Annotated in this window: 52 protein-coding genes (1 of these 52 cut by a window edge); 29 read left to right on the top strand and 23 right to left on the bottom strand. The window is 61.2% G+C overall.

The genetic code is table 11. The features are described from left to right. The first annotated feature begins 164 nt into the window (after positions 1-164). Complete coding sequence (locus BLU37_RS28895) at positions 165-878, top strand: UTRA domain-containing protein (RefSeq protein ID WP_010449135.1); 714 nt, start codon at positions 165-167, stop codon at positions 876-878. 86 nt (positions 879-964) lie between these two features. On the opposite strand, the gene BLU37_RS28890 is transcribed toward BLU37_RS28895, so the two are convergent. From BLU37_RS28890 to minC, 7 genes are all read right to left on the bottom strand, one after another. After that, positions 965-3,136 (bottom strand): mechanosensitive ion channel family protein, encoded by a 2,172-nt coding sequence (locus BLU37_RS28890; protein ID WP_081354401.1) that lies wholly within the window; start codon positions 3,134-3,136, stop codon positions 965-967. Positions 3,137-3,199: 63 nt separating this feature from the next. Next, positions 3,200-3,376 (bottom strand): hypothetical protein, encoded by a 177-nt coding sequence (locus BLU37_RS29315; RefSeq protein ID WP_010449132.1) that lies wholly within the window; start codon positions 3,374-3,376, stop codon positions 3,200-3,202. Positions 3,377-3,658: 282 nt separating this feature from the next. Further along, on the bottom strand, positions 3,659-4,948 hold the full coding sequence (locus BLU37_RS28885) for a M18 family aminopeptidase (protein ID WP_010449128.1): 1,290 nt from the start codon (positions 4,946-4,948) through the stop codon (positions 3,659-3,661). Positions 4,949-5,099: 151 nt separating this feature from the next. Further along, a complete protein-coding gene (locus tag BLU37_RS28880; RefSeq protein WP_010449126.1) occupies positions 5,100-5,735 on the bottom strand; it encodes an RluA family pseudouridine synthase in 636 nt (211 codons plus the stop codon). A gap of 184 nt (positions 5,736-5,919) precedes the next feature. After that, positions 5,920-6,174, bottom strand: a complete 255-nt coding sequence (gene minE / locus BLU37_RS28875; protein ID WP_010449114.1) for a cell division topological specificity factor MinE — start codon at positions 6,172-6,174, stop codon at positions 5,920-5,922. A gap of 3 nt (positions 6,175-6,177) precedes the next feature. Beyond that, positions 6,178-6,990 carry a septum site-determining protein MinD gene (gene minD / locus BLU37_RS28870; protein ID WP_010449112.1) on the bottom strand — a complete coding sequence of 271 codons (813 nt, stop codon included), beginning with the start codon at positions 6,988-6,990 and terminating at the stop codon, positions 6,178-6,180. Positions 6,991-7,195: 205 nt separating this feature from the next. Then, positions 7,196-7,933, bottom strand: coding sequence for a septum site-determining protein MinC (gene minC / locus BLU37_RS28865; RefSeq protein ID WP_010449110.1), 738 nt, complete (start codon positions 7,931-7,933; stop codon positions 7,196-7,198). A gap of 120 nt (positions 7,934-8,053) precedes the next feature. Between minC and BLU37_RS28860 the strand changes: the two genes are divergently transcribed. Both BLU37_RS28860 and BLU37_RS28855 read left to right on the top strand, forming a co-directional pair. Beyond that, the gene (locus tag BLU37_RS28860) at positions 8,054-8,989 is read left to right on the top strand and encodes a lipid A biosynthesis lauroyl acyltransferase (RefSeq protein ID WP_090210875.1); all 936 of its coding nucleotides are present in this window, start codon (positions 8,054-8,056) and stop codon (positions 8,987-8,989) included. Positions 8,990-9,062: 73 nt separating this feature from the next. Further along, positions 9,063-10,247 carry a patatin-like phospholipase family protein gene (locus BLU37_RS28855; protein ID WP_090210874.1) on the top strand — a complete coding sequence of 395 codons (1,185 nt, stop codon included), beginning with the start codon at positions 9,063-9,065 and terminating at the stop codon, positions 10,245-10,247. A 78-nt stretch (positions 10,248-10,325) separates the two neighbouring features. Here the strand turns inward: BLU37_RS28855 and BLU37_RS28850 are convergent, their stop codons facing one another. Together BLU37_RS28850 and BLU37_RS28845 are read right to left on the bottom strand one after the other, a co-directional pair. Next, positions 10,326-11,099 (bottom strand): MlaA family lipoprotein, encoded by a 774-nt coding sequence (locus BLU37_RS28850; RefSeq protein ID WP_408003692.1) that lies wholly within the window; start codon positions 11,097-11,099, stop codon positions 10,326-10,328. Between the two features lie 7 nt (positions 11,100-11,106). Continuing rightward, entirely contained in the window at positions 11,107-12,405 is a 1,299-nt protein-coding gene (locus BLU37_RS28845; RefSeq protein ID WP_010449100.1) for a serine protein kinase PrkA, read from the bottom strand. A gap of 235 nt (positions 12,406-12,640) precedes the next feature. On the opposite strand from BLU37_RS28845, the gene BLU37_RS28840 reads away from it, so the two are divergent. Beyond that, positions 12,641-13,000, top strand: a complete 360-nt coding sequence (locus BLU37_RS28840) for a hypothetical protein (protein WP_090210872.1) — start codon at positions 12,641-12,643, stop codon at positions 12,998-13,000. Positions 13,001-13,195: 195 nt separating this feature from the next. On the opposite strand, the gene BLU37_RS28835 is transcribed toward BLU37_RS28840, so the two are convergent. Continuing rightward, entirely contained in the window at positions 13,196-14,746 is a 1,551-nt protein-coding gene (locus tag BLU37_RS28835; RefSeq protein WP_090210871.1) for a glycoside hydrolase family 17 protein, read from the bottom strand. Between the two features lie 330 nt (positions 14,747-15,076). Here BLU37_RS28835 and BLU37_RS28830 point away from each other — a divergent pair, with 330 nt between their 5' ends. The 3 genes from BLU37_RS28830 to BLU37_RS28820 all read left to right on the top strand — a co-directional run bounded on the left by BLU37_RS28830 (position 15,077) and on the right by BLU37_RS28820 (position 18,109). Continuing rightward, positions 15,077-15,928: a glycine betaine ABC transporter substrate-binding protein gene (locus BLU37_RS28830; protein ID WP_010449095.1), complete on the top strand. Its 852-nt coding sequence runs from the start codon at positions 15,077-15,079 to the stop codon at positions 15,926-15,928. A 214-nt stretch (positions 15,929-16,142) separates the two neighbouring features. Continuing rightward, complete coding sequence (locus tag BLU37_RS28825; protein WP_010449093.1) at positions 16,143-16,454, top strand: DUF485 domain-containing protein; 312 nt, start codon at positions 16,143-16,145, stop codon at positions 16,452-16,454. Further along, complete coding sequence (locus BLU37_RS28820) at positions 16,451-18,109, top strand: cation acetate symporter (RefSeq protein WP_090210870.1); 1,659 nt, start codon at positions 16,451-16,453, stop codon at positions 18,107-18,109. Before BLU37_RS28825 ends, BLU37_RS28820 begins: the two co-directional genes overlap by 4 nt. 257 nt (positions 18,110-18,366) lie before the next feature. On the opposite strand, the gene gltA is transcribed toward BLU37_RS28820, so the two are convergent. Next, the gene (gene gltA, locus BLU37_RS28815) at positions 18,367-19,656 is read right to left on the bottom strand and encodes a citrate synthase (RefSeq protein ID WP_010449089.1); all 1,290 of its coding nucleotides are present in this window, start codon (positions 19,654-19,656) and stop codon (positions 18,367-18,369) included. Positions 19,657-20,008: 352 nt separating this feature from the next. Between gltA and sdhC the strand changes: the two genes are divergently transcribed. From sdhC to brnQ, 10 genes are all read left to right on the top strand, one after another. Continuing rightward, positions 20,009-20,395, top strand: a complete 387-nt coding sequence (gene sdhC, locus BLU37_RS28810) for a succinate dehydrogenase, cytochrome b556 subunit (RefSeq protein WP_172833072.1) — start codon at positions 20,009-20,011, stop codon at positions 20,393-20,395. Continuing rightward, on the top strand, positions 20,389-20,757 hold the full coding sequence (gene sdhD / locus BLU37_RS28805; protein ID WP_017127966.1) for a succinate dehydrogenase, hydrophobic membrane anchor protein: 369 nt from the start codon (positions 20,389-20,391) through the stop codon (positions 20,755-20,757). The genes sdhC and sdhD overlap by 7 nt, the downstream gene beginning before the upstream one ends. 3 nt (positions 20,758-20,760) lie before the next feature. Further along, positions 20,761-22,533, top strand: a complete 1,773-nt coding sequence (sdhA, locus tag BLU37_RS28800; RefSeq protein ID WP_090210869.1) for a succinate dehydrogenase flavoprotein subunit — start codon at positions 20,761-20,763, stop codon at positions 22,531-22,533. Between the two features lie 10 nt (positions 22,534-22,543). Next, positions 22,544-23,248: a succinate dehydrogenase iron-sulfur subunit gene (locus BLU37_RS28795; protein WP_010449077.1), complete on the top strand. Its 705-nt coding sequence runs from the start codon at positions 22,544-22,546 to the stop codon at positions 23,246-23,248. 261 nt (positions 23,249-23,509) lie between these two features. Further along, positions 23,510-26,341 (top strand): 2-oxoglutarate dehydrogenase E1 component, encoded by a 2,832-nt coding sequence (locus tag BLU37_RS28790; protein ID WP_010449075.1) that lies wholly within the window; start codon positions 23,510-23,512, stop codon positions 26,339-26,341. Positions 26,342-26,382: 41 nt separating this feature from the next. Further along, positions 26,383-27,573, top strand: a complete 1,191-nt coding sequence (gene odhB / locus BLU37_RS28785; RefSeq protein ID WP_090210868.1) for a 2-oxoglutarate dehydrogenase complex dihydrolipoyllysine-residue succinyltransferase — start codon at positions 26,383-26,385, stop codon at positions 27,571-27,573. Positions 27,574-27,685: 112 nt separating this feature from the next. Continuing rightward, positions 27,686-29,122, top strand: a complete 1,437-nt coding sequence (lpdA, locus tag BLU37_RS28780) for a dihydrolipoyl dehydrogenase (protein ID WP_090210867.1) — start codon at positions 27,686-27,688, stop codon at positions 29,120-29,122. A 339-nt stretch (positions 29,123-29,461) separates the two neighbouring features. Next, positions 29,462-30,628, top strand: a complete 1,167-nt coding sequence (gene sucC, locus BLU37_RS28775) for an ADP-forming succinate--CoA ligase subunit beta (protein WP_010449065.1) — start codon at positions 29,462-29,464, stop codon at positions 30,626-30,628. Beyond that, the gene (sucD, locus tag BLU37_RS28770) at positions 30,628-31,512 is read left to right on the top strand and encodes a succinate--CoA ligase subunit alpha (protein WP_090210866.1); all 885 of its coding nucleotides are present in this window, start codon (positions 30,628-30,630) and stop codon (positions 31,510-31,512) included. The genes sucC and sucD overlap by 1 nt, the downstream gene beginning before the upstream one ends. Positions 31,513-31,826: 314 nt before the next feature. Then, positions 31,827-33,140 (top strand): branched-chain amino acid transport system II carrier protein, encoded by a 1,314-nt coding sequence (gene brnQ, locus BLU37_RS28765; RefSeq protein WP_090210865.1) that lies wholly within the window; start codon positions 31,827-31,829, stop codon positions 33,138-33,140. Positions 33,141-33,385: 245 nt separating this feature from the next. Here brnQ and BLU37_RS28760 read toward each other — a convergent pair whose 3' ends face one another. Beyond that, on the bottom strand, positions 33,386-33,631 hold the full coding sequence (locus BLU37_RS28760) for a hypothetical protein (RefSeq protein WP_010449061.1): 246 nt from the start codon (positions 33,629-33,631) through the stop codon (positions 33,386-33,388). Between the two features lie 163 nt (positions 33,632-33,794). Between BLU37_RS28760 and BLU37_RS28755 the strand changes: the two genes are divergently transcribed. From BLU37_RS28755 to BLU37_RS28740, 4 genes are all read left to right on the top strand, one after another. Further along, positions 33,795-34,271, top strand: a complete 477-nt coding sequence (locus tag BLU37_RS28755) for a PaaI family thioesterase (protein WP_090210864.1) — start codon at positions 33,795-33,797, stop codon at positions 34,269-34,271. Then, on the top strand, positions 34,268-34,723 hold the full coding sequence (locus tag BLU37_RS28750) for a PaaI family thioesterase (protein WP_090210863.1): 456 nt from the start codon (positions 34,268-34,270) through the stop codon (positions 34,721-34,723). Before BLU37_RS28755 ends, BLU37_RS28750 begins: the two co-directional genes overlap by 4 nt. An 88-nt stretch (positions 34,724-34,811) precedes the next feature. Continuing rightward, positions 34,812-36,719: a molecular chaperone HtpG gene (htpG, locus tag BLU37_RS28745; protein WP_090211026.1), complete on the top strand. Its 1,908-nt coding sequence runs from the start codon at positions 34,812-34,814 to the stop codon at positions 36,717-36,719. 65 nt (positions 36,720-36,784) lie between these two features. Next, on the top strand, positions 36,785-37,513 hold the full coding sequence (locus BLU37_RS28740) for a dienelactone hydrolase family protein (protein WP_090210862.1): 729 nt from the start codon (positions 36,785-36,787) through the stop codon (positions 37,511-37,513). Between the two features lie 155 nt (positions 37,514-37,668). Here BLU37_RS28740 and BLU37_RS28735 read toward each other — a convergent pair whose 3' ends face one another. The 7 genes from BLU37_RS28735 to BLU37_RS28705 all read right to left on the bottom strand — a co-directional run bounded on the left by BLU37_RS28735 (position 37,669) and on the right by BLU37_RS28705 (position 46,158). Beyond that, entirely contained in the window at positions 37,669-38,538 is an 870-nt protein-coding gene (locus tag BLU37_RS28735; RefSeq protein ID WP_090210861.1) for a pirin family protein, read from the bottom strand. A 59-nt stretch (positions 38,539-38,597) separates the two neighbouring features. After that, the gene (locus tag BLU37_RS28730) at positions 38,598-39,014 is read right to left on the bottom strand and encodes an OsmC family protein (protein WP_090210860.1); all 417 of its coding nucleotides are present in this window, start codon (positions 39,012-39,014) and stop codon (positions 38,598-38,600) included. Between the two features lie 196 nt (positions 39,015-39,210). After that, positions 39,211-40,431 carry a beta-ketoacyl-ACP synthase I gene (gene fabB / locus BLU37_RS28725; RefSeq protein ID WP_090210859.1) on the bottom strand — a complete coding sequence of 407 codons (1,221 nt, stop codon included), beginning with the start codon at positions 40,429-40,431 and terminating at the stop codon, positions 39,211-39,213. A gap of 11 nt (positions 40,432-40,442) precedes the next feature. Beyond that, positions 40,443-40,958: a 3-hydroxyacyl-[acyl-carrier-protein] dehydratase FabA gene (gene fabA / locus BLU37_RS28720; protein ID WP_010449042.1), complete on the bottom strand. Its 516-nt coding sequence runs from the start codon at positions 40,956-40,958 to the stop codon at positions 40,443-40,445. A 237-nt stretch (positions 40,959-41,195) separates the two neighbouring features. Beyond that, on the bottom strand, positions 41,196-43,091 hold the full coding sequence (locus tag BLU37_RS28715) for an ATP-binding protein (RefSeq protein WP_090210858.1): 1,896 nt from the start codon (positions 43,089-43,091) through the stop codon (positions 41,196-41,198). Continuing rightward, positions 43,088-44,011: an ABC transporter substrate-binding protein gene (locus BLU37_RS28710; protein ID WP_090210857.1), complete on the bottom strand. Its 924-nt coding sequence runs from the start codon at positions 44,009-44,011 to the stop codon at positions 43,088-43,090. The genes BLU37_RS28715 and BLU37_RS28710 overlap by 4 nt, the downstream gene beginning before the upstream one ends. Before the next feature lie 23 nt (positions 44,012-44,034). Next, a complete protein-coding gene (locus BLU37_RS28705; protein WP_090210856.1) occupies positions 44,035-46,158 on the bottom strand; it encodes a TonB-dependent receptor plug domain-containing protein in 2,124 nt (707 codons plus the stop codon). A 199-nt stretch (positions 46,159-46,357) separates the two neighbouring features. Here BLU37_RS28705 and BLU37_RS28700 point away from each other — a divergent pair, with 199 nt between their 5' ends. The 3 genes from BLU37_RS28700 to sixA are packed head-to-tail and all read left to right on the top strand — an operon-like array spanning position 46,358 to position 48,187. Next, positions 46,358-47,383, top strand: coding sequence for an NAD(P)H-dependent glycerol-3-phosphate dehydrogenase (locus tag BLU37_RS28700; protein WP_090210855.1), 1,026 nt, complete (start codon positions 46,358-46,360; stop codon positions 47,381-47,383). 22 nt (positions 47,384-47,405) lie between these two features. Then, on the top strand, positions 47,406-47,741 hold the full coding sequence (locus BLU37_RS28695) for a DUF4389 domain-containing protein (RefSeq protein ID WP_090210854.1): 336 nt from the start codon (positions 47,406-47,408) through the stop codon (positions 47,739-47,741). Next, positions 47,738-48,187 (top strand): phosphohistidine phosphatase SixA, encoded by a 450-nt coding sequence (gene sixA / locus BLU37_RS28690; RefSeq protein ID WP_090210853.1) that lies wholly within the window; start codon positions 47,738-47,740, stop codon positions 48,185-48,187. The genes BLU37_RS28695 and sixA overlap by 4 nt, the downstream gene beginning before the upstream one ends. 6 nt (positions 48,188-48,193) lie before the next feature. Here the strand turns inward: sixA and BLU37_RS28685 are convergent, their stop codons facing one another. Next, positions 48,194-48,862, bottom strand: a complete 669-nt coding sequence (locus tag BLU37_RS28685; RefSeq protein WP_090210851.1) for a pentapeptide repeat-containing protein — start codon at positions 48,860-48,862, stop codon at positions 48,194-48,196. Positions 48,863-49,383: 521 nt separating this feature from the next. Here BLU37_RS28685 and BLU37_RS28675 point away from each other — a divergent pair. The 5 genes from BLU37_RS28675 (at position 49,384) to BLU37_RS28655 (ending at position 53,672) form a co-directional block, all read left to right on the top strand. Continuing rightward, positions 49,384-49,827, top strand: a complete 444-nt coding sequence (locus tag BLU37_RS28675) for a hotdog fold thioesterase (RefSeq protein ID WP_010449026.1) — start codon at positions 49,384-49,386, stop codon at positions 49,825-49,827. A gap of 112 nt (positions 49,828-49,939) precedes the next feature. Next, entirely contained in the window at positions 49,940-50,749 is an 810-nt protein-coding gene (locus BLU37_RS28670) for an alpha/beta fold hydrolase (protein WP_010449025.1), read from the top strand. Further along, complete coding sequence (locus BLU37_RS28665; protein ID WP_090210850.1) at positions 50,746-51,600, top strand: alpha/beta hydrolase; 855 nt, start codon at positions 50,746-50,748, stop codon at positions 51,598-51,600. Before BLU37_RS28670 ends, BLU37_RS28665 begins: the two co-directional genes overlap by 4 nt. 129 nt (positions 51,601-51,729) lie before the next feature. Further along, entirely contained in the window at positions 51,730-52,548 is an 819-nt protein-coding gene (locus tag BLU37_RS28660) for a DUF4892 domain-containing protein (RefSeq protein WP_090210848.1), read from the top strand. Between the two features lie 71 nt (positions 52,549-52,619). Then, on the top strand, positions 52,620-53,672 hold the full coding sequence (locus tag BLU37_RS28655; RefSeq protein ID WP_090210846.1) for an AI-2E family transporter: 1,053 nt from the start codon (positions 52,620-52,622) through the stop codon (positions 53,670-53,672). Between the two features lie 51 nt (positions 53,673-53,723). On the opposite strand, the gene xopAW is transcribed toward BLU37_RS28655, so the two are convergent. From xopAW to BLU37_RS28640, 3 genes are all read right to left on the bottom strand, one after another. Further along, positions 53,724-54,557, bottom strand: a complete 834-nt coding sequence (gene xopAW / locus BLU37_RS28650; protein WP_090210844.1) for a XopAW family type III secretion system calcium-binding effector — start codon at positions 54,555-54,557, stop codon at positions 53,724-53,726. Positions 54,558-54,671: 114 nt separating this feature from the next. Further along, on the bottom strand, positions 54,672-55,721 hold the full coding sequence (locus BLU37_RS28645; RefSeq protein ID WP_090210843.1) for a HAMP domain-containing sensor histidine kinase: 1,050 nt from the start codon (positions 55,719-55,721) through the stop codon (positions 54,672-54,674). Next, positions 55,721-56,206, bottom strand: partial view of a response regulator gene (locus BLU37_RS28640; RefSeq protein ID WP_010449018.1) — the 3' portion only. The gene runs 279 nt beyond the window's last position; only the last 486 of its 765 coding nucleotides appear in the window; its start codon lies off the right edge, out of view; it ends in the stop codon at positions 55,721-55,723. Before BLU37_RS28640 ends, BLU37_RS28645 begins: the two co-directional genes overlap by 1 nt.

Genomic DNA, 56,206 nt, shown 5'->3' with positions numbered 1-56,206 from the left:
TAAGGTAATTACTGATTTTAGGCGGGCGTTCTATTGCACCGTTTCGTCGCTTTGTCACATACCAGTCATGTGTATTGCCTAGGCTGGGTGCTGCAACTGGAGACCGTGACGCTATACGGTTTTGCCCTGAAACAGTGCTGGACTAGTCCACATAGGTAACGTTGATGCGCGAAGAGGCACCAAAGGCGGTGACAGCCATCTGTCAGGCTCTGTGCGAGCAGATCGAACACGGATTGTTGCCCGGCGCAAGCAAGCTGCCGGCCGAGCGCAAGCTCAGCGAGCTGTTCAGTACCACCCGGATCACCGTGCGCGAGGCTTTGCTGCAACTGGAGGCCCAGGGGCTGATCTACCGCGAGGAACGCCGGGGCTGGTTCGTCTCGCCGCCCAGGCTGGCCTACAACCTGATGCAGCGTAGTCACTTTCACGCGATGGTCAGTGCCCAGGGCCGGGTTCCTTCCACCCAGGTCTTGTCGGCGCGGCTGCAGCCGGCGTCGGCAGCGGTGTGCGAGTGGTTGCAGTTGCCGGCGCTGTCCAGCGTGATCCAGGTCTGTCGGGTGCGGCGGATCGATGAGCGGCAGGTGCTGTATGTCGAGCACTACCTCAACCCGCAGTATTTCCCGGGGATTCTCGAGTTCGACCTGAACCAGTCGATCACCGAACTGTATGCCCGCCACTACGATTTGCACTACGGGCGGGTGCGCTTCGAAATAGTGCCGACCTCATTGCCGCTGGAGGCCGCTGCGGCGTTGCGTGTGTCGTCCGGCAGCCCGGGATTGCGGATTGCCCGGGTCAACTACGACCAGCACCAGCGGCTTATCGACTGCGACCTGGAATTCTGGCGGCATGATGCGATTCATGTCGGGGTGGATGTGCTGTAGGAGCATGGCTTGCCCGCGAAGCTTTTGGCTGCCTTGAGGGCGCATTCGCCGGCAAGCCGGGCTACTACAGGATGGGACGGTGGTGCTCAGGATCTGGCCGGTTGTTCGCTTTGCGCACCACCACCGGCCGTCACCACCTGCACGCTCAGGCGCGGGGTCGCCAGATCCAGGCCGGCTTCGTCCATGGTCCGTTTCAGCGCCAGGTTGAAGGCCCGCGAAACCTCCCACTGCTTGATCGGCGCGGTCTTGAAGCGGGCCCGCAGAATCGCGCTGCCGGACTCGAAGCTCTCCACCCCCTGGATCTCCAGCGGCGACCAGATGTTGCGCCGCTGCAGTGGATCGGTACGCATCTTCTGGCCGACATCGCGCATCAGTTTGATCGCATCGTCGATGGCCATGTTGTAGGGGATCGCCACCCGGAAAATTGCATAGCCGAACTCCCGTGAGTAGTTCTTGATGCTCTTGATCTCGCTGAACGGAATGGTGTGGACGATGCCGTCGATGTCCCGCAGCCGTACGGTGCGTATGGTCAGGCCCTCGACGGTACCAAGGTGACCGCCGACATCCACGTAGTCGTCGATGGCCAGGGAATCCTCGATGATGATGAACAGACCGGTGATCAGGTCCGCCACCAGCGACTGCGCACCAAAACCGATGGCCAGACCGATCACACCGGCACCGGCCAAAAGCGGCGTGACGTTCATGCCCATGTTTGCCAGGGCGACGATCAGCGCGATGATGAAGATCGCCACGAACAGCACGTTGCGGATCAGCGGCATCATCGTCTGTGCCCGGGCATTGGCCAGGCCCTTGCGCGAGCGGGTGAGGGCATGGTGTACGGCCGTGTCGGCAAGAATCCACACCAGCCAGGCGAAGATCAGCGTACCGCCGAGGCTGAACAGGCGGACGCTGACCTCATGCCCTTCGCCTTCGGTGAACCGGATCAGCGACATGCCCCAGACGCGCAGGCCGAGTTCGATGAACACCAGCCAGACGAACAGATGCACCAGGGTGTAGCCAAAACTTTTCAACCGCTCTGAATACAGCGTATGGCGCTTGTGCCCGCGTTGTGGTTTGAGCGCATGGCGCCGCACCAGGCCGTTGATCACCATGCACAGCACGACCAGCACGGTGCAGATCAGCGACTGGCGCAGGGCGGTACTGGTGTCTCCGGCGGAAAAGAACGTTGCGAACAGCGAGATCGCCACGAGGATCAGCGCGGGGATGAACCAGAAACTGCCGAGAATATCGATGGTATCGCTCAGGGCGCGACGGGTCAGGCGCCGGGACAGCGGCTGGTTGCGGATCAGGTGGGCGATGGGTCGGCGGAAGCGCAGGATGAACAACCCTGAGGACAGCGCGGCCATGACGTTGATGAGGGTCGCGGCGGTGTGCGCCAGGTGGCTGCCGAGGCTGGCGATCAGGCGCGGGTCACTCAGCGCCTCGCCGAACGCGGCGAAGCTGCCGATCAGCCACAATGGCCGGAAGGCCCGACGTCGCAGGATGTGCAACGCCTGATGCCGGTGTGGCCCATCGAGCAGCGAGAAGGCGATGACGCAGATCGCCGAAAAGCAGGTACCGACCACCAGCGCATAAGCCAGGGCCATCGCCAGATCCTTGCCCAGGGACGAGGGCAGGGCGTAGGTCAGGTAGACGGTGATCAGCAGGGCGATCATCCACGGGCCGAGCTTGCGCAGGGCGAAGCGCAGCAGGTCGACGGTGCGCGGATGCTGGGGCAACTCCTCGGTCAGGCCGAAGCGCAGACGGACCCGGTGGCCGAGCCAGATCATCGCCCAGGCGAGACAGCTCCAGAGTAGCAGGATCAGGGCAAAGGCGAAGATGATCGGCAGCCACTCGCTGGCCGGGAGCATCAGCGCCAGCATTTCCTGCTTGGCCTGGTCGAGTTCCAGCGACCAGCGATTGAGCGGGCTGTCATTGCCGGTGAACTGTTTTTCGAAGTCGCTCAAGGTGCTGCCGATCAGTCCCAGTACTCCGACTTCAGCGGCCGGCTGGGCTTTTTTCGTGCTGTCCCGGAGCTTTTTCAGGTCGCTCAGCAGCTTGCTGCGTTGCTGATCGTTCTCCAGATTCTTGATGACCTCATCCAGGGACTGGGCCAGCGGTTCGGTCGGTTGTGGCTGGGTTTTCTCGGCGCTGCCCAACAGGCTTGGCAGGCCGACAGCTTGGGCGGGAGCCAGTGGCAGCAGGGCTAACAGGCAAATCAGCAGGCAGGCGGGCAGAGCAAAAAGACGGGCGAACACTAGTCAGTCAACCATACGGAATGCAGATCGACCGAGTGTACGCCAGCCTTGGGCGTCGCGCATTTATTCGGCCAGTTTGGCGAGGATCTTGTAGAGCACGGTCCCGAGGATCAACAGCATGCCAGACCACATCAGCGCCGGCCCGGCCCGGTTTTCCCGGAAGTTGAAGCCCACGGCCAACAGCAGCATACCGGCCAGGATCGGGATGAGCATCGAGTGGAATTCGAACGGGGTGATCATGACGACGGCCTTGTCGAGGGATATACCTTCAGTCTAGGTCGCTTTGGTGGGGATGCCTTGATGTGCATCAGGCGTTATCAGGTCGGGTGATGGGCCTGATGAAGAGGGGAGAGGCGATACTGTGGGGGCAGGATTTACCGAGGTTTCGGATCGCCGAGAAGCTTTTGGCGATCTCAAGGGCCTCTTCGCGGATAAATCCTGCTCCCACAGTCCGGATTTTTCTCATCGTCCGGAGTGTTCCCAGGGCTCTGGGGTTGCCCCCAGACCAAGGGGAACGCGGGCTCAGGGCAGTTCGTGGCTGGCGTAGAACGCGCCCAGGACTTTCACCAGATGCGCCAGGTCGTGGCTGCCCGCCAGTTCGCGGATCGAGTGCATGGCGAAGGTCGGCAGGCCGATGTCCACGGTACGCACGCCCAGGTGACTGGCGGTGATCGGTCCGATGGTCGAGCCGCAACCCATGTCGCTGCGCACCACGAAGCTCTGCACCGGGACTTCTTCGGCCATGCACAGATGGCGGAAGAAACCGGCGGTTTCACTGTTGGTGGCGTAACGCTGGTTGTTGTTGACCTTGATCACCGGGCCTGCGTTGAGTTTCGGGCCATGGTTGGCGTCGTGTTTCTCGGCGTAGTTGGGGTGTACGCCATGGGCGTTGTCGGCCGAGACCAGCAGCGAGCGCTGAATCGTGCGTACATAGTCCTCGCCTTCCGGCAGCAGGCGGCGCAGGGTCTGCTCGAGCATCGGGCCATCGGCACCGCAGGCGGAGCAGGAACCGACTTCCTCGTGGTCGTTGCAGACCAGCAGGCAGGTTTCCTCGCTGTCGGCATTGAGCAATGCCTGCAGGCCGGCGTAGCAGGACAGCAGGTTGTCCAGGCGGGCACCGGCGATGAAATCACCGTTGAGACCGATCACGGCGGCGCTCTGGGTGTCGTAGAAACTCAACTCGTAATCGAGTACCACGTCGGCGCTGAGGCCATGTTCGCGGGCCAACTGGTCGGTGAGCACTGCGCGGAAATCCACCCGCTCATCGCCGGCGAATTGCGCCAGGATCGGTGGCAGCTCGTTCTGTGGATTGATCGCCCAGCCCTGGTTGGCTTCACGGTTGAGGTGAATCGCCAGGTTGGGGATGGTCGCGATGGGGGCCTTGAAGTCGATCAACTGGCTTTCGACCTTGCCGTCGCGCCGGAAGGTGACGCGGCCGGCCAGGGACAGGTCGCGGTCGAACCAGGGCGCGAGCAGGGCGCCGCCGTAGACTTCGACACCCAACTGCCAGAAGCCATGGCGCTGCAGTTCGGGCTGCGGCTTGACCCGCAGACACGGGCTGTCGGTATGGGCGCCGACCATGCGGATGCCGGCCAGCAGCGGTGAGGCGCGGCCGAGCTTGAAGGCGATGATGGAAGAGTCGTTACGGGTGACGTAGTAGCGACCGTTAGGCTCGGTATGCCAGGTTTCGCGCTCGTCGAGACGCTGGTAGCCGGCCGCTTCCAGGCGTTGGACCAGGCTGGCGGTGGCATGAAAGGGGGTGGGAGAGGCCTTGAGAAAGTCGATCAGGCCTTGGTTCAACTCTGCGCGCATAAGTGGCTCCAGACGGCAATGTCGGGAGTTTACCGTATCTTGCAGGGGCCGGGCTTGCCCGCGAAGCTTTTAGCTACCGTGAGAGCGCATTCGCCAACAAGCCGGGCTCCTACAGGGCAATACAGGCGGCAGGAGTGATTCGCGGCGCGGCTCAGAACGGCGCCGGGCACTCGAAGCGCAGGCGCTCGCCGCTCTGCGGGTGGGTGAAACTCAGCATGCTGGCGTGCAGGCACAGTCTTGGCCAGGCCGCCAGCGCCTGCGGGTGGGCATACAGGCCGTCGCCCAGCAGTGGATGACCGATGGACAGCATGTGCACCCGCAGTTGATGCGAGCGCCCGGTGATCGGCGTCAGCTCTACCCGGCACCAGTCGGCATGGCGCTCCAGCACTTTCCAGAAGGTCAGCGCATGTTTGCCGAACTCGTGATCGACCACATGGCGGGGTTTGGTCGGCGGGTCGTAGCGCAGCGGCAGGTCGATGCTGCCACTGTCCAGTTCCGGCTGGCCCCAGCAGAGTGCGGTATAGGCTTTTTCGGTTTCGCGGTCATGAAACTGTCGCGACAGTTCGCGATGGGTGTCCGGGTCGCGAGCCAGCAGGATGATGCCCGAGGTTTCCCAGTCCAGCCGATGGACGATCAGGGCTTCGGGGTAGCCGTTTTCCTGCAGGCGGGTGATCAGGCAATCCTTGTTGTCGTCGGCCCGGCCCGGGACGGAGAGCAGCAGAGTCGGCTTGTCTACCACCAGTACGGCGGCGTCCTGATGGATGATGCGGATATTCGACAGCGGCATTAAAACAGCCTCGTAACAAACGCCAACGGCGGCCCGAAGCCTGCATCTCACTGTAGGAGCCGAGCTTGCTCGCGAAAGCGGTCAATCAGCCGACATTGAGTCGGCTGTAGAATCCATTCGCGAGCAAGCTCGGCTCCTACAAAAAGGTGCAGGTTCCGGGCCGCCGTGGCTCCGTCCGGATCGATCAGCGATCCGGCAGGGTGATATTGAGTTCCAGAATCGAGCAACTGCCCTGGTTTTCCAAGGCGACGTGCACGTCATCGGACCCGATATTGACGTACTTGCGGATCACTTCCACCAGCTCCTGCTGCAGGGCGGGCAAGTAGTCCGGGGTGCTGCGTTGGCCGCGTTCGTGCGCCACAATGATCTGCAGACGCTCTTTCGCAACCGACGCGGTGCTTACTTTTTTGCTGGCACGAAAGAAGTCAAAAAGGTTCATTGCTTAGTTGCCTCCAAACAGGCGCTCGAAGAATCCCTTCTTCTGTGCATCGAGGAAACGATGCTCGACGGTCTTGCCCAGCAGGCGGTCAACCGCATCGCTATAGGCTTGGCCAGCATCGCTCTGGTCGTCGAGGATGACCGGTACACCCTGGTTGGATGCCTTGAGCACCGCTTGGGACTCGGGGATAACGCCCAGCAGAGTCACGGCCAGGATCTCCTTGACGTCTTCGACACCCAGCATTTCGCCCTTGCTCACGCGCTCCGGGTTGTAGCGGGTCAGCAACAGGTGTTCCTTGATCGGCTCTTCACCTTGCTCTGCACGGCGCGACTTGCTGGCCAGCAGGCCGAGCATGCGGTCGGAGTCACGGACCGAAGACACTTCCGGGTTGGTGACGACAATCGCTTCGTCGGCGAAGTACATCGCCAGGTGGGCACCGGTCTCGATCCCCGCCGGGGAGTCGCAGACCACGAATTCGAAGCTTTCCTTGAGCTCCATCAGTACCTTTTCCACGCCTTCCTTGGTCAGCGCATCCTTGTCACGGGTCTGGCTGGCAGCCAGCACGTACAGGTTTTCCAGGCGCTTGTCCTTGATCAGGGCCTGTTGCAGGTTGGCTTCGCCGTTCACGACGTTGACGAAGTCATACACCACGCGGCGTTCGCAGCCCATGATGAGGTCGAGGTTACGCAGGCCGACGTCGAAGTCGACGATCACTGTCTTGTGGCCGCGCAGCGCGAGGCCGGTACCGATGGCGGCGCTGGTGGTGGTCTTACCCACACCACCCTTGCCGGATGTAACCACGAGAATCTTGGCCAAGGTGTATCACCCCTAAGGAAAAAGGACTCTTTTTAGCCCCTGAAGAACGTCGCTGAAAAACAACTGTAGACGTCTGGCTTTGGCTCGGAAGCGACGAAATGTTTAAAGTACCGTCGGTAATTTTTACATTTCGTGTTTTCCTAACCCCTTCAAGCCATTTTCGCTACGAAGAAGGCGACATTTCGGAAATGGCGGCAAGTATCCGTTAAAGCCGTATGATGTTCAACACGTCGCCGGACAAGCTGATCTGAACGCCCGAGCCCCACAGCGGATCGCGCCGCAAATCCTCGGAAACCTTGTACTGGCCGGCAATCGAGACCAGTTCGGCGCTTAGTTGCTGGCAGAAAATCCGCGCCTTGGTGTCACCCTTGACACCGGCCAGGGCGCGACCACGCATCGGTCCGTAAACATGGATGTTGCCATCGGCCAGAAGTTCCGCGCCGGGGCTGACGGAAGAAACCACCACCAGGTCGCCGCCCTGGGCGTAGACCTGCTGGCCACCGCGCACTGGCGTGGTGATGATCCGGGTCGGCTTGATCGTGGGTTCCGGTGGTTTTTCCGGTATTTTCTTCACTTCGCCTTCGGTCGGATCGACCGGCCGTTCACGGGCGCCGGAGGGCGGCAGTACTGGCAGGTCGATGGCGATCGCGGCGGCAATGTCCTCGATCCGGTTGGCGCGGATCGCCAGCGTCCTCAGGCCATGCTGGCGACAGATGCGCATCAGACCGGGCAGGTCGACGGCGCCCTGATCGGCGGGAAGTTTGTCCAGGGCCAGCACCAGCGGGGTGTTGCTGAAGAAATTGGGCGCCTGGAGGACCTTGGCCGCGAGTTGGCGGTCGAGGGCATCGAGGTTGTTCTGCGCCAGTTCCAGCACCGTAATGGCGAGCATGCTGCCCTTCAACTGGAACACGGGATCCTGGTCTAGCGGTTCGGTTTGGCTCATGGTCGGCATAACGTGGCTTGTCGCTGAAAGTGCCGAGACTTATAACGAGAACGCCCGCGCCCCGCAAGCCGACTCGAACCGTTGTAGAATGCGCGGCCTTGTGTCTGTCCGGAATCATTAATGGATCGCCCGCGTTTTCGAGCTGCTTTTTTTCATCCACGCTACTGGTTGCTCTGGTTGGGGCTTGGGCTGCTGTGGCTGATCGTTCAATTGCCCTACTGCGCCCTGTTGAAGGTCGGGCGCATCCTGGGCGCCGTGATGTACCGGGTGGCCGGCGAACGTCGGCGGATCGCCGCGCGTAACCTGGAATTGTGTTTCCCGGAGAAGTCCAGCGCCGAGCGCACCCGTCTGCTCAAGGAAAACTTCGCGTCCACCGGCATCGCCTTCTTTGAAATGGCCATGAGCTGGTGGTGGGCCAAACCGCGCCTGGCGCGTCTGGCCCATGTCGAAGGGCTTGAGCATTTGCAGCAGGCCCAGCGCGAGGGCAAGGGCGTGATCCTGATGGCGCTGCATTTCACCACGCTGGAAATCGGCGCGGCCCTTCTGGGGCAGCAGCACACCATCGATGGCATGTACCGCGAACATGGCAATGCACTGTTCGATTTCGTCCAGCGCCGTGGTCGCGAGCGGCACAATCTCGACTCCCTCGCCGTGGAGCGTGACGATGTGCGTGGGATGCTCAAACTGTTGCGCGCCGGCCGGGCGATCTGGTACGCCCCCGACCAGGACTACGGAATCAAGCAGAGTATCTTCGTGCCGCTGTTTGGAATCCAGGCGGCGACCGTCACTGCGACCAGCAAGTTCGCCCGTCTGGGCAAGGCGCTGGTGGTGCCCTTCACCCAGGAGCGGCTGGCCGACGGCAGTGGTTATCGGCTGGTGATCCATCCGCCGCTGACGGACTTTCCGGCCGAGTCCGAGGAGGTCGATTGCCTGCGGATCAACCGTTGGGTCGAGGCGTCGTTGCGGGCATGTCCCGAGCAATACCTGTGGACTCATCGGCGGTTCAAGAGCCGCCCGGCGGGAGAGCCCAGGCTCTACGAGAAAAAACGTCGATAAACTGCAGGGCCCTCTTGCTGCCAGGGAAGGGCCTGGTGTATCAGGTAGCTAGCTGACTGACGGAGTGTCGCGAATGAGCCCAACTGAACCGGTGACTGGCCTGATTCTCTCTGGTGGGGGCGCACGAGCCGCGTATCAGGTAGGTGTGCTGGCAGCGATTGGCGAGCTGCTGCCGCCGGGGACGAGCAACCCGTTTCCGGTGATCGTCGGCACGTCGGCGGGAGCGATCAACGCGGTCAGTCTGGCCAGTGGGGCGATGAACTTTACCGCTGCCATCGAACGTCTGAGTGCGTTCTGGCAGGGTTTTCGCAGCCATCGGGTGCTACGCAGCGACTGGCCGGGAGTGATTCACCAGGCCACGCGGTTTTTTGGCCACAGCCTGCTCGGCCTGGGTGCCCAGGTGCCGGTGGCCCTGCTCAACAGCTCGCCGTTGCGCGACCTGCTCGACGAGAAAATCCATTTGCCCGGTATCGCGCAGGCCATCGAGCACCAGCAACTGCGTGCGGTGGCGGTGACGGCCTTCGGTTATGAATCGGGGCAGGCGGTCACCTTCTATCAGGGCAAGGGTGCCATCGATTCGTGGTTGCGTCATCGGCGCATTGGCGTGCCGACCGAATTGACCGTCGATCATCTGTTGGCCAGTTCGGCGATTCCATTGCTGTTTGCACCGGTCAAGTTGGGGCCTGAGTATTTTGGCGACGGCGCGGTGCGGCAGTCGGCCCCCATCAGTCCGGCGTTGCACCTGGGCGCCACTCGGGTGCTGGTGGTTGGCGTCAGTGGCAACTCGCGCGGCCTCGACGCCCGGGAGGCCGTCGAGCGGCGCTATACGGGCCTGCAGCCGAGTCTGGCGCAGATCAGCGGACACATGCTCAACAGTACGTTCATCGATAGTCTGGAAAGCGACATCGAACTGTTGCAGCGCCTGAATCAGTTCGGTCGCATGCTGCCACCCCATCAGCCGCGCAGCCTGGGGCTGGCGCCGGTGGATGTGCTGGTGATCGCCCCCAGTCAGCCGCTCGACGAAATCGCTGCACGCCATCGTCACGAATTGCCGCCGGCGTTGCGTTTGTTCCTGCGCGGCCCGGGTGCGACCCGGACCAGTGGTGCCGGAGTGCTCAGCTATCTGTTGTTCGAGGCCGGTTATTGCAGCGAGCTGATCGAGTTGGGGCGCCGTGACGCCTTGGCCAAGCGCGATGAGCTGTGCCGGTTTCTCGGTCTGCCCCAGGCGGTGATGTTGCAGGCGGCTTCGGCCAGTTGACTGTGCCTGAAGACGCGCCAGAGATTGTCTCGGCGCGTCCTTGCTGGCGAGGAAGGGATATTTCTATCGCTTCCCGGTTTACTCGGCGATCTGCAACTTGCGCGATTCGGTATAGACGTAGCGCACCTTCTCGTATTCGAACGGCGAGTTCAACTGGCCATAGCGAAAGCTGGTGGTGTAGCGCTTGTCGACGGCGCGCAGCAGGTAGATCTCCGGATGGTTCTCGCTGGCCTGGGATACGTTGAGGAAGTTGATCTGCGATTCTGCTGCGAAGTCGAACACCAGGCCGCCGGTATCGCGCAGGTTGGACGGACCGAAGAACGGCAACACCAGATAGGCACCGCCCGGTACGCCATAGAAACCCAGGGTCTGACCAAAGTCCTCGCTTTGGCGCGGCAAGCCCATTTTGGTCGCCGGGTCCCACAAGCCGGCAATGCCGATGGTGGTGTTGAGCAGCAAGCGCCCGGTGGTCTCCAGTGAGCGCTTGCCCTTGAACTGGAGCAGGCTGTTGAGCAGGTTGGGCACATCCCCCAGGTTGCTGAAGAAGTTGCTCACGCCACTGCGCACAAAACCCGGCGTGACGTAGCGATAACCGTCGACCACCGGCAGGAACACCCACTGGTCGAACCGATAGTTGAAGTGGTAGACGCGACGGTTCCACGACTCCAGCGGGTCGTAGACATTCAGCGCGTTGAGCGTCGAGCGCTCGAATTCACGTTGGTCCAGGCCCGGGTTGAACTTGAGCGTCTTCAACGGCTCGGTGAAGCCGTCCGGATCTGGCGTTATCGGGGCTTGGGCCTTGCTGTTGTCGGCCTGGGCATAGCCGGCGCAGAGCAGGGCGGCGATCAGCATCAGATGTTTAGCCACGGAAGAACTCCAGCATGGCGTCGGCGTTGACGCGGTAATTGAGGTTGCCGCAGTGGCCACCGTGCGGATAGACAGTCAGGCGATTACCGAAGGTGCTGCGCAGGAAACCCAGGTCGCCAGGGCCGAGGATGACGTCGTCGGCGTTGTGCATCACGGCAATTTTCGGGCTGTCGTGCAGGTAGTCCTTGAGCGCGTAGAGACTGACCTGGTCGATCAGTTGCAGCAGGCTGCCGCCGTCGGTGCGGGCTCGCCACATCGGGATCACCTGTTCGGTCAGGTAGCAGTCGAAGTCGCATTGCAGCGCGCGTTTGAGCATCGGCGTCAGACTGGTGCCTTCGGTGATCGGGTACTTGGGCGGTGTGATCAGACCACGGCGGTTGATCAGGTCCGAAGTAAAGGCAATGTCCGCCGCCGAAAAACGGAAGGAGGTGCCGATCAGCATCGCCATCTGCTCGTTGGTCAGGTGCTGCTTGGACTGTTGGAAGTCGTAGAGCAGGGCGTCGTTGAGGTCGATGTAGCCCTTTTGCTGGAAGTAGCGGGTCAGCTTGGCCAGCACCAGTTCATAGAAAGTGGTGCTGTTGTTGATGCCCTTGACCTCGGTCTGCACCAGCTTGTCGAGGTTGGTGATGGAGGTATAGAGGTTGACTGGCGGATTGAGCAGCAGGACTTTCTTGAAGTTGAAGCTGCGCCGGGTCTCGTCCAGCTTGCTGACGAACGCTGCGTCCAGCGCTCCCAGGCTGTAGCCGCTGAGGTAGTAGTCGGTGACCGGCAGTTTCGGGTTCTGCGCACGCACGGCCTGCATCACCCGGTACATGTCTTCGGCGTCTTCCTGGGTCACCCCCGGGGTGGCGAAGCGCGAGGCGGCGCTCATGAAGTCGAAGCTGGTGGGCGACGACAACTGGACCACGTGATAGCCGGCCTTGTAATAGAGCTTTTTCAGGTACTCGTTGATGCTGCTGTCATAACGCGCGCCGGTGCCGGCGATCAGGAAGATCAGCGGTGCGGCGTGGTCCTGACGGGCGATGCGGTAGGTGAGTTTCTTCACGGCCCAGAAATTGTCCGGGAGGATGAACTCGCGTTCCGGGCGCAATCGCAGGCTGTAGTCCGATTGGTCGATATCGTCGTCGTCGGGCAGTTGCGGGCGCAGGTCCGGCGGGGTGGTGGCGATGGTCGCCTCGAACGGGTTGGTCAAAGGGTAGCCATAACTGGCGGCGTCGACATCGACGGCCAGCGCGGATGCACTCAGAATGAGGCCGCCGACAAAAGTGGCGAGGCGCAGAGAATGGAGCATGACTACATCCTTTAGAAGGAAATGCGGAGTGGGAGTCGCAGGCTATGACCACTGGGGTGCTGCCGAAGTGCCATGTCCACAGACGAAATAATCCAGTCTCTGTGCATTCATCCAGACAATAGCTCACAGAAGATACACTTTGCTGCAGTTTGCTGACCAGTTAACCCTTGTTAAAGCTTGCAAGCGGCGCCTTGGCGATTATGCTGGGCGCCGTTTTTGCCTATCGGAGTCGTTCATGTCCCGTCGTTTGCCGCTGATTTTGCTGCTTATCGTCCTGCCGCTGTGGCTGGCTGCCAGTTATGGCGTGCGGTATGGGTTGATGGAGGATGGGCAGTGGGTCGGTATCTGTGTCGATGAGGCGCTGCGCTGGGAATGCCAGGCGCGTTCGAGTCTGGGCTGGCTGATTCATTTCGAGGTGCTGGGGTGGATAGCTCTGGGCGCGGCGGTGCTGGCGTTCGTGCTGCCGCGTCGGCTGGGTTGGGGGCTGGCGGTACTGGCGCTGCTGATCGGGTTTCCGGCGCTGGCGTTGTACAACACCAGCCTGGCGGTGTTCGCTGTGGTGCTCGCCGGTTTGCGGCTGGTGCGGTCGGCCTAGCGGTTGGATGCAAAAAACTGGCCTTGGACTGCCCCAAGAAGTTGGACACTAATCCAACCCTTGGGGGCAGTCCACCTTGTGGGAGCCGGCTTGCTGGCGATAGCGGCGTATCAGGCACTGCCAATCTCATTGAATGGCCGTTTGCGGCGGATCTCCAGCAAGCGGGCTCCCACAGGTGAGTGGTGAGCCTGAAAGTCAGCGGCGAATACGCAAGCTGCGCCACAGCGCCACGACCAGCAGCACGCTGACCGCCGCCCAGCCCCAGGCCTGCGGGTTCTGCAGGCCTTCACGGTACAATTGCGGCACGATGCCGGCGCCTATGATGAAGGCCAACAAAGCGGTCTCTCCCCGTGGGGCGCGCACCGGGCGCAGCAGAAATACCCATGCTGGCAATAGCAGTGCTGCACTCGGGAAGCTGCGATAACGCGGGTCCAGCGCCAGCTCCAGCATCATCACCGCTCCCGCGAAGCCGGTTGCTGCCAGCAGCCAGCCGGAACGCTGCTCCAACCATTCGAAGGCGCCCTGGCGCCAGCCCGAGCGATTGCCCAGGGTCAAGGCCGCATGGGCCAGTACCAGCAGGTTCAGGCCCACTAGCAGGCCGGCCCAGAGCCATTCGCCGGTAGAACGGCTGGTCACCCGTGCCAGTTCGCCCCAGGCGCCGATGGAACAGGCGGCCAGCGCACCGAGCAGCGGTAGCAGCAGGGCACTGCGGGTGCTGCGCACACGCCCACCGATCAACAGGGTGGCGACAAAGAGTACGGCGCCGAATGCCAGCCATTGTGGCCAGTGCGGCAGGTCGGAGACAGGTCCTGCCAGTATGCCCTTGTCCTGGCGGTCGGCATCGAACAGGCCCCAGTAACCGCCCACCGCACCTTCGCTGCCACGCTTCCAGGGTTGGTCGAAGGCTTCGATCAGGTTGTAGTGCCAGCCGTTCTGTTCGGCCAGGTTGACGAAACCGCGAATGAACCGCGCTTCGTTGACCCGGCTCGGCAGTGCGGTTTCCCGTTGGCGACCTTCGCTTGGCCAACCGGTCTCGCCGATCAGGATGTCCTTGGGTGCGAAGCGGTTGCCGAAGGTCTGGCGGATCTGCGCGACATGATCGATGGCCGCGTCGATGCCTGCCGGATCGTCCTCCCAGTACGGCAGCAGGTGGATGGTCAGGAAATCCACTGCGGGAGCCACCTCTGGGTGGCTGAGCCAGAACTCCCAGACATCGGCGTAGGTCACTGGCTGCTTCACATGGGCCTTGACCTTGTGGATCAGCCTGACCAGTTGGGCCGTTGTCACTTCCTTGCGTAGCAGGGTTTCGTTACCGACGATGACCGCGCTGACCACGTCGGCATTGGCATTGGCCGAGGCGATCAGGGCATCGACTTCCTTTTCGGTGTCCACCGGATTGCTGTTGACCCAGGCCCCGATCATCAGCTTCAAGCCATGCTTGCGCGCCAGTTCCGGCATGGCTTCCAGGCCGGTCATGGAGTAGGTGCGAATGCATTCGAAGCGCGTCGCCAGCAACGCCAGGTCGGCGTCCATGCGTTCCAGGCGTGGTTTGAACGGCTGGTCGAAGGGCGACTGATCCTTGTCGAACGGTGTATAGGACGCGCATTGCAGCTTGTGGGTGGGGGTCGCGGCATCGGGCAGGATCACCGGCTGGCCGAGGCCATACCAGAATCCGCAGAGGGCGAAGAGCCCCAGCAGGCAGGCGAACAGATAAGGCAATAGCGGGAAGCGGGCGGTGGCGGGCATGGTCAGGCTATCTGGGAGCAAAGCCGGGCATATTACCCGGAATTACTCAGGCCTTGGGCTCGCGCAGTATTTTGTCATGCAAAGTCGTCGGTGTCGGATGAGGTGTTTTCCCAACTGGGCGATTGCTGGCTTTCTGATGTCGCTTCTCGCTGTCTTGAGGTCGCTGTCAGATCAGGTTGGTCGACGGGCTGGGTTGATGATCGGTGTATCAGTACTCCACTGATGATCGAACGGGTTTGGCCGTGAGGCGTGAAGGGGGCGCCGTGCACCATAACTATACGTTGAGGCCGTCCGGCATCCGCCGGGCGCAGCACTTTCGGGGAAGTAACGATGAAGATGCGACGACTCTTAGGCGCAGGTGCCGCTCTGGTGCTTGCCATCAGTTCCAGCCTGGCCAGTGCCGACACCAAGACCGTGACCATCGGTTACGTCGACGGCTGGTCCGATAGCGTTGCCACCACCAACGTGGCCGCTGAGGTGATCAGGCAGAAACTGGGGTATGACGTGAAGTTGCAGGCCGTGGCCACCGGGATCATGTGGCAGGGCGTGGCGACCGGCAAGCTCGATGCCATGCTTTCCGCCTGGCTGCCGGTGACCCATGGCGAATACTGGGCCAAGAACAAGGACAAGGTGGTCGACTACGGCCCCAACTTCAAGGATGCCAAGATCGGTCTGATCGTGCCGGAGTACGTCAAGGCCAACTCCATCGCCGATCTCAAGACCGATGAGAGCTTCAAGAAAAAGATCGTTGGCATCGATGCCGGCTCAGGTGTGATGATCAAGACCGAGCAGGCCATCAAGGATTACGGCCTCGATGGCTACAAGCTGCAGGCCAGTTCGGGCGCGGCGATGATTGCCGAGCTGACCCGTGCCGAAGAGAAGAAGGAATCGATTGCCGTCACCGGCTGGGTTCCGCACTGGATGTTCGCCAAGTGGAAGCTGCGCTTCCTCGAAGACCCGAAAGGTGTGTACGGCGCGGCGGAGACCGTGAACAGCATCGGCAGCAAGGAGCTGGACAAGAAGGCGCCGGAAGTGGCTGCGTTCCTGAAGAAGTTCCAGTGGGCATCCAAGGATGAAATCGGCGAAGTGATGTTGGCGATTCAGGACGGTGCCAAGCCTGAAGCGGCGGCCAAGGACTGGGTCGCCAAGCACCCCGAACGCGTCAGCGAGTGGACCCAGTAATCCCCCGACAGCTCTAGCTCGCGGTACCCAAGGCCGTCCGGCGTTTTCGCCTGACGGCCTTCGTGTTTCTGTTCGTTGAACATTTGTCTGCGCGGCGGCCAAGAGCGTAGAACTGAACTAATGTCGTTCTAATACTAAGGTCGTCTGGTTTCCCTTTCACAGCCGCCTAAAGTAAAAAATGTTTCATCTCATCTGTGCTGCGAGGATAAAAACAATGAACGACAGCATTTACCTCTCGATCCAGAACAGTCCGCGTTTCAAGGAGCTGGTCAGGAAACGGGAACGATTCGCCTGGATTCTCTCGGCGATCATGCTCGGGTTGTACTCGGGTTTCATTCTTCTGATTGCATATGGACCGCAGGTGCTGGGCGCCAAGCTCAGTCCGACCTCGTCGATTACCTGGGGGATACCGCTGGGCGTCGGTCTGATCGTCTCGGCCTTCATTCTTACGGCAATCTACGTGCGTCGCGCCAATGGCGAGTTCGACGACCTGAACAATGAAATCCTCAAGGAGGCTCGGCAATGATCCGGCGTCTATCCGCAGCCTTGGGTTTCATGGCCTTCGCCCCCGCGCTCTGGGCAGCCGACGCGCTGACCGGCGAAGTCCACAAGCAACCCCTCAATGTCTCGGCCATCGTGATGTTCATCGCGTTTGTCGGTGCAACCCTGTGCATTACCTACTGGGCGTCCAAACGTAACAAGTCGGCAGCCGACTACTACGCGGCGGGCGGCAAGATCACCGGGTTCCAGAATGGCCTGGCGATTGCCGGCGACTACATGTCGGCGGCCTCCTTCCTGGGGATTTCCGCGCTTGTGTATGCCTCGGGCTACGACGGCCTGATCTACTCCATCGGTTTCCTGGTGGGCTGGCCGATCATCCTGTTCCTGATCGCCGAGCGCCTGCGCAACCTGGGTAAATACACCTTTGCCGACGTGGCCTCCTATCGCCTCGGGCAAACTCAGATCCGCTCGCTGTCGGCCTGTGGCTCGTTGGTGGTGGTGGCGTTCTACCTGATCGCGCAGATGGTCGGTGCCGGCAAGCTGATCCAGCTGCTGTTCGGCCTGGACTACCATGTGGCGGTGATCCTGGTAGGGATCCTGATGTGCCTCTACGTGCTGTTCGGTGGCATGCTGGCGACCACCTGGGTGCAGATCATCAAGGCAGTTCTGCTGCTGTCGGGTGCCTCGTTCATGGCCCTGATGGTGATGAAGCACGTCAACTTCGACTTCAACATGCTGTTCTCCGAGGCGATCAAGGTTCACCCCAAGGGTGAGGCGATCATGAGTCCTGGCGGCCTGGTGAAAGACCCGATCTCGGCATTCTCCCTGGGCCTGGCACTGATGTTCGGTACGGCTGGCCTGCCTCACATCCTGATGCGCTTCTTCACCGTGAGCGACGCCAAGGAAGCTCGCAAGAGCGTGCTGTACGCGACCGGCTTCATTGGCTACTTCTACATCCTGACCTTTATCATCGGTTTTGGCGCGATCCTGCTGGTCAGCACCAATCCGGCGTTCAAGGATGCGGCAGGTGCCCTGCTGGGCGGTAACAACATGGCGGCGGTGCACCTGGCTAACGCCGTGGGCGGCAGCATCTTCCTCGGGTTCATTTCGGCGGTGGCTTTTGCGACCATTCTCGCGGTGGTTGCCGGCCTGACCCTGGCGGGTGCCTCGGCGGTTTCCCACGACTTGTATGCCAGCGTATTGCGCAAGGGCAAGGCCAATGAGAAGGACGAAATCCGCGTGTCGAAGATCACCACCGTTGCACTCGGTGTGTTGGCGATCGGCCTGGGTATCCTCTTCGAAAGCCAGAACATCGCGTTCATGGTGGGTCTGGCGTTCTCGATTGCCGCCAGTTGCAACTTCCCGGTGCTGCTGCTCTCCATGTACTGGAAGAAGCTGACCACCCGTGGGGCGATGATCGGTGGCTGGCTGGGTCTGCTCAGTGCGGTAGGGCTGATGGTCCTCGGTCCGACCATCTGGGTGCAGATCCTGCACCATGAAAAGGCCATCTTCCCTTACGAGTATCCGGCGCTGTTCTCGATGGCCATCGCCTTCGTCGGGATCTGGTTCTTCTCCATCACTGACAAGTCGGCCGCGGCGGAAAACGAGCGGGCGCTGTTCTTCCCGCAGTTCGTGCGTTCGCAGACCGGTCTGGGGGCGAGCGGGGCGGTTTCCCACTGAGAATTTGTATAGGCTTTTATATATAAGTAGCGAGCAAGCCAATGCCCTGGTCGAAAGACCGGGGCATTTTTATTGGGGAAGAGGGTAGGTGGCTTTGAGGGCGCTTTCGCAGCGGTCCAGGCAATGCAGGCCAGCCAGAGGGCACTGTCTAGTCCTGAAATAGGTGTAGACCTTATTCAGGACGGGACACACAAATGAAAACGGCCTCTAGATAGAGGCCGTTTCCGCTGCAGCGCAGGTGTTACGCAAGACAGATCTTACTTGCGGTCTTCCAGCTTGGTGATGTCGCGCGACTCGTAGCCGGTGTACAGCTGACGTGGACGGCCGATCTTGTAAGGGCTGGAGAGCATTTCCTTCCAGTGGGAGATCCAGCCGACGGTCCGCGCCAGGGCGAAGATCACGGTGAACATGCTGGTTGGAATGCCGATCGCCTTGAGGATGATCCCCGAGTAGAAGTCGACGTTCGGGTACAGCGAGCGCTCGATGAAGTACGGATCGGTCAGGGCGATCTCTTCCAGGCGCATGGCCAGTTCCAGCTGTGGATCGTTGTTGATGCCCAGTTCCTTCAACACTTCGTCGCAGGTCTGTTTCATCACGGTGGCGCGTGGGTCGCGGTTCTTGTAGACCCGGTGACCGAAGCCCATCAGCTTGAACGGATCGTTCTTGTCCTTGGCCTTGGCGATGAATTTGTCGATGTTCGAGACATCGCCGATTTCATCGAGCATGGTCAGTACCGCTTCGTTCGCACCGCCGTGGGCAGGGCCCCACAGTGCGGCGATACCGGCGGCGATACAGGCGAACGGGTTGGCACCCGAGGAGCCCGCCAGACGCACGGTGGAGGTCGAGGCGTTCTGCTCGTGGTCGGCATGGAGGATGAAGATCCGGTCCATGGCCTTGGCGAGCACCGGGCTGATCGGTTTGATCTCGCACGGGGTGTTGAACATCATGTGCAGGAAGTTCTCCGCGTACGACAGGTCGTTGCGCGGGTACATCATCGGCTGGCCCATGGAGTACTTGTACACCATCGCTGCCAGGGTCGGCATCTTGGCAACCAGGCGGACCGCCGAGATTTCGCGGTGCTGCGGGTTATTGATGTCCAGGGAGTCGTGGTAGAAGGCCGACAAGGCGCCAACTACACCGCACATGACGGCCATCGGGTGGGCGTCGCGGCGGAAGCCGTTGAAGAAGCTCTTCAACTGCTCGTGCACCATGGTGTGGTTCTTGACGTTGCTGACGAACTGGGCCTTCTGCTCGGCAGTTGGCAGTTCGCCATTGAGCAGCAGGTAGCAGGTTTCCAGGTAATCCGATTTTTCGGCAAGTTGCTCGATCGGGTAGCCACGATGCAGCAAAATGCCGTTATCACCGTCGATATAGGTGATTTTCGACTCGCAGGATGCGGTCGACATGAAGCCTGGGTCGAATGTGAACCGGCCCGTGGCCGTCAGGCCCCGCACGTCGATTACATCGGGACCAACGGTGCCGGTTAAAATGGGCAGCTCGACGGGGGCTGCGCCCTCGATGATCAACTGCGCTTTTTTGTCAGCCATGTGGCCTCCTATTTATGCTTGAAATCATCTGACAGACCCCCCACGCAGGGCCCGCACCACTATAGTGAGATAAATTCGAAAGTCAATTTGCCAAAAGTCTTACGCCAGAAGGCTTTGAACAGCATTTTTCCTCGAAATTGACGGCTGTTTACGCCTTTTGTCCGGTTAACGCAATGCACCGTTAGGGGTAGTCCTTTGCGTTGTCATTAGTAGCCTAACTGTCTATACTCGGCGTCCGACCGCCATGGGCTTTTGGGCCTGATTTATTGGGGGTCGTCACTCCCTGGGTGGTGGGTACCTGACCAGTGCACTTGCCCAACAACTTTGCCCTGATTGTTAGGGGCTCTTCAGTGTGAAAAAAGCCGTGAAAAGCCAACGACCTGTAAACCTAGACCTAAGGACCATCAAACTCCCAGTCACTGCTTACACGTCCATCCTTCACCGTATTTCCGGTGTCATCCTCTTTGTCAGCCTGGCCATCATGCTCTACGCATTGGACAAGTCGCTGAGCTCCGAGGAAGGCTTCGGTCAGGTGAAAGCGTGTCTGACCAGTCCGCTAGCCAAGCTAGTGATTTGGGGCATCCTGTCCGCCTTGCTGTATCACCTGGTTGCCGGTGTGCGCCATTTGATCATGGACATGGGCATCGGTGAGACGCTGGAAGGCGGCAAGCTGGGCTCGAAAATCGTTATCGCCATTTCCGTGGTGGTAATCGTTCTGGCAGGAGTTTGGATATGGTAACCAACGTCACGAACCTCTCGCGTTCGGGCCTCTATGACTGGATGGCACAGCGCGTGTCGGCGGTTGTTCTCGCGGCATATTTTCTGTTCCTGATCGGATACATCATCGCCAACCCGGGCCTGGGCTATGCCCAATGGCATGAGCTGTTCTCTCACGGTTGGATGCGCATCTTCAGTCTGTTGGCCCTGGTGGCCCTGGGCGCTCACGCCTGGGTCGGCATGTGGACCATCGCGACCGACTACCTGACGCCGATGGCGTTCGGCAAGTCCGCGACTGTAGTGCGTTTCCTGTTCCAGGTGGTATGCGGCGTCGCAATGTTCGCGTACTTCGTCTGGGGTGTGCAGATTCTCTGGGGTATCTGATTCATGGCTAACATTCCAACGATTTCTTTCGACGCCATCATCATTGGCGGCGGCGGCGCAGGCATGCGTGCCGCGCTGCAGCTGGCCCAGGGCGGTCACAAGACGGCTGTGATCACCAAGGTGTTTCCGACCCGTTCGCACACCGTATCCGCCCAGGGTGGCATCACCTGCGCCATCGCCTCCGCGGATCCGAACGACGACTGGCGCTGGCACATGTACGATACCGTCAAGGGTTCCGACTACATCGGTGACCAGGACGCTATCGAGTACATGTGTCAGGAAGGCCCGGCCGCGGTGTTCGAGCTGGACCACATGGGTCTGCCGTTCTCCCGTACCGAGTCCGGTCGTATCTACCAGCGCCCGTTCGGTGGTCAGTCCAAGGACTTCGGCAAGGGCGGCCAGGCGGCACGTACCTGCGCCGCGTCCGACCGTACCGGTCACGCTCTGCTGCACACCCTGTACCAGGGTAACCTGAAAGCCGGCACCACCTTCCTGAACGAGTACTATGCTGTTGACCTGGTGAAGAACCAGGAAGGCGCGTTCGTCGGTGTGATCGCCATCTGCATCGAAACCGGCGAAACCAGCTACATCCGTTCCAAGGCCACCGTACTGGCCACCGGCGGTGCCGGTCGTATCTATGCGTCCACCACCAACGCCCTGATCAACACCGGTGACGGTGTCGGCATGGCGCTGCGTGCAGGCGTTCCGGTACAGGACATCGAAATGTGGCAGTTCCACCCGACCGGCATCGCCGGCGCCGGTGTACTGGTAACCGAAGGTTGCCGCGGTGAAGGTGGTTACCTGATCAACAAGCACGGCGAGCGTTTCATGGAGCGTTATGCTCCGAACGCGAAGGACCTGGCCGGTCGCGACGTGGTTGCCCGTTCGATGGTGAAGGAAATCATCGCCGGCAACGGTTGCGGTCCGAATGGCGACCACGTGATGCTCAAGCTCGACCACCTCGGCGAGGAAGTGCTGCACAGCCGCCTGCCAGGCATCTGTGAGCTGTCCAAGACCTTTGCTCACGTTGACCCGGTCGTTGCTCCGGTTCCGGTCGTTCCAACCTGCCACTACATGATGGGCGGCGTTCCCACCAACATTCATGGCCAGGCTATCACCCAGAACGCCGAAGGCGTGGACACCATCATCCCTGGCCTGTTCGCAGTGGGTGAAGTGGCTTGCGTATCGGTTCACGGCGCCAACCGCCTGGGCGGCAACTCGCTGCTCGACCTGGTAGTCTTTGGTCGCGCGGCTGGCCTGCATCTGGAAAAAGCCCTGACCGACGGCATCGAATACGATGACGCCACCGACGCTGACATCGAGGCTGCCCTGGCACGCCTGTCCGCGCTGAATGGCCGTACAGACGGTGAAGACGTGGCTACCCTGCGTCGCGAGCTGCAAAGCTGCATGCAGAACTACTTCGGTGTATTCCGTACTGGCGAATACATGCAGAAGGGTATCGCCCAGTTGGCTCAACTGCGCGAGCGTATCGCCAACGTCAAGATCAACGACAAGTCGCAGGCATTCAACACCGCACGTATCGAAGCCCTGGAACTGCAGAACCTGCTGGAAGTGGCCGAAGCCACCGCCATCGCTGCAGAAGTGCGTAAAGAGTCCCGCGGTGCCCACGCCCGTGAAGACTACGAAGACCGCGACGACGAAAACTGGCTGTGCCACACCCTGTACTTCCCGGGTGAGAAACGCGTTGCGAAACGTGCCGTGAACTTCTCGCCGAAGACTGTTCCGACTTTCGAACCTAAAGTCCGGACTTATTAAGGTGACCGCTATGTTGCAAGTCGAAGTTTATCGTTACAACCCCGACGCCGACTCGGCACCGAAAACCCAGGTGTTCCAGGTCGATACCGGTGGCAAGGACCTGATGGTGCTGGACGTACTGGCGCTGATCAAGGAACAGGACGAAGGGTTCTCCTATCGTCGTTCCTGCCGTGAAGGCGTCTGCGGCTCTGATGGCATGAACATCAACGGCAAGAACGGCCTGGCCTGCATCACGCCGCTGTCTGCCGTGGTCAAGGGCAACAAGCTGATCGTTCGTCCGCTGCCAGGTTTGCCGGTTATCCGTGACCTGGTCGTCGATATGAGCATCTTCTACAAGCAATACGAGAAGGTGAAGCCATTCCTGCAGAACGATACGCCGGCTCCGGCCATCGAGCGTCTGCAGTCGCCGGAAGAACGCGAGAAGCTCGACGGCCTGTACGAGTGCATCCTGTGCGCTTGCTGCTCGACGTCCTGCCCGTCCTTCTGGTGGAACCCGGACAAGTTCCTGGGCCCGGCCGCCCTGCTGCAAGCCTACCGCTTCCTGGCAGACAGCCGCGACACCAAGACTTCCGAGCGTCTGGCTTCGCTCGATGATCCGTTCAGCGTATTCCGCTGCCGCGGCATCATGAACTGCGTCAACGTATGTCCCAAAGGCCTGAACCCGACTAAGGCCATTGGTCACATCCGTAACATGTTGCTGCAGAGCGGCGTGTGATTCAGTTGTTGCAACCGTAGGACCGCAACACCCGTAGAGGCTGCGGCGCAGGCTTCAACCGGCGCCGCAGTTTAACCAGAGCAATGGCTTACAAAGCGGTTGCTCTTATTTTGAAGAAATGAAGACCAGCAGGGGCATCCGGGCTGGTACCCGGACTATCAGCGTGATTCTGAGTGGCTTGTTTTGGTCGCTGTATTGCGATTGCTTCAAGCGTGCTTGGTGTATTCGCCGATGGTGTCCCCTAACCGAGGGTGACCAAGCATGCAAGAAAGCGTGATGCAGCGCATGTGGGAAAGCGGCTATCTTTCAGGTGGTAACGCAGCCTATGTGGAAGAGCTCTATGAGCTCTACCTGCACGACCCTAACGCTGTGCCAGAAGAATGGCGCACCAAATTTCAGACGTTGCCTTCCGATGGCAACTCTGCCACTGATGTATCGCACTCGACGATTCGCGATCATTTCGTGCTGCTGGCAAAGAACCAGCGCCGCGCCCAACCGGTTTCCGCCGGTAGCGTGAGCAGTGAGCACGAGAAGAAGCAGGTTGAAGTGCTGCGATTGATCCAGGCCTTCCGGATGCGTGGCCACCAGGCATCCCAGCTCGATCCGCTGGGACTCTGGCAGCGTCCTGCACCTGCTGACCTGTCGATCAATCATTACGGCTTGACCAATGCCGATCTTGATACGACCTTCCGTGCCGGCGACCTGTTCATCGGCAAAGAGGAAGCGAGCCTACGCGAAATTCACGAAGCGTTGCAGCAGACATATTGCCGCACCATCGGCGCCGAGTTCACGCACATCGTCGACTCCGAGCAGCGCCAGTGGTTCCAGCAGCGTCTGGAAAGTGTACGTGGCCGTCCGGCGTTCTCCCCGGACATCAAGAGCCATCTGCTTGAGCGCGTCACCGCTGCTGAAGGTTTGGAAAAATACCTCGGTACCAAATACCCGGGCACCAAGCGTTTCGGTCTGGAAGGTGGCGAGAGCCTGATCCCGATGCTGGACGAGATGATCCAGCGTTCCGGTTCCTACGGCGTCAAGGAAATCGTCATCGGCATGGCCCACCGTGGTCGTCTGAACGTACTGGTCAACACCTTCGGCAAGAACCCGCGCGAGCTGTTCGACGAGTTCGAAGGCAAGAAGAAGGTTGAGCTGGGCTCCGGCGACGTGAAGTACCACCAGGGCTTCTCTTCCAACGTGATGACCACCGGCGGCGAAGTCCACCTGGCCATGGCATTCAACCCGTCCCACCTGGAAATCGTTTCCCCGGTGGTCGAAGGGTCGGTGCGTGCCCGTCAGGACCGTCGCAACGATGCCAGCGGTGACAAGGTTCTGCCGATCTCCCTCCACGGTGACGCAGCGTTCGCCGGTCAGGGCGTGGTTCTGGAAACCTTCCAGATGTCGCAGACCCGTGGCTTCAAGACCGGCGGCACGATCCACATCGTGATCAACAACCAGGTCGGTTTCACCATCAGCAACCCGCTGGATGCGCGTTCCACCGAGTACGCCACCGACGTCGCGAAGATGATCCAGGCGCCGATCCTCCATGTGAATGGTGATGATCCGGAAGCCGTATTGTTCGTGACCCAGCTTGCTGTCGACTACCGCATGCAGTACAAGCGCGATGTGGTCATCGATCTGGTCTGCTACCGCCGTCGTGGTCACAACGAGGCCGACGAGCCAAGCGGCACCCAGCCGCTGATGTATCAGCAGATCACCAAGCAGCGCACCACCCGCGAACTGTATGCCGAGCGTCTGGTTCAGGCCAAGGTGCTGGACGACGCACGTGTCCAGGCCAAGGTCGACGAGTACCGCAACGCTCTGGACAACGGCCTGCACGTGGTGAAAAGCCTGGTCAAGGAACCGAACAAGGAACTGTTCGTCGACTGGCGTCCTTACCTGGGCCACGCCTGGACTGCGCGTCACGACACCCGTTTCGATCTCAAGACCCTGCAGGAACTGTCCGCCAAGCTGCTGGAAACGCCTGAAGGCTTCGTGGTCCAGCGCCAGGTCGCGAAGATCTACGAAGACCGTCAGAAGATGCAGGCCGGCGGCCTGCCGATCAACTGGGGCTACGCTGAAACCATGGCGTACGCGACCCTGCTGTTCGAAGGTCATCCGATCCGCATGACCGGCCAGGACATCGGCCGCGGTACGTTCTCGCACCGTCATGCCGTACTGCACAACCAGAAGGATGCAAGCACCTACATCCCTCTGCAGAAGCTGTACGACCAGCAGCCACGTTTCGACCTGTACGACTCGTTCCTGTCGGAAGAGGCGGTACTGGCCTTCGAATACGGCTACTCGACCACCACGCCAAACGCGCTGGTGATCTGGGAAGCCCAGTTCGGCGACTTCGCCAACGGTGCCCAGGTAGTGATCGACCAGTTCATCACCAGTGGCGAGCACAAGTGGGGCCGCCTGTGCGGTCTGACCATGCTGCTGCCGCACGGTTATGAAGGTCAGGGGCCGGAGCACTCCTCGGCTCGTCTGGAACGCTACCTGCAGCTGTGCGCCGAGCACAACGTTCAGGTCTGCGTGCCGACCACCCCGGCTCAGATCTACCACCTGCTGCGTCGTCAGGTCATCCGTCCGCTGCGCAAGCCGCTGATCGTGCTGACCCCGAAATCGCTGCTGCGTCACAAACTGGCGATCTCCACACTGGAAGATCTGGCGGAAGGCTCGTTCCAGACCGTTATCCCGGAAATCGACACCCTGGACCCGAAAAAGGTCGAGCGCGTCGTTCTGTGCAGCGGCAAGGTCTACTACGACCTGCTGGAAAAACGCCGTGCCGAAGAGCGTGACGATATCGCCATCGTGCGTATCGAGCAGTTGTATCCGTTCCCAGAGGACGATCTGGTTGAAATCCTGGCGCCGTACACCAACCTCAAGCATGCGGTCTGGTGTCAGGAAGAACCGATGAACCAGGGCGCCTGGTACAGCAGCCAGCATCACTTCCGCCGTATCCTCAGCGGTCACAACAAGTCCCTCGTACTCGAGTACGCAGGACGTGACGCGTCTGCTGCACCGGCGTGTGGTTATGCCTCGATGCACGCTGAGCAGCAGGAAAAACTGCTGCAAGATGCCTTTACTGTTTAACGCCTCGCGCACCTGAAACCGAATTTAAGGAACCACAGATAATGGCTATCGAGATCAAAGCCCCCCAATTTCCGGAATCGGTTGCCGATGGCACCGTTGCCACCTGGCACAAGAAGCCGGGCGAAGCGGTCAAGCGCGACGACCTGATCGTCGACATCGAAACCGACAAGGTAGTACTGGAAGTCCTGGCTGAGGCCGACGGCGTCCTGGGCGCCATCGTTGCCAACGAAGGCGACACCGTTCTGTCCGCACAAGTGCTGGGCACCATCGAGGAAGGTGGTGTTGCCACCGCTCCGGCTGCTGCCGCTGCTCCTGCTGCCCAGGCCGCCGCGCCTGCCGCCGCCGATGGCGAAGACGATCCGATCGCTGCACCGGCTGCCCGCAAGCTGGCTGAAGAGAACGGTATCAACATCGCTTCCGTTGCCGGCACTGGCAAAGGCGGTCGCGTGACCAAGGAAGACGTGGTCGCAGCTGTTGCCGCGAAGAAAGCTGCACCTGCCGCTGCCGCGCCGGTATTCGCCGCAGGCGATCGCACCGAGAAGCGCGTACCGATGACTCGCGTACGTGCCACCGTGGCCAAGCGTCTGGTCGAAGCCCAGTCGAACATGGCGATGCTGACCACCTTCAACGAAGTGAACATGAAGCCAATCATGGACCTGCGTTCGAAGTACAAGGATCTGTTCGAGAAGAGCCACAACGGTGTGCGCCTGGGCTTCATGTCGTTCTTCGTCAAGGCGGCCACCGAAGCGCTGAAACGCTTCCCGGCGGTCAACGCTTCCATCGACGGCGGCGACATCGTCTACCACGGCTACTCCGACGTTGGCGTAGCGGTCTCCAGCGACCGTGGCCTGGTGGTACCGGTCCTGCGTAACGCCGAGCTGATGAGCCTGGCCGAAATCGAAAACGGCATCGCCACCTTCGGCAAGAAGGCACGTGATGGCAAACTGTCGATCGACGAAATGACCGGCGGCACCTTCACCATCACCAACGGTGGTACATTCGGTTCTCTGCTGTCGACGCCAATCGTCAACCCGCCACAAGCGGCCATCCTGGGCATGCACAACATCAATGAGCGCCCGATGGCGGTCAAGGGTGAGGTCGTTATCCTGCCGATGATGTACCTGGCACTGTCCTACGATCACCGCCTGATCGATGGCAAGGAAGCCGTGTCTTTCCTGGTCACCATCAAGAACCTGCTGGAAGACCCGGCTCGTCTGTTGCTGGATATCTGATTGCCGTCGGCGCAGGCGAGGTGTTCGAACCCGCCTGCGCACACATGATCAGCTCCATCCCACGACGGTTCCCAAAAGGAACCGTCCGGTTTGATTCGATAAGGAATGACACATGACTCAGAAATTCGACGTGGTAGTGATCGGTGCGGGTCCTGGCGGCTATGTTGCTGCCATCAAGGCTGCGCAACTTGGCCTCAAGACTGCCTGCATCGAGAAGTACCAGGACAAAGAGGGCAAGCTGGCCCTCGGCGGTACTTGCCTGAACGTTGGCTGCATTCCTTCCAAGGCGCTGCTGGACAGCTCCTGGAAGTACCACGAAGCCAAGGATGCGTTCGGCATCCACGGCATCACCGCCAGCGACGTGAAAATCGACGTCGCGGCGATGGTTGGTCGCAAGGCCAACATCGTCAAGAACCTGACCAGCGGTGTTGCCACCCTGTTCAAGGCCAACGGCGTGACTTCGATCCAGGGCCACGGCAAGCTGCTGGCCGGCAAGAAAGTCGAAGTGACCGGTCCCGATGGCGTCGTGCAGGTTATCGAAGCCGAGAACGTGATTCTGGCTCCAGGCTCGCGTCCGATCGACATCCCGCCTGCTCCGGTTGACCAGAACGTGATCGTCGATTCGACCGGCGCCCTGGAATTCCAGAGCGTACCGAAGCGCCTGGGCGTGATCGGTGCTGGCGTGATCGGTCTGGAACTGGGTTCCGTGTGGTCCCGCCTGGGTGCCCAGGTGACCGTCCTGGAAGCCCTGGACACCTTCCTGGTGGCTGCCGACACCGCAGTTTCCAAGGAAGCCCTGAAAACCCTGACCAAACAGGGTCTGGACATCAAGCTGGGCGCTCGCGTCACCGGTTCCGAGGTCAAGGGCGAAGAAGTCCTGGTCAAGTACACTGACGCCAACGGCGAACAGACCATCACCTTCGACAAGCTGATCGTGGCCGTCGGTCGCCGTCCCGTGACCACCGACCTGCTGGCTGCCGATAGCGGCGTGAACCTCGACGAGCGCGGCTTCATCTTCGTTGACGATCACTGCGCCACCAGCGTACCGGGCGTCTACGCCATCGGTGACGTGGTTCGCGGCATGATGCTGGCACACAAGGCCTCGGAAGAGGGCATCATGGTGGTCGAGCGCATCAAGGGCCACAAGGCCCAGATGAACTACGATCTGATCCCGTCGGTTATCTACACTCACCCGGAAATCGCATGGGTCGGTAAAACCGAACAGGCCTTGAAAGCTGAGGGCGTTGAAGTTAACGTCGGCACCTTCCCGTTCGCCGCCAGTGGCCGTGCCATGGCAGCCAACGATACCGGCGGTTTCGTCAAGGTCATCGCTGATGCCAAGACCGACCGCGTACTGGGCGTCCACGTGATTGGCCCAAGCGCTGCCGAGTTGGTACAGCAAGGCGCGATCGGTATGGAATTCGGCACCAGCGCCGAAGACCTGGGCATGATGGTCTTCTCCCATCCGACCCTGTCCGAAGCGTTGCACGAAGCAGCATTGGCAGTGAATGGCGGTGCCATCCACATTGCCAACAAGAAAAAACGCTAGGGTCTGTTCGCAAACTCGCCGAGCGGCGATCAGGCAAGGCAAAAACAGGTGAGCAAGCGGAGTGTAGGGACCTACATGAGCATTGCGAGCCTGTTTTTAACGCAGCATGATCGTCGCGCAGGCAGTTTGCGTATAGAGCCTGAGGATAATAAGAAACCACGGCGGATTGCCCGTCGTGAGCCTTGTGCGCAAGACTCACCGCGGAACATCCGCTGGACGCAGTCTTGCGTCGTTGTACCGGGCAACCGGAAGGCGATGCAAGCAGCAGTCACAGGTGGTGCGGCCCTGGTCATCAGTGCAGCACCGAACGCGCAGTACCTAACGAAGACGGTAAAAAGCATGAATCTTCACGAGTATCAGGGTAAGCAGCTGTTCGCTGAATACGGCCTGCCAGTATCCAAAGGCTACGCGGTAGACACCCCGGAAGAAGCAGCAGAAGCTTGCGACAAGATCGGTGGTTCCGAGTGGGTAGTCAAAGCCCAGGTTCACGCCGGTGGTCGCGGTAAAGCGGGCGGCGTCAAGCTGGTTCGCAGCAAAGAAGACGCCAAAGCCTTCGCACAGCAGTGGCTGGGCAAGCGTCTGGTGACCTATCAGACTGACGCCAATGGTCAGCCGGTCACCAAGATCCTGGTTGAATCGTGCACTGATATCGCTAAAGAGCTGTACCTGGGCGCTGTCGTTGACCGTTCGAGCCGTCGCATCGTGTTCATGGCTTCCACCGAAGGTGGCGTGGACATCGAGAAAATCGCTCACGACACCCCTGAGAAAATCCTCAAGGCCACTATCGATCCACTGGTTGGCGCTCAGCCATTCCAGGGTCGCGAGCTGGCATTCCAGCTGGGTCTGGAAGGCAAGCAGGTTGCTCAGTTCGCCAAGATCTTCGTCGGTCTGGCCAAACTGTTCCAGGACCATGACCTGGCCCTGCTGGAAGTCAACCCGCTGGTGATCAAGGCCGACGGCGATCTGCACTGCCTCGATGCCAAGATCAACATCGACGCCAACGCCATGTATCGTCAGCCTAAGCTGAAAACCTTCCACGATCCGTCCCAGGACGATCCGCGCGAAGCCCACGCTGGCAAGTTCGAACTGAACTACGTCGCGCTGGAAGGCAACATCGGCTGCATGGTCAACGGTGCCGGTCTGGCCATGGGTACCATGGACATCGTCAACCTGCACGGCGGCAAGCCAGCCAACTTCCTCGACGTGGGCGGCGGTGCTACCAAAGAGCGCGTAACCGAAGCGTTCAAGATCATCCTGTCCGACACCAACGTCGCTGCAGTACTGGTCAACATCTTCGGCGGCATCGTTCGTTGCGACATGATTGCCGAAGGCATCATCGGCGCCGTGAAAGAAGTTGGCGTGAAAATCCCGGTTGTTGTGCGCCTTGAAGGCAACAACGCTGAACTGGGCGCTAAAGTACTGGCAGAAAGCGGTCTGAACATCATCGCTGCTACCAGCCTGACCGACGCTGCTCAACAAGTTGTCAAAGCTGCGGAGGGCAAATAATGAGCGTCCTGATCAATAAAGACACCAAGGTTATCTGCCAGGGTATCACCGGTTCGCAGGGTAGCTTCCACACCCAGCAAGCGATCGAGTACGGCACCAAGATGGTCGGTGGTGTCACTCCGGGCAAAGGCGGCACCGAGCACCTGGGCCTGCCAGTGTTCAACACCGTGAAAGACGCTGTAGCAGCCACTGGCGCCACCGCCAGCGTGATCTACGTTCCAGCACCTTTCTGCAAGGACTCGATCCTGGAAGCAGCCTTCGGCGGCATCAAGCTGATCGTCTGCATCACCGAAGGCATTCCTACCCTGGACATGCTGGATGCCAAGGTCAAGTGCGACGAGCTGGGTGTTACCCTGATCGGCCCTAACTGCCCAGGCGTGATCACTCCGGGCGAGTGCAAGATCGGCATCATGCCAGGTCACATCCACTTGCCAGGCAAGGTCGGTATCGTTTCCCGTTCCGGCACCCTGACCTACGAAGCTGTGAAGCAGACCACCGACGCCGGTTTCGGCCAGTCGACCTGCGTTGGTATCGGTGGTGACCCGATCCCGGGTTCGAACTTCATCGACATCCTGAAGCTGTTCCAGGAAGACCCGCAGACCGAAGCGATCGTCATGATCGGCGAGATCGGCGGTTCGGCTGAAGAAGAAGCGGCTGCCTACATCAAGGCTAACGTGACCAAGCCGGTTGTTTCCTACATCGCGGGTGTGACTGCTCCTCCGGGCAAGCGCATGGGCCATGCCGGTGCAATCATCTCCGGCGGCAAAGGCACTGCAGACGAGAAATTCGCTGCTCTGCAAGACGCTGGTGTGAAAACCGTGCGTTCGCTGGCCGATATCGGCAAGGCCCTGGCCGAGCTGACCGGTTGGGAAGTGAAGAAGTAAGCTTCGGCTGACTTCCTGCTTCAGGCAAAGGCCACCTTCGGGTGGCCTTTGTGCTTTCTGGGGGCCAGGAGGCCAGCCCAGACAATAAAAAAATCATATGAAAACGCGACAAGAGAATGTCGCTTATCGGACAATATGCCCTCTAACAGTGCGTTTCGCGCGCAAATTCGTTAGTCTGGCAGCCATTTTGTGTTCGCTCCCCAAAAGGGATCGACGCGCTAAACGGGTCAACCTCATACGGGTCGACAGCATTTCCCTAACCCTACGGGAAATCCCCCTCTAAATTCCGATTCAGCAGTGTGGTATTTCCTTAAATGAAAGTGTTGAAAGGCCAGGACATCCTGGCACTGGGCTTTATGACGTTTGCCCTGTTCGTCGGGGCCGGCAACATCATCTTCCCTCCAATCGTTGGTCTGCAGTCCGGTCCCCATGTCTGGATGGCGGCGCTGGGCTTCCTGATCACCGCCGTCGGCCTGCCGGTGATCACTGTCGTGGCGCTGGCCAAGGTCGGTGGTGCCATGGACGACCTGAGCAGCCCGATTGGCAAGATCGCCGGCGGCCTGCTGGCGGCGGTCTGCTACCTGGCGGTCGGTCCGCTGTTCGCCACGCCACGCACCGCGACGGTGTCCTTCGAAGTGGGTCTGGCGCCGCTGACCGGTGAAAGCCCGCTGGCGCTGTTCCTCTACAGTTCGGTGTACTTCCTGCTGGTGTTCTTCATCTCCCTGTATCCAGGGCGTTTGCTGGATACCGTGGGGCGTTTCCTCGCACCGCTGAAGATCATTGCGCTGGCGGTACTGGGCATCGCGGCTTTCGCCTTGCCAGCCGGTGATATCGGCACGGCTACCCCCGAGTACGTCGCAGCACCTTTCTCCCAGGGGTTCATCAATGGCTACCTGACCATGGATACCCTGGGCGCCCTGGTGTTCGGTATCGTTATCGTCAACGCCATCCGTTCGCGTGGCGTCGAATCGCCACGGTTGATCACCCGCTACGCGATCATCGCCGGGCTGATTGCCGGCGTTGGCCTGGCGCTGGTGTACATCAGCCTGTTCCGCCTGGGGGCGGGCAGCCATGAAGTGGCGGTTGGCGCCACCAATGGTGCGGCAGTCCTGCATGCCTATGTGCAGCACACCTTCGGTTCGCTGGGCAGCGGCTTCCTCGCGGTGCTCATTTCGCTGGCGTGCCTGGTGACGGCGGTTGGCCTGACCTGCGCCTGTGCCGAGTATTTCAGCCGGGTTCTGCCGCTGTCGTACAAGACCCTGGTAATCATCCTGGCGGCGTTTTCGCTGCTGGTGTCGAACCTGGGGCTGACCAAGCTGATTGCGTTCTCGATTCCGGTGCTGACGGCGATCTATCCACCGTGCATCGCGCTGGTGGCGTTGAGCTTCTGCCAGTCGTTCTGGCGTTCGCAAGGGCGGATCGTGGGGCCGGTGATGCTGGTGTCGCTGCTGTTCGGCATGATCGATGCGCTCAAGGGTGCGGGGCTGGCGGATTGGTTGCCTTCGCAACTGTCCCACCTGCCGCTGAGTGAGCAGGGGCTGGCCTGGCTGGTGCCGTCGGTCGTGATGCTGGTGGTGGCTGTGGTCATCGACCGGATGTTGGGCAAGCCTAGCGAGGCGATTGCCTGATTTGAGTGGCTTGTCTGGCCTGTCATGAGCGGGATGTGGATAAAACGAAGAGCCCTGTGTCGGATGCGACATGGGGCTTTTTGCTTCTTCGGGACTTATATAAAAATCCCTGTACCTCGTATCGGTTATTCATGGCTTGAAATAACCCACCCTGGCCAGGAATCAATCGCGCAAAAAATAAAGCCCGCTCAGGGCGGGCTTTATTTTTGCTATCGAAGTTCTTCTGTAGAAGGAACTTCAGTGACTCAAGAACCGGTAGCCTCTTTGGCACTTTCTTCGGCGGCCGCCTTGTTCGATTCAGCCTGAGCTTTGGCAGCTTCGGCGTTTTCCTTCGCGGCGTCGTTCACTTTATCCTGAGCTTCGTTCATTTTTTGCTGAGCTTGCTCGGCGTGTTGGTTTGCGTCTTGAGCTTTGTCCTCGGATTTTTTATCGCAGGCAGCGAGACCCAAGGAAGCGGTCAGCATCAAGGCAATAGCTAAAGTCTTACGCATGGGGTTGTTGCTCCTTTGTGGAAATAGTGACTACTGGCCTTTTGAACGCTCAGCCATGGCTTAAGTTCCTTTATTTCCAAAGATATATAAGTGTTTGAAGTGCGGAACTTTTTTCAGTGTCCATAATTTGGCGTTGCCAGCCACCCGACGAGGATTGTCATTCATGAGCCAAACCGCCGTCTTTGAGCGCGCCACGCGTTTTCTCAGTGCTCTGCGGCATTGCCAGGTCCTCGGCCTGCAACTGCATGATATCGATGGCCGGGGAGTGACCCTGATCCTGCCCTATAGCGAAAAAATCGTCGGCGACCCCGAGAACGGTCTTATCCATGGCGGGGCCTTGAGTTCGCTGATGGATACCGCCTGCGGCATGGCAACCCTGTGTGTCCTGCCCGAATTCGAAGTCTGCCCGACCCTCGACCTGCGCATCGACTACATGCACCCGGCCGAGCCCGGCAAGGACGTCCATGGTTATGCCGAATGCTACCGGGTGACCCGCGATATCATCTTTGCTCGAGGCCATGCCTACCAGGACGATCCGGACAACCCCATCGCCCACGTGGTCGGTACCTTCATGCGCATGGGCAAAGGCATCAGGGGCAGCCTGGCGTTCGGCAATTCGATCAGCGGCGGTGTGGCATGAGCAACGCATTCAAGGAACAACTCCAGCGTGCCCACCAACAAGGCGACTACGGTCAGCTCCTGCAACGGATTCCCTACGCCAAGCTGATCGGTATCGAGTGCTCACGGCTCGGTGATGAGTTGCTGTTCTGCCTTCCAGCGAACAAGGACAATATTGGTAACCCTTTATTACCGGCGATCCATGGCGGGGTCATTGCCGGTTTCATGGAGCTGGCGGCGGCGTTGCATCTGCTGGTATTCACCGGTTCGCCCGGGGCGCCCAAGGTCATCGATTTCTCCGTCGACTACCTGCGCGCCGGGCAGTTTCGCGATACCTACGCCAAATGCCAGGTCTGCCGCCAGGGGCGGCGGGTGGCGAATGTGGCGGTGACCGCCTGGCAGAGTACCGAGGCCGAACCGATAGCCACCGCCCGCGCCCATTTCAAGATCGAGGAAGCGTTGCCGGGCACTTGAAATCCTCGTCACAGCCCCCAACTTTGATGACAACCCGCCGCCAACCTTGCAGGGCGGCCATTGCCATCCAAATTGGAGTTTGATGACCATGAGTGTGGAAACTCAAAAGGAAACCCTGGGCTTCCAGACCGAGGTGAAGCAACTGCTGCACCTCATGATCCATTCGTTGTATTCGAACAAGGAGATCTTCCTGCGCGAATTGATCTCCAACGCCTCCGACGCTGTCGACAAATTGCGTTTCGAAGCCCTGTCCAAGCCCGAGTTGCTGGAAGGTGGCGCGGAACTGAAAATCCGTGTGAGCTTCGACAAGGACGCCAGGACCGTCACCCTCGAGGACAACGGTATCGGCATGAGCCGTGACGATGTGATCACTCACCTGGGGACCATCGCCAAGTCCGGCACCGCCGACTTCATGAAGAACCTCTCGGGCGACCAGAAAAAGGATTCGCACCTGATCGGCCAGTTCGGCGTGGGCTTCTATTCGGCCTTTATCGTCGCCGACCAGGTTGAAGTGTTCAGCCGCCGCGCCGGCCTTGCGGCCAGCGAAGGTGTGCACTGGTCGTCGAAGGGCGAGGGTGAGTTCGAAGTCGCAACCATCGACAAGGCGGATCGCGGTACCCGCATCGTCCTGCACCTGAAATCCGGTGAGGATGAGTTTGCCGATGGCTGGCGCCTGCGCAACATCATCAAGAAGTACTCCGACCATATCGCACTGCCGATCGAAGTACCGAAGGAAGCCGCCGCTGTCGCCGAAGGCGAAGAGCCTCCTGCGCAGGAATGGGAAACCGTCAACCGTGCCAGCGCGCTGTGGACCCGTCCGCGTACCGAGGTCAAGGACGAGGAATACCAGGAGTTCTACAAGCACATCGGCCACGACTACGAGAACCCGCTGAGCTGGAGCCACAACAAGGTCGAAGGCAAGCTGGAGTACAACTCTCTGCTCTATGTGCCGGCCCGCGCACCGTTCGACCTGTACCAGCGTGAAGCGCCGAAGGGCCTCAAGCTGTACGTGCAGCGTGTATTCGTCATGGATCAGGCCGAATCCTTCCTGCCGCTGTACCTGCGCTTCATCAAGGGTGTGGTCGACTCCAACGACCTGTCCCTGAACGTCTCGCGGGAAATCCTGCAGAAAGACCCGATCATCGATTCGATGAAGTCGGCGCTGACCAAGCGTGTCCTCGACATGCTGGAAAAACTGGCGAAGAACGAACCCGAGCAGTACAAGGGCTTCTGGAAGAACTTTGGCCAGGTCCTGAAAGAAGGCCCGGCCGAAGACTTCGCCAACAAGGAAAAAATCGCCGGCCTGCTGCGTTTTGCCTCGACTCAGGGCGAAGAAGGCGAGCAGGTGGTTTCCCTGGCCGAATACCTGGCTCGTGCCAAGGAAGGTCAGGACAAGATCTACTACCTGACCGGCGAGACCTATGCCCAGGTCAAGAACAGTCCGCACCTGGAAGTCTTCCGCAAGAAAGGCATCGAAGTGCTGCTGCTCACCGACCGTATCGACGAGTGGCTGATGAGCTACCTCAACGAATTCGATGGCAAGAGCTTCGTCGACGTCGCGCGTGGCGACCTGGACCTGGGCAACCTGGACTCGGAAGAGGACAAGAAAGCTGCCGAGGAAGTCGCCAAGAGCAAGGAAGGCCTGGTCGAACGCCTCAAGGCTGCCCTGGGCGACGTTGTCAGCGAAGTGCGGGTTTCCCATCGCCTGACCGACTCGCCGGCGATCCTGGCGATCGGTGAGCAGGATCTTGGCCTGCAGATGCGCCAGATCCTCGAGGCCAGCGGGCAGAAGGTACCGGACTCCAAGCCGATCTTCGAATTCAACCCGAGCCATCCGCTGATCGAGAAACTCGACGCCGAGCCGGACGAGGATCGTTTTGGTGACCTGTCGCACATCCTGCTCGACCAGGCGGCCTTGGCAGCCGGTGACAGCCTGAAGGATCCGGCGGCCTATGTGCGCCGACTGAACAAGCTGTTGGTCGAGCTGTCTGCCTGATAACGCTGTAGGAAAACCCGCTTCGGCGGGTTTTTCATTTTTTGGATGTCCTTACGGAGTATGTAATGAGCCAAATCACTGTCAGTTCCGTGGCCTATGAGATTGATGGCCAATCCTACGAAGGTCGCCTGGCTTTTGATGCCAGCCACAAGGGCGCGCGTCCGGGGCTGCTGATGGCACCCAACTGGATGGGCGTCAGCGCGGGGGCTGAAAAAATTGCCCAGTCGGTGGCGGCCAAAGGGTATGTGGTATTGATCGCCGATCTCTACGGCAGCTCGGTACGCCCGCAGAACGGTGACGAAGCGGGTGCCGCGATGATGCCATTGAAGAATGATCGAGCTGAGCTGCGCAAACGTATGCAAGTCGCTTTCGAAGCCTTGCAGGGGCAGGCGCTGGCAGCGGTTGACACCTCCAGGCTGGCGACTTTCGGCTTCTGCTTCGGTGGCTGCTGTTCGCTGGAGCTGGCCCGAACCGGCGCGCCGCTGAAGGCTGCCGTGTCGTTCCACGGTACGCTGGATACGCCGAACCCGGCGGATGCGAACAACATCAAGGGGGCGGTGCTGGTGTTGCATGGCGCTTCCGATCCGCTGGTGCCACGTGAGCAATTGCCGGCGTTCGAAGAGGAAATGAATGCTGCCGGGGTCGACTGGCAACTGCTCAGCTATGGTGGGGCGGTGCATTCGTTCACCGATCCGCATGCGAATGTACCGGGCAAGATGATGTATGACGCGAAGACCGCCAGCCGGTCCTTCACGGCCATGCATAACCTGCTGGAAGAAGTGTTCGCCGGCTGAGATCTCTGTTGCCCTTGAGGGCCCTATCGCCGGTTCCCACACAGTCATCGTGCCAGAGACATGTCCTGGAGGCGCCGTAGAACCCTGTGGTAGCCGGCTTGCTGGCGATGGCGGTCCCGAACATCCCCAGACCGCCTGTCAGGCCAGCGAGGGCTCTATGGCCTGACAGGCAGCTCAATACGCCCGGTTTCCCCAGGCACTTTCGGCCAGTCCCCGGCCGCCCAGCGTGCGCGAGCCTGGTCGATCAGCGCTGGATCGCTGGCAACGAAGTTCCAGTTCATCCGCCGTGGCCCGTCCAACGGTGCACCTCCAATCAATACCAGGTGCACATCACCCTCGGCCGCCAGCGTCGGGCTCTCGCCCTGGGGCAGGATCACCAGGCTGCGCGGCTCCAGCCGCTCTCCATCCAGCTCGACCTCGCCTGCGAGTACGTACAGCGCCCGTTCCTCATACTCATCAGGCACCAGCAGGGTGGTCGCCGGCTCCATCCGTATCTCGGCATAGACCGTTGGCGACAGCACTGGCACGGGGGAGGTCAGGCAGAAGCCGCTGCCGGCGATCAGGCGGATCTTCACGCCCAGGCTCTCGCTGGTCGGCAGGCTGGCGGCCGGGTGATGGCTGTAGTGCCCGACGCCTTGTTCCTGTTCCCGGGGCGAGGCCAGCCACACTTGCAAGCCATGCAGCGTCGAGCCGCTGGCGATCAGTTCGGCCGGCGTGCGCTCGACATGGGCGATGGCGCTGCCGGCAGTCATCCAGCTCACCTCACCGGGGCCGACCTGCTGGTCGTAGCCCAGGCTGTCCTTGTGCTGCAACCGGCCCTCGAACAGGTAGGTCAGGGTCGACAGACCGATATGCGGATGTTGCCGGATATCCATGCCGCTGCCCGGCGGATAGCGGGTTTCCAGCATGTGATCGAAAAATACGAACGGGCCGACACTGCGGCACTGGGCAGAGGGCAGGGGACGGAGGATGGGTTGACCTTCGACGTCCTCGGCGCGAGGACGAATCACCAACGGTGTACTCATGGGGCTTCCAGGCTAGGCGGGCAATGCGCAGAGCATAACCCGCTTTTGCGTCAGCGCCCTTACTGACTGAAGGCACCCTCGGCCAGCAGGGTCTCGATGCTGACTTCGCTGGTGGTCATCAGTTTGTGGATCGGGCAGCGGTCGGCAACCTTGTGCAGTTCGTCGCGCTGGGCATCGCTCAGCACGCCCTTGAGGGTCAGCTTGACCTGCAGGCCATACGTGCCTTTCTGCTCCTGGCTGTTGTCGCGCTTGACCTCGACGGTGACGCCGGTCAGCGGGATGCCTTTTTTCTGCGCGTACAGCTTGAGGGTCAGGGCCTTGCAGGTGCCTAGTGCGGCATCGAAATAGTCGTGCGGGTCCGGTGCGGAACCTTCCCCGCCGAGGGTTTTGGGTACATCAGTGAACAACTGATGATCATCGATCTGCACGCTGTGACGAAAACCTTCGTGGGATTCTGTGTTGATGGTGATGGTCATGACGAACCTCTTGGCGAACGTGACGGGATAGTGCCTGAATCTTATAGAACACCGAGTCATGATGGTGTTCAGCTTTATTTGGCGATCATGCCCGGTGTGCCGAGCATATCGAACATGACGGGCGAGTCTGGCGGTGGCCGCAAAAAAAACGCCCCGAACCAGTCGGGGCGTTTTTCATGTCGCGATCAGGCCGGGCTTACTTGCCCTGCCAGCGCTTCAGCACCAGGGTAGCGTTGGTGCCACCGAAGCCGAAGCTGTTGCTCATCACGTTGTTCAGTTGCACGTTTTCGCGAGTCTGGGTCTGGACCGGCATGTCGGCGACTTCCGGATCCAGCTCGTCGATGTTGGCGGAACCGGCAATGAAGTTGCCTTCCATCATCAGCAGGCAGTAGATCGCCTCGTGCACGCCGGCAGCACCCAGGGAGTGACCGGACAGGCTCTTGGTCGAACTGATGGCCGGAGCCTTGTCGCCGAAGACTTCACGTACGCCTTTCATTTCCGCGACGTCGCCGACCGGAGTCGAGGTGCCGTGGGTGTTCAGGTAGTCGATCGGGCCGTCAACGGTGGACATTGCCATCCGCATGCAGCGCACGGCACCTTCGCCGCTTGGGGCAACCATGTCGTAGCCATCGGAGGTCGCGCCGTAGCCGACGATTTCGGCATAGATCTTCGCGCCACGGGCCAGAGCGTGTTCCAGTTCCTCGACCACCACCATGCCGCCACCGCCAGCGATGACGAAACCGTCACGCTTGGCATCGTAGGCACGCGAGGCTTTCTGCGGCGTGTCGTTGTACTGGGTGGACAGCGCGCCCATGGCGTCGAACAGGAACGACTGGCTCCAGTGCTCTTCTTCACCGCCACCGGCGAAGACGATGTCCTGCTTGCCCATCTGGATCTGCTCCATGGCGGTACCGATGCAGTGGGCACTGGTGGCGCAGGCGGAGGAGATCGAGTAGTTCAGGCCCTTGATCTTGAACGGAGTGGCCAGGCACGCCGAAACGGTGCTGCCCATGGTGCGGGTCACGCGGTATGGACCCACACGCTTGACGCCTTTTTCGCGCAGGGTATCCAGCGCTTCCATCTGGTTCAGGGTCGAAGCACCGCCGGAACCGGCGATCAGGCCGGTACGCGGGTTGGACACCTGCTCTTCGGTCAGGCCGGAATCGCTGATCGCGTCTTTCATGGCCAGGTAGGCGTAGGCCGCCGCGTGGCCGACGAAACGATAGATCTTGCGGTCGATCAGTTCTTCGAGGTTGAGGTCGATGGAGCCGGAAACCTGGCTACGCAGACCCATTTCGGCATATTCCGGGTTGAAGCGGATGCCAGGGCGGCTTGCACGCAGGTTAGCGGAGACGGTCTCTTTGTCATTGCCCAGGCAAGAAACGATGCCCAGACCAGTGATAACGACGCGGCGCATGCGGATAACCCTTAGAAGTTGTCAGTGGAGGTGAACACGCCGACCCGAAGGGCTTCGGCGGTGTAGATTTCGCGGCCGTCGACACTGACCGAACCGTCGGCGATGGCCAGGTTCAGCTTGCCTTTGAGGACGCGCTTGATATGGATGTTATAGGTGACTTTCTTGGCGGTTGGCAGGACCTGGCCGAAGAATTTCACTTCGCCCGAACCCAGCGCACGGCCACGGCCCGGCAGACCTTGCCAGCCGAGGAAGAAGCCGACCAGTTGCCACATGGCATCGAGGCCCAGGCAGCCTGGCATCACCGGATCGCCTTCGAAGTGGCAGGCGAAGAACCACAGGTCCGGGGTGATATCCAGTTCGGCGACCAATTCACCTTTGCCGTACTTGCCACCCTCTTCGCTGATATGGGTGATGCGATCCACCATCAGCATGTTCGGGGCGGGCAGTTGCGCGTTACCTGGGCCGAACAGCTCACCGCGACTGCAGCGCAGCAGATCTTCCCGGGTAAAGGCGTTTTGTTTGGTCATGCGAGCTCCTCAATAGTTACATGCGGCAGGGGGGACTGACTCTTCCCGGCCGATCGAAGCCCTCATGCCTCGAATCGACAGCCTACACATAGACTATTGCGTTGTAGTGAAAGTCACAGCACACGGGACATGAATGTACACTTGTGCACTGAAATTATAAATCAAGCCGGTTTCACGGCTTGTTTGGGTGCCTAAGACTGCCGCACTTTCGTCTTTCACGCCAGTCGCACGTGGCATTCAAGGCACCCAACGCTGGAGAATCCGCTGCAGGTCAGCGCGTTTGAAGGGCTTGGCCAGGTAATCGTTCATACCGGCCTGCAGGCATTCTTCGCGGTCGCCTTGCAGGGCGTTCGCGGTCAGGGCGATGATCGGCAACTGGGCGTTATCAGGCAGTTGGCGGATCTGCCGGGTGGCTTCATAGCCGTCGACGAGCGGTAGCCGACAGTCCATCAGCACCGCCGCGAAACTGCCGTTTCTCGCCTGTTCGACCGCCTCGATGCCATCGTGCGCCAGGCTGACTTCGAAGCCCAGGCTGTGCAGCATCGCTTCGATCACGGTCTGGTTCACCGGGTTGTCTTCCACCAGCAGGACCTTGCGCCCCTTGCCATGGCTCGCCAGCAGTTGCGGCAGAGCCTCCGGTTCGGCCAGGTACTGCAGGGCCAGCGGTATTTCCAGGGTGAACACCGAACCCTGGCCTTCTTCGCTGCGTGCATGCAGGGTACCGCCCATGCGTTCGGCCAGGGTCCGGGCAATCGGCAGGCCGAGGCCGGTGCCGCCATAACGCCGGGAAATCGAACTGTCGGCCTGCTGGAAGGCATCGAACATCAGTTCCAGGCGTTCGGCGGAAATGCCGATGCCACTGTCGCGTACGGTGCAACTGAACCAGATCAATTCGTCGTCCAGTACCTGCCAGGCGGGCTCGATGCTCACGCTGCCGTGTTCGGTGAACTTGAGCGCGTTGCCGATCAGGTTGACCAGGATCTGCCGGATGCGTGTCGGATCACCCTTGACCTGCAGCTTTTCCAGTCCGGCCGGGAATCGCAGGTTCAACTGCAGGCCGCGCTGTACGGCGCTGTGCTGGAATGCCTGGGCGCAACTGCCGATCAACTCGCCAAGGGCGAACGGAATGTGCTCCAGCTCCAGGGCCGAGCGTTCGATTCGCGAGAAATCGAGGATGTCATTGATGACCTTCAGCAGGTGTTCGGTGGATTCCGAGGCCAGTGCTGCGTATTCGGCCTGTTCCTCGCTCATTTCCGTGGTTTCGAGCAGTTGCAGCATGCCCAGTACGCCGTTCATCGGGGTGCGCAACTCGTGGCTCATCATCGCCAGGAAGTCGGACTTGGCGTTGTTCGCCCGCTCCGCTTCTTCGCGGGTCTGGATCAGTTGCGCGATGGCCTGGTGCTGCTCGCGGCTGGCTTGTTCAAGGCCGCTGGCGAGGTTGTTGATGTGCCGCGCCAGGTCGCCCAGTTCGGTGTCGTCCGGCACCGGCAGCGGGGTCTTGTAGTCGCCTTGCTGGATAGCCTTTACCGCATGGCCCATGGCGCTGATCGGCTGCGACAGGTTGGCCGCCAGGCGGCGTGCGAGCAGGAAGGTGAAGAGCAGGGCGAACAGTGCGAGGATCCCGGCCTTGAGCAGGATTTCCTGCTGGCGCTGGTTGAAGGCACCGTTTGACATGCCGACGATCACGCGGCCCAGATAATCCTCGCCGGTCGCAGTCGTGTTGGCGTAGGCGCCTTGCAGGAAATCGCTGTCGAGCTTGATCCGCTGCAGGCGTACCGGAGCCTGGAAGATCTCGACCTGCTGGGTACGGCTTTGGCTTTCGGCGGGTTGTTCGACATAGACCAGGATATTGTTGCTCCGGTCCTGGACTTCGAGAAAACGCACATGAGGCGTCGCCAGGCTGGCTTTCATCAGGCTTTCGAGCACGTCGCTGTTACCGGAAATGACCCCGTATTCCGTGGCCGGCGCCAGTTGGTTGGCGATCAGTTGGCCGGTGTGGTTGAGTTCCTGGCGCAGGTCCTGGATTCGCACGAAGGTGAAGAAACTGATCAGCAGCAGGGTCAGCAACAGCGCCGGGCCGAGGCTGATCATCTGGGTACGGGCGTTGATGCCCCAATGCCGGCGAAGATTCATGGATGCGGTTCTCCTTCGGCCAACTGGGTGGCGACGGACGCTTCGTCGATCGTCTCCAGGCTCAGCGAGCGAGCAACCTGCGGGTTGCTCAGGACCTTGAAGCGGGAAGGATAAAGGGTGCGCGGCCAACTGGAAGGAGGCTGGTCGAGCAGGTTGTCGAGGACGACCAGCCAGTCGTTCTGGTCGCTGTAACTGCTGGCCAGGCTGCCAGCCTTGACGAAGCCGGCATTGGGGCCGATCAGTGCCAGTTGTCGGGCATAGCTGCTGAGCAGCAGGTTTTTCGCGGTTTTGGGGTTGTACAAGGTCGTATCGTCGATCCCCAGCAACACATCGCTGTTGCGCAGCAGGTCCTGCAGCGGCCGGCTGTCGACGGTGTTGTCCCAGCGCTGGGCGACGATTTCCAGACCCAGTGGCTGGGCGGCCTGGCGCAGTTCGGCGAGCAGGAACTCGCTGTCCTCGTCGTACAGCACGCCGACGCGCCGGACCTGCGGCAGCACGGTCCGTATCAGGCGCAACTGCCGAGCCGGCGGCGGATCGCTCCAGAGCAGGCTGAGCTGATGGGGAAGTGATTGGCCCAGGCGTTGGTGGGCTTGCAGGCGGCTGATACGCAGCACCAGTGTCGCCGGGCCCTGACTGTCCGACAGGCGCCAGTCGAGGCTGGGCGGGTCGAGCAGAATCAGCCGCGTGCCGGCTGGCAGTTGGCCCGGCGCCGGCAATTGCCCGAACGGCACGAAGCGCACCCGGTCTTCGGGTCGCTGTCGAGCCAGGGCACTGGTGAAACCCTGCACGCCGGGGCTGTCTTCAGCCCCTGTGAGCAGCACATCGGCGGCCCGGGCCTGTTGCTGGGGTTGGGAGACCAGCAGCAGGCCCAGCAGGCAAACCATCAGCTTTGGCAGCCAGCCGCGGCACGCCCTTGTCATCCTTGACCGACTCTCGTTCATGCTCAGAATTCCAGCTCGGCGCTGAAGTAGAGAACCTGGCGCTGGTCATAGTTGTTGTCGGGCCAGGTGATGGGCTGGTCGTCAAGGCGCTGCTGCATCACTCCCGACAGTTCGAGGCTGGCTTTGCGCAGAGGAATGCGCTTGGCGATGCGCAGGTCGACCCGCTCGAAGCGGTACTGGTTGATCGCGTCGTCACCGTAATAGAACAGCGAACTCGACCAGCCCGTGCCCCAGTCACGCAGCCAGCCGGCCGAGCCGCTGTTGCGAGCGGTGAACTGGGCGTCGGCGCTATTGCTCGCCTGCACATCGACATAGGCGTAGGTCAGCCGTAGCCGGTCGGCGCTGCTCACGCGCCAGTCGAACTGCGTTTCGCTGCCGCGAAAGCGCGCGCTGTTGGCATTGCTGGCGATGTACTGGTTGTTGCGCAGGGGCGAACTGATCATCGAGGTGATTTCGTCGTAGAACAGTTTTACGTCGAGATTCAGTCCGATATCGGCGAAGAAACCGTTGTAGCCCAGCTCTCGCGAGCGCATCAGCTCCTTGTCGAGGTTGCCCGGGCCGCGGGTCTTGACGAAATACTGGCCGCTGTTCTGGCCGTAGGTCGGCGAATCCAGATTGGTGACCCGGTAGCTCCAGTTGACGTTGTTCTCGAACATGTCCGGCGAGCGGATGGCTTCCGAATACACGGCGCGCAGGCCATGGCGTGGGTTGATCAGGTAGTTGACGGCAAAACGTGGGGTCAGCGAGTCGTCGGTCAGTTGCGTGTATTCGTACATGGCGCCGCCCTGGAGCAGCCAATGCTCGCTGGCGCGCCACTCGAGCTGGCCGAACAGGCGCCAGGTGTTGTCGTCGAGTGTGCCGTTGAAATAGGTTTCGGAGTTGGCCTGGTCGTAGCGATAGTTCATGCCACTGACCAGACGCAGGCTGTCTGACAGGCTCAGGGTGTCCTGGATTTCCAGGTCATAGCGGGTTTCGCGGGTGCTCTGGTCGATATCGCCGCAGACGGTGTTACTGCCGCCGTTGCCCCATTGATCCAGCACCTGGTTGGCCAGGGCTTGCTCGGTGGCACTGCCGGCCGGTGGGCTGCCCACCGAATAGCTGGTCATGTGACGCGCCAGGTTTTCCGCATAGTTGGGGTTGAGCTGCCACAACTGGGTCAGTTGCGGGCTGAACGACACCTTGGCATCACAGGCGCGCCAGACCTGCTGGCGGTCCCAGTGCTGCGCCGAACCCTGCACATACAGGCTGTGCTGCGGGCTGAGGTCGAGGTTCCAGCGCAGGGAGGCGGCGTAGTCCTTGGCTACCACGTCGGAGTTGTCGCCGGCCTCCTGGATGTTGGGGAACACCGCCTGGTAGGTGTACGGTCGCTGGTTGGTGCCTTCCTTTGCGTTCAACTGCCAGTCGAGGCTCTGGCTGTCATCGAGCATCTGGCTGACCGACAGGTTGAAGCGGTTCAGCCGCCGGCTGTCGCGGTAGTCGGCACCGACGCGGTTGCTGTCGAAACCGTCGTCCTGCTTGCCGGACATCGACAGACGCAGGTCGCCGGTGTCCCAGCCGACGCCCTGGCTGGCGTACCAGTCGTTGATGCCGCGTTCGCCACGGGTGACCTTGAGCCGCGAGCCGTGGGTGCTGCCGGGCGACTTGGTGAGAATGTTGACCACCGCCATCAGCGCGTTGGCGCCATAGCTGACGGTGTTCGGTCCGCGGAAGACCTCGATGCGCTCGATATCCTCCATGGCCACCGGAATGTCGCTCCAGTCCACCGTCGCCAAGCCCGCCCGGTACACCGAGCGCCCGTCGATCAGCACCTGCATGCGTCGGGCATTGGCGGCATCGGTACCGTGATAGTTGATCGCCGCCTGGTTGCCGTTGGTGTAGCCGACCATCATGCCCGGCACCAGCCGCAGCAGTTCGGCGATATCGCGGGCGCCGCTGGCCTTGATCAGTTCGTTGTCGATGACCGTCATGCTGCCGGGCACCGACGCGGGGGATTGTTTCAGCCGTGTCGCGGTCAATACCTCGGGCAGCGGCTGGTTTTCCAGGAACAGGTCGTCGCCCAGCACGGGCGTGCTGAACAGCAGTGCCAGGAGAACGGAGGATCGGCGAGGGGGAGGGCCAGGATGCACGGCTCAGCCTTGATAACGGTAATAGCCGCCCATGTTAACCGAGCCGGACAGGTTTGCCATGGCACTGGGCCTGCATTCTGTCCCTGAACGCGGAAAAATCCTCGAATCAGTGTGTAACGTGCCGAATGCGTTTGGGACTGGATGCGGCCCGGTGGCTCCGTATAATGCGGCCATCGCCATTGGTAAAAACGGATTGCATATGACTGAACAGCACCCTATTGCGGTCCTGGGGGGCGGAAGCTTCGGAACCGCCGTGGCCAATCTGCTGGCCGAGAACGGTCATCGGGTGCGCCAATGGATGCGCGACCCTGAACAGGCCGAGGCCATTCGTGTCAATCGCGAGAACCCGCGCTATCTCAAGGGAATCAAGATCAATCCGGCGGTCGAGCCGGTGACTGACCTGGCCGCCACGCTCGACGGCTGCGAGTTGTTCTTTGTCGCCCTGCCATCCAGTGCCCTGCGCAGCGTGCTGGCTGATCATGCCGAGCGCTTGCGGGGCAAGCTGCTGGTGAGCCTGACCAAAGGCATCGAGCCCCAGACCTTCAAGCTGATGAGTGAAATCCTTGCAGACATCGCCCCGCAGGCGCGGATTGGCGTGTTGTCCGGGCCGAACCTGGCCCGTGAAGTGGCCGAGCATGCCTTGACCGCCACGGTGGTCGCCAGCGAGGACGAGGAACTCTGCAGCCGGGTCCAGGCGGCCTTGCACGGCAGCACGTTCCGGGTCTACGCCAGCGCCGACCGCTTTGGCGTCGAGCTGGGCGGGGCGTTGAAGAACGTCTATGCGATCATTGCCGGCATGGCGGTGGCCCTCGGCATGGGCGAGAACACCAAGAGCATGCTGATTACCCGGGCCCTGGCCGAGATGACCCGGTTTGCCGTGAGCCAGGGCGCCAATCCGATGACCTTTCTCGGTCTGGCCGGGGTCGGCGACCTGATCGTCACCTGTTCCTCGCCCAAGAGCCGCAACTACCAGGTCGGTTTCGCCCTGGGCCAGGGGCTGAGCCTTGACGAAGCGGTCAACCGCCTCGGCGAAGTGGCTGAAGGGGTCAATACCCTCAAGGTGCTCAAGGCCAAGGCCCAGGAGCTGGGCGTCTACATGCCGCTGGTGGCGGGCCTGCATGCGATCCTGTTCGAGGGCCGTACGCTGGAGCAGGTGATTGCCCTGCTGATGCGCGGCGAGCCGAAGACCGACGTCGATTTCATTTCCACCAGCGGTTTCAACTGATTCCACGCAATAGGAGCAAGACATGAACGAAGCCAAGTATGATTCCATCGTGCTGCGCGTGGTGTGGATGCTGGTATTCCTGCTGGTCTGGCAGGTCGCGCAATTCATCCTCGGCGTCGTGGTGCTGATCCAGTTGGGCTACCGGCTATTCTATGGTGCGCCGAGCGGCAACCTGATGAGTTTCGGTGACAGCCTCAGCCAGTTCCTCGCCCAGATCGGCCGTTTCGGCACCTTCCACAGTGACCAGAAACCCTGGCCATTCGCCGACTGGCCGACCCCGCGCGCGCCGGAAGGCGAGGCTGCGCACAGCGTGCCGCCAGCGCCGCACCCCGCGCGTGACGAGGAACCCAAGTTATGAAGCTGTGGGTGTTGCGTCATGGGCAGGCCGAGCCGCAGAGGAGCAGCGACGCCGAGCGCAATCTGACCGCTCATGGGCGTCAGGAAGTACTGCGCAGCGCTGCCCACCTGATCGGCCAGCCCCTGGCGGCGATCTACGCCAGTCCCTATGTACGGGCCCAGCAGACGGCGCAACTGGTGCGCGACGTCCTGGGCTTCGAGCCGTCGATCATCACCGTGCCCTGGCTGACGCCCGATAGCCATCCATCGCGGGTACTGGAGCAGCTCGATAGCGCCGACAATTTGCTGCTGGTCAGCCACCAGCCGTTGGTTGGCAGCCTGATCAGCCTGCTCGAAGCGGGCCATCTGCGCAGCCCGCAACCGATGAACACCGCCAGCCTGGCGGAGCTGGAAGGGGACTGGCCGCTGGCCGGGGCCATGACACTCAACGGTGTTCGTCACGTCTGATCGCATTCACGGGGTCAGCACGGCCCCGCTCAGTTCGCTGCGGGCCTGTTTCAAGGTCACCGTATTGACCTTCGCCCCCTTGAAGGTGCACTGCTCCAGGTAGCCTGAGAGCATGGCGTGGCGCAGGTCACAATAGTTGAAGTTGTTACCCTTGAACCCGCTCGACAACAGCGCACCCTTCAGATTGGCTGCCATGAAGTTCGCCTCGTGGTACTGGCCGAAGAAGCGTACGCCGGCCAGGTCGCCGCCACTCAGGTCGGCTCCGGTCATGTTGACGTTTGTCACTTGCAGGGTCCGCAATACCTGACAGATCGTGTTCTTGTTCCAGTGCCTGAACGGCTGGTGGATGTCGATGTCGTCGAAGGGCAGGGGGGCGGTGCTGCCGTCCAGGTTGGCGGCGATGTTCAGGGCGCAGTTCTTCAGGGCCTTGGTCATCTGGGGTGACAAGGTGGTCGGCACCCGCAGGTCGAAAAGCTTTTTCTGCACATGCAGTGACACCCGACCGCCACCCTCCAGTGCCACACCGTCCCAACTGCGCAGGATGTTGGGAAATCGGATGGCGCTGGCCACCATCAGCTCAAGCAGGCCGTAAAGGGGATAGGCACGTAGCGCGGGGGTACTGGCGATAAAGTCGCGTGCCGAATCCATTGAATCCTTGAGCCCCAGCAGGGTCATGTCCCTTTCGATTCTCGAAGGCTCCGCTATCGGGTCCTGTCCCGGCCAGGAGGGCCGGTAACGGTCCGTCCCGACTACGAGTGGAGCCTGGCCTGCTTTGGGTCGGCGGTTGTGCAAGGGAATAAGGCTGCGCAAGAGATTGCCTATCGTCGACATGAAAGCCTCGTAAGGGACTGGGAAACCGGCAATTCGACAGCAGCGGCCGTCCTGCAACTATCAGATTCCACTCCCCGTTTCTTCAGTGCAGGGGATGGGGCCGCGAGGTTCGAGCAGGCGTCGAGTGCGAAGCGGCGGGCAGGGCTGGCGACCGTGTTGGAACAGGTCAGCCAGGCCCTCGACTGACATCAGCGCTTGCGTGTGCTGGGGGGGTGAAAGATAGTTGAGCGGTTGAAAACGGCTTTCTCACGCCTACCCTGAAGATCAGGCGGGCCGTGATCGAGCAACGCTGGTTCCAGGCCTGGAGCGCGCACGGGCAGCCGATGCTGTGCCAGGAATGACTAACAATAATCGAGGAGTGCAAGATGACCTTGTGGCGCACCGTTCCGAACATCGACCAGCTCAATGCAGCGGGGAAGAACACCATCAGCGAAGTGCTGGATATTCGCTTCGAATCTTTCGACGACCAGTCGCTGACCGCCAGCATGGTGGTCGACCACCGTACTCACCAGCCGTTCGGCCTGCTGCATGGCGGTGCCTCGGTGGTGTTGGCCGAGACGGTTGGCTCGATGGCCAGCTATCTGTGTGTCGATACCAGCCAATACTACTGCGTGGGCCTGGAAATCAACGCCAACCACCTGCGGGGTGTGCGCAGCGGACGGGTCACGGCGGTGGCGACCGCGATCCATATCGGTCGCAGCACCCATGTCTGGGACATTCGCCTGACCAACGACGACGGCAAGACCCACTGCGTCTCGCGCCTGACCATGGCTGTGGTGCCAGTTGGGCAGACCCCGCCGAACCGCTGAACGACGCCATGGTCTTGGCCGGACTGTCATCCTTCCTGGCAGTTACGGTCATTGCTGGCGGCCGGTGTCCTGTCGACAATGGACACCTGTTTTCCCTTGAAAGGGCTCCGGTATGTCGCAGCACGTCTTCTTCGCCCACGCCAACGGGTTCCCCTCGGGTACCTACGGCAAGCTGTTCGCGGCCCTGTCGCCGGAGTATGAAGTTGCCCATCTGCAACAGCATGCCCACGACCCGCGTTTCCCGGTGGATGACAACTGGCGCAACCTGGTCGATGAACTGATCCACCATCTCGAACAGCAGCCCGGGCCGGTCTGGGGCGTCGGCCATTCCCTGGGCGGGGTCCTGCACCTGCATGCGGCGTTGCGGCGGCCGCAGCTGTACAAGGGACTGGTGATGCTCGACTCGCCGGTGCTGACCCGGGCCGACCAGTGGGTGATCCGGGCGGCCAAGCGCCTGGGTTTCATCGACCGGCTGACCCCGGCCGGGCGTACCCTGGGTCGCCGCGAGGAGTTCAGCGATCTGGAGGCGGCTCGCCAGTATTTTGCGGGCAAGGCCCTGTTTCGCGGTTTCGACCCGGATTGCTTCGACGCCTATCTGCAACACGGCCTGCGTGCCGAGGACGGTCGCCTGCGCCTGAGCTTCGATCCGGACACCGAAATCAAGATCTATCGCGGCGTACCCCATACCAGTCCGGGCCTGGCCCGACATCTTGAAGTACCGCTGGCGATGGTGCGCGGTCGCTCCAGTCGCGTGGTGATGCGTCATCACTCCCGCACCGTAGGGCGTTTGCCCCAGGGTGAATCCCTGAGCATGCCCGGAGGCCACATGTTTCCACTGGAACGTCCACTGGACACCGCGCAACTGCTCAAGGACATCTTCGCCCGCTGGGAGCGGCGCGCCAGCGAAGGGCGTCAACCATGAGCGCGGCGGTCGAGGAAGTGCGCCTGAGTCTGCCGCATATCGAACTGGCGGCTCATCTGTTCGGCCCGGAAGACGGTCTGCCGGTGATTGCCCTGCATGGCTGGCTGGATAACGCCAACAGTTTTGTGCGCCTTGCGCCGAAGTTGAAGGGGCTGCGTATCGTCGCCCTCGACATGGCCGGCCATGGGCATTCCGGACACCGCCCGGTGGGGGCCGGTTATGCCCTCTGGGATTATGTCCATGATGTGTTGCAGGTGGCCGAGCAACTGGGCTGGCAGCGTTTCGCGCTGTTGGGGCACTCCCTCGGTGCGATTGTCTCGGTGGTGCTGGCCGGGGCGTTGCCCGAGCGGGTTTCGCATCTGGCGCTGATCGACGGTGTAATCCCGCCTACCGCCAGCGGCGAGAGCGCGGCCGAGCGCCTGGGCATGGCCTTGCAGGCGCAATTGCGCCTGCAAGACAAACGCAAGTCGGTGCATCCAAGCCTGGCGCAGGCCGTCGAGGCGCGGATGAAGGGCCTGGTGGCGGTCAGCCGCGAAGCCGCCGAGTTGCTGGCCCAGCGCGGCCTGATGCCGGTTCCCGGCGGCTACACCTGGCGTAGCGACAACCGCCTGACACTGGCTTCGCCGCTGCGCCTGACCGACGAGCAGGCCATGGCCTTCGTCCGCCGGGTGGCGTGTCCGGCACAACTGGTGGTGGCCGAGCAAGGCATGCTGGTTCAGCATCGCAGTCTGCTGGAGCAGCTACCCTTCAAGCAGCAGGTGCTGCCGGGTGGTCATCATCTGCATTTGAACGACGAGGCTGGGGCGGCCCTTGTTGCAGACTGTTTCAATCGCTTCTTCGGCATTCCTTGACTTGCGCCCGGCAACTGTCGAGGCTTGACGGGTTGAAAGGGAGACAACCATGCCAGACCTCGATACTGCCGCGACTTCATGTCGTCCCGTTACGGCATCCGTGCCCACTGTTCAGGCGCTGCCGATCCGATGAAATTATCCACCACCCTGGCTGCGGCCCTGGGCCTGGCCTGTGTCAGCAGTACGCTGCTGGCCGCCGACGTACCGGGCAGCCATGACCTGCCGCTGGTACCGCGCCTGGCCGATGCCCAGATCGTCGACTACCGGGCACCCGCCGAGCTGGAGCGTATTTATCCACAGGGCTCGATCCGCAAGATCAGCAACCGGCTGCGCAGCGAAGGCCAGGTCAATGCCCGTGGGCAGATGACCTCGGTGACCTACGAGCTGCCGCCGGAACGCAGCGCCAACGAAGCCTTTACTGCAGCCCGTGAAGCCTTGCAGAAGGAGGGCGCGCAGTTGCTGTTCTGGTGTCAGGCCCGCGATTGCGGCGAGAACAGCCTGTGGGCCAATGAGGTCTTCGGCAATCCGCTGCTGTCCGGGGCCGACGATCAGCAGGCCTACCTGTTGCTGCGCCTGGCCGCGCCGCAGGATGATTCGCTGATGGCCTTGTACAGCATTACCCGGGGCAATCGCCGGGCGTACCTGCATGTCGAGCAGTTTGCCGCGAATGCACCGTTGGGCGAGTTGCTGCCGACGTCGGCGACCTTGCTGCGCGAGTTGCGCGATACCGGCAAGCTCGACCTGCCGAAGCTGGTCGGCGAGCCGCAGGCTACCTGGGTTTCGCTGATCTCCAGGGGCCTGAATCTCGATACCACCTCGCGCATCAGCCTGTCGGGCAGTGCCGCCGAGGCCTGGCGCCAGGCGCTGGTGGCCGCCGGAGTCAGGGCGGCCCGGCTGGAACTGGGGGACGGCAAGACCGCCGGCCTGCACCTGGAACTGTTGCGATAGTCGTGACGCGGCGAACGCACGTTCGTGAGTTCGCCTAAGCTTTCCTCTCTGAATCTCTCTGTGGAATCCCCATGCTCAATAATGATCGACTGTTGGTGCAGATACTGCTCCTGGTGCTGTTTGGTGCCAGTTTGTGGGTGATGGCGCCGTTCTGGTCGGCGCTGTTCTGGGGCGCGGTGCTGGCCTTTGCCAGTTGGCCGCTGATGCTGTTGCTCACGCGTCTGCTGGGTGGACGCGAGACGCTGGCCGCCGGCGTGCTGACCCTGGGCTGGATGGTGCTGGTGGCGGCTCCGCTGGTGTGGCTGGGGCTCAACCTGGCGGACCATGTGCGCGATGCGGTGGCCTTCATCAAGGATGTTCAGGTCGACGGCCTGCCCGAGGCGCCTTCCTGGCTGGCAGGGGTACCGCTGGTCGGTGAGCGGCTGGTGGGTATCTGGAATACCATCGATGAGCAGGGCGCGGCGCTGATGGTGGCGGTCAAGCCCTATCTGGGGCAGGTCGGCAACTGGTTGCTGGCCCGCAGCGCACAGATCGGCAGCGGGATTCTCGAACTGACCCTGAGCATCCTTTTCGTATTTTTTTTCTATCGGGATGGGCCTCGGTTGGCGGCGTTCGTCCTCAGCCTGCTGGAGCGACTGATCGGCGAACGTGCCGGTTATTACCAGGGGCTGGTGGCCGGTACGGTGCAACGGGTGGTCAATGGCGTGATCGGTACGGCGGCGGCCCAGGCCGTGCTGGCCCTGATCGGCTTCCTGATCGCCGGGGTGCCGGGTGCCCTGGTGCTGGGGTTGGCGACCTTTCTGCTCAGCCTGATCCCCATGGGACCGCCGCTGGTGTGGATTCCAGCCACGGCCTGGCTGGCCTGGAAGGGCGAGTACGGTATGGCGGTGTTCCTCGGCATCTGGGGCACGTTCATCATCAGTGGCGTGGACAACGTACTCAAGCCGTACCTGATCAGCCGGGGCGGCAATTTGCCATTGGTGGTGGTGTTGCTGGGCGTCTTCGGCGGTTTGATCAGCTTCGGTTTTATCGGTCTGTTTATCGGCCCCACCTTGTTGGCGGTGGCCTACAGCCTGCTGCTCGACTGGAGTGCGAGCCAGGGGCGGCACGACGAGAAAGTCTGAGGGCCCGCACTCTCCCTGAGTGGGAAGCTCTGTGAGCGGTGCCCTCAGGGATCAGGCTGCGGCAGCGGTGCTGCTGGTCGCCGTCACGGTATTGCGGTTCTGATACTGGGTGTTGAGGCTGACCATCAGGCGGCTGAGGGCTTCGGCGATGTTGTCCTGAGCCTTCTGAGTGGTGCTGGTCGAGGTGCCACTGGCATCGGCCAGGGCCTTGAGCAGCAGGGCACTGGCGGTATTGCCGGTGCTGACGGTTGTCGTGCTGTCGGTGGTCACCGCGCAGTTCGAGCTGCTGTCAGTGCTGCCCTGCAGCGCGCTGGCCAGTTCGGCCTGGCTGATACTGCCATCGCCATCGGTGTCCAGTTGGCTGAACAGTTGGCTGCTCGACAGTTGGACTGGCGGCACAGGCGGCGCGAGGGCTGCGGCCAGTTCGTCAACGCTGAGGCTACCGCTGGAGTCCTTGTCCAGGGCCGAGAACAGCGAAGTGCTGTCGGCGCTGCTGCCGGCATTGCTCAGGCCGGTGGCCAGTTCATCGTTACTGAGGGTGCCATCGCCATTGCTGTCCAGCGCCTTGAGCAGGGCATCGGCCAGTTGGGTATCAGGCGCATGGTCGCCATGTTCCGGGCGCTTGAGTGCGGCCAGCTCGTCAAGGCTGATGCCACCGCTGCTGTCGCTGTCGAGCGAAGTGAAATTCTGGCTCAGATCCGCCAGCAGTTTGTTGTCGCCATCTTTTGACTGGGCGGTCTTGAGTTCATCCTGGCTGATGGAACCGTCGCCGTTGGTATCGAGCTTGGCGAGCAGTTGTTTCTGGAATTGTTGTTGGCGTTGCGTGGCCGTCGTCGTGCTGTTGTAGCCGACATAGCTCAGTAGACTGCTGACGCTACCGATCATGATGCTCACTCCCTAAGTGTTGGCAAGGCCGGTGGCGCAACACCGGCTCATGCAGACTCCCAGGGGCAGTTGTCGAGGGTATGTGGGCTTTGTACCGGCCGCCACACATGACGATCAGGCGCGGGGCAGGCTGACCACGGCGGTCAGGCCGCCACCGGGGGTGTCCTCCAGCAACAGCTCTCCGCCCAGGCGTTGCGCGGCTTCACGGGCGATGGTCATGCCCAGGCCGACCCCGCCGGAGTTGCGGTTGCGCGAGCCTTCCAGGCGATAGAAAGGTTCGAATACCGCCTCGCGCTTGTCGGCGGCGATGCCGGGACCGTGGTCGATGACCCGGATGATCAACTGGCGCCGGCTGTCCTCGAGGGTGATCAGGGCATCGCCGGCGTAGCGCAGGGCGTTGTCCATCAGGTTGTTCAGGCACGAACGCAAGGCCATCGGCTGTACCAGCAAGGGCGCGCAATGCCCACTGGCACGGACCTGGGCTCCTTGATCCTGGGCGTTTTCACACAGGGACTCGACCAGGGCCTGCACGTCCATCCATTGCAGGGTTTCGCTGGTGCGTTGTTCATGCAGGTAGCTCAGGGTGGCATCGAGCATACCGATCATGTCGTTGAGGTCCTGACGCATCTGCCCCTGCAGTTTTACGTCGTCGATCTGTTCCAGACGCAGCTTGAGGCGTGACAACGGCGTGCGCAGGTCGTGGGACACCGCACCGAGCATGCGGCCACGCTGCTGCACCTGCTCACGGATGCGCCGTTGCATCAGGTTGAAGGTGGCGGCGGCCTGGCGTGCTTCCCATGGACCGGTTTCATCCAGTGGTGGACTGTCGAGGTCTTCACTCAGGCGCTCGGCGGCCTCGCTCAGGCGCTTGATCGGCCGGGTCAGCAACTTGGCGCCGTACCAGGCGGCGATCGTCAGGGCGATGAACTGGAAGGTCAGCGGTACCATCGGTCCGCCGAACCATGGCCGTGGTGGTCGATGACCGTGCGGTGGCGGGAAGCGCGGGTCGAACGGCTCCGACATCGTTGAGGACGAGGGCGGTGGTGGGGGAGGTCCACCACCGTAATGATGGAACCAGATAAAGGCCAATAGATGCGCCAGCACGATAGCCAGCATCAACACGCCGAACAGGCGTCCGAACAGCGTGTTGAAGCGGGGACGCATCAGCCGATGTCTCGCGCGTCGAACAGGTAACCTTCACCGCGTACGGTCTTGATCAACTGTGGCGATTTCGGATCGTCGCCCAGTTTCTGCCGCAGCCGCGACACCAGCAGGTCGATACTGCGATCGAACGCTTCGATCGAGCGACCCCGGGCAGCGTCGAGCAACTGTTCGCGGCTCAGTACCCGGCGTGGTCGTTCGATGAATACCCAGAGCAGGCGGAACTCGGCATTGGACAGCGGCACCACCAATCCATCGTCGGCGATCAACTGGCGCAATACGCTGTTCAGGCGCCAGTTGTCGAAACGGATGTTGGCCCGTTGCTCGGTGCGGTCGTCGCGTACCCGGCGCAGGATGGTCTGGATGCGCGCCACCAGTTCCCGTGGCTCGAACGGTTTGGCCATGTAGTCGTCGGCGCCCAGTTCCAGGCCGATGATCCGGTCGGTGGGTTCGCAACGGGCGGTCAGCATCAGGATCGGGATATCCGA

The sequence above is a fragment of the Pseudomonas asplenii genome, assembly GCF_900105475.1.
GTDB lineage: Bacteria > Pseudomonadota > Gammaproteobacteria > Pseudomonadales > Pseudomonadaceae > Aquipseudomonas > Aquipseudomonas asplenii.
Note: the sequence above shows the minus strand (reverse complement) of the source record. Positions and strands in the feature narration are given on the sequence as shown.

Excerpts from the sequence above, each read along its gene's own strand:
- BLU37_RS28895 (WP_010449135.1), top strand. The coding sequence starts at position 165 with ATGCGCGAAGAGGCACCAAAGGCGGTGACAGCCATCTGTCAGGCTCTG.
- BLU37_RS29315 (WP_010449132.1), bottom strand. The coding sequence starts at position 3,376 with ATGATCACCCCGTTCGAATTCCACTCGATGCTCATCCCGATCCTGGCC.
- BLU37_RS28885 (WP_010449128.1), bottom strand. The coding sequence starts at position 4,948 with ATGCGCGCAGAGTTGAACCAAGGCCTGATCGACTTTCTCAAGGCCTCT.
- BLU37_RS28880 (WP_010449126.1), bottom strand. The coding sequence starts at position 5,735 with ATGCCGCTGTCGAATATCCGCATCATCCATCAGGACGCCGCCGTACTG.
- minE (WP_010449114.1), bottom strand. The coding sequence starts at position 6,174 with ATGAACCTTTTTGACTTCTTTCGTGCCAGCAAAAAAGTAAGCACCGCG.
- minC (WP_010449110.1), bottom strand. The coding sequence starts at position 7,933 with ATGAGCCAAACCGAACCGCTAGACCAGGATCCCGTGTTCCAGTTGAAG.
- BLU37_RS28860 (WP_090210875.1), top strand. The coding sequence starts at position 8,054 with ATGGATCGCCCGCGTTTTCGAGCTGCTTTTTTTCATCCACGCTACTGG.
- BLU37_RS28855 (WP_090210874.1), top strand. The coding sequence starts at position 9,063 with ATGAGCCCAACTGAACCGGTGACTGGCCTGATTCTCTCTGGTGGGGGC.
- BLU37_RS28850 (WP_408003692.1), bottom strand. The coding sequence starts at position 11,099 with ATGCTGATCGCCGCCCTGCTCTGCGCCGGCTATGCCCAGGCCGACAAC.
- BLU37_RS28845 (WP_010449100.1), bottom strand. The coding sequence starts at position 12,405 with ATGCTCCATTCTCTGCGCCTCGCCACTTTTGTCGGCGGCCTCATTCTG.
- BLU37_RS28840 (WP_090210872.1), top strand. The coding sequence starts at position 12,641 with ATGTCCCGTCGTTTGCCGCTGATTTTGCTGCTTATCGTCCTGCCGCTG.
- BLU37_RS28835 (WP_090210871.1), bottom strand. The coding sequence starts at position 14,746 with ATGCCCGCCACCGCCCGCTTCCCGCTATTGCCTTATCTGTTCGCCTGC.
- BLU37_RS28830 (WP_010449095.1), top strand. The coding sequence starts at position 15,077 with ATGAAGATGCGACGACTCTTAGGCGCAGGTGCCGCTCTGGTGCTTGCC.
- BLU37_RS28825 (WP_010449093.1), top strand. The coding sequence starts at position 16,143 with ATGAACGACAGCATTTACCTCTCGATCCAGAACAGTCCGCGTTTCAAG.
- BLU37_RS28820 (WP_090210870.1), top strand. The coding sequence starts at position 16,451 with ATGATCCGGCGTCTATCCGCAGCCTTGGGTTTCATGGCCTTCGCCCCC.
- gltA (WP_010449089.1), bottom strand. The coding sequence starts at position 19,656 with ATGGCTGACAAAAAAGCGCAGTTGATCATCGAGGGCGCAGCCCCCGTC.
- sdhD (WP_017127966.1), top strand. The coding sequence starts at position 20,389 with ATGGTAACCAACGTCACGAACCTCTCGCGTTCGGGCCTCTATGACTGG.
- sdhA (WP_090210869.1), top strand. The coding sequence starts at position 20,761 with ATGGCTAACATTCCAACGATTTCTTTCGACGCCATCATCATTGGCGGC.
- BLU37_RS28795 (WP_010449077.1), top strand. The coding sequence starts at position 22,544 with ATGTTGCAAGTCGAAGTTTATCGTTACAACCCCGACGCCGACTCGGCA.
- BLU37_RS28790 (WP_010449075.1), top strand. The coding sequence starts at position 23,510 with ATGCAAGAAAGCGTGATGCAGCGCATGTGGGAAAGCGGCTATCTTTCA.
- odhB (WP_090210868.1), top strand. The coding sequence starts at position 26,383 with ATGGCTATCGAGATCAAAGCCCCCCAATTTCCGGAATCGGTTGCCGAT.
- lpdA (WP_090210867.1), top strand. The coding sequence starts at position 27,686 with ATGACTCAGAAATTCGACGTGGTAGTGATCGGTGCGGGTCCTGGCGGC.
- sucC (WP_010449065.1), top strand. The coding sequence starts at position 29,462 with ATGAATCTTCACGAGTATCAGGGTAAGCAGCTGTTCGCTGAATACGGC.
- sucD (WP_090210866.1), top strand. The coding sequence starts at position 30,628 with ATGAGCGTCCTGATCAATAAAGACACCAAGGTTATCTGCCAGGGTATC.
- brnQ (WP_090210865.1), top strand. The coding sequence starts at position 31,827 with ATGAAAGTGTTGAAAGGCCAGGACATCCTGGCACTGGGCTTTATGACG.
- BLU37_RS28760 (WP_010449061.1), bottom strand. The coding sequence starts at position 33,631 with ATGCGTAAGACTTTAGCTATTGCCTTGATGCTGACCGCTTCCTTGGGT.
- BLU37_RS28755 (WP_090210864.1), top strand. The coding sequence starts at position 33,795 with ATGAGCCAAACCGCCGTCTTTGAGCGCGCCACGCGTTTTCTCAGTGCT.
- BLU37_RS28750 (WP_090210863.1), top strand. The coding sequence starts at position 34,268 with ATGAGCAACGCATTCAAGGAACAACTCCAGCGTGCCCACCAACAAGGC.
- htpG (WP_090211026.1), top strand. The coding sequence starts at position 34,812 with ATGAGTGTGGAAACTCAAAAGGAAACCCTGGGCTTCCAGACCGAGGTG.
- BLU37_RS28740 (WP_090210862.1), top strand. The coding sequence starts at position 36,785 with ATGAGCCAAATCACTGTCAGTTCCGTGGCCTATGAGATTGATGGCCAA.
- BLU37_RS28735 (WP_090210861.1), bottom strand. The coding sequence starts at position 38,538 with ATGAGTACACCGTTGGTGATTCGTCCTCGCGCCGAGGACGTCGAAGGT.
- BLU37_RS28730 (WP_090210860.1), bottom strand. The coding sequence starts at position 39,014 with ATGACCATCACCATCAACACAGAATCCCACGAAGGTTTTCGTCACAGC.
- fabB (WP_090210859.1), bottom strand. The coding sequence starts at position 40,431 with ATGCGCCGCGTCGTTATCACTGGTCTGGGCATCGTTTCTTGCCTGGGC.
- fabA (WP_010449042.1), bottom strand. The coding sequence starts at position 40,958 with ATGACCAAACAAAACGCCTTTACCCGGGAAGATCTGCTGCGCTGCAGT.
- BLU37_RS28715 (WP_090210858.1), bottom strand. The coding sequence starts at position 43,091 with ATGAATCTTCGCCGGCATTGGGGCATCAACGCCCGTACCCAGATGATC.
- BLU37_RS28710 (WP_090210857.1), bottom strand. The coding sequence starts at position 44,011 with ATGACAAGGGCGTGCCGCGGCTGGCTGCCAAAGCTGATGGTTTGCCTG.
- BLU37_RS28700 (WP_090210855.1), top strand. The coding sequence starts at position 46,358 with ATGACTGAACAGCACCCTATTGCGGTCCTGGGGGGCGGAAGCTTCGGA.
- BLU37_RS28695 (WP_090210854.1), top strand. The coding sequence starts at position 47,406 with ATGAACGAAGCCAAGTATGATTCCATCGTGCTGCGCGTGGTGTGGATG.
- sixA (WP_090210853.1), top strand. The coding sequence starts at position 47,738 with ATGAAGCTGTGGGTGTTGCGTCATGGGCAGGCCGAGCCGCAGAGGAGC.
- BLU37_RS28685 (WP_090210851.1), bottom strand. The coding sequence starts at position 48,862 with ATGACCCTGCTGGGGCTCAAGGATTCAATGGATTCGGCACGCGACTTT.
- BLU37_RS28675 (WP_010449026.1), top strand. The coding sequence starts at position 49,384 with ATGACCTTGTGGCGCACCGTTCCGAACATCGACCAGCTCAATGCAGCG.
- BLU37_RS28670 (WP_010449025.1), top strand. The coding sequence starts at position 49,940 with ATGTCGCAGCACGTCTTCTTCGCCCACGCCAACGGGTTCCCCTCGGGT.
- BLU37_RS28665 (WP_090210850.1), top strand. The coding sequence starts at position 50,746 with ATGAGCGCGGCGGTCGAGGAAGTGCGCCTGAGTCTGCCGCATATCGAA.
- BLU37_RS28660 (WP_090210848.1), top strand. The coding sequence starts at position 51,730 with ATGAAATTATCCACCACCCTGGCTGCGGCCCTGGGCCTGGCCTGTGTC.
- BLU37_RS28655 (WP_090210846.1), top strand. The coding sequence starts at position 52,620 with ATGCTCAATAATGATCGACTGTTGGTGCAGATACTGCTCCTGGTGCTG.
- xopAW (WP_090210844.1), bottom strand. The coding sequence starts at position 54,557 with ATGATCGGTAGCGTCAGCAGTCTACTGAGCTATGTCGGCTACAACAGC.
- BLU37_RS28645 (WP_090210843.1), bottom strand. The coding sequence starts at position 55,721 with ATGCGTCCCCGCTTCAACACGCTGTTCGGACGCCTGTTCGGCGTGTTG.